Raw genomic sequence first — 50,387 nt, 5'->3', positions numbered from 1 at the left:
TGCTGTAGAGCAGGGCCGGGATGAGCTGGCCGATGCGGACCAGGTGCTCGCCGTACCCGGCCTATGCCACCCGGCTGCTCACCCAGCCCGGCCACGGCTCCGTTGCGGACGCTCTGCGCGGGGCGGGGTCATGTACGGCACGCTACCGGCCACCTGCGACATCAAAGAGCGTTTTGTCCTGGCGGGGGTGTTTGATAACTGGCGCGAGCCAGCTGCTTGGGGCGGACCGTGCTGACGTGTGAGGATCCGTCGGTGGAGTGCGATGTGTGTGGTCAGGCGATGTGGCGGTGGCCGGTGGTGCAGACGGCGCGGGAAGAAGAGATCTGGTCCTGCTTGTGGTGTCATGCCGCCACTTATGTGGGCGGTGAGTGGTTCGAGATCTCGCGACCGCCGTACCTGCCCGTGGAGATGCGCTGGGAGAAGGCCGTCGCGGATGGCCTCGCCGCTGGCGTCTCCCACGCCTTCGGCATCTTCGACAAGACGCTGTGCGGGATCCAGGAAGTCGGCATGTCACCGTCCGACCACTGGTGGTTGCCGGAACGGGAGAACGCCTGCGGCGCCTGCCGGGAAGCGGCGGTTGTCATCGATGACCGCTGGCCGCAGGCGATGCGGGGCGAGGACGCGCGGGTCAGTGTGGCCCGGCGGCTATGAGTCCTTCCAGTTCGGAGTCGATTCTCGGGTGAGCCTGCGGCTCATCAGGTCGATCATCGCGAGACGGATCATGGCCTCGGAGCGATGCGGATGGGTTTCGTAGTCGCGGGCGAGGCGGCGGTGGTTCATGAGCCAGCCGAATGTCCGCTCGACGACCCAGCGCCGCGGGATGACCTTGAATCCCTTCTGTCCAGGGTCACGCCGTGCGATCTCGACGTCGATGCCGAGGCGGGCGCCGTGGTCGATAGCCTTGGTCCGGTAGCCGGTGTCGGCCCAGGCCTTGGTGATCCGAGGGTGGGCTTTGGCGATGCTCGAAAGCAGGTTGATGCCACCGACATTGTCGGAGACGCTGGCGGCGGTGACCCAAACGGCCAGGAGGAGCCCGAGGGTGTCGACGCCGATGTGACGTTTGCGGCCTGCGATCTTCTTGCCCGCGTCGATGCCCTGGCCGGTCGCGGGCACGTTCGCCGAGGTCTTGATGCTCTGGGCGTCCAACACACACGCGCTCGGCTCGGGATCCCGGCCCTCTGCCTCCCGAACCAGCCGGCGCAGGACGCCGTTGAGCTGGTCGAAAACTCCGTCTTTTCTGCCAGGCGGCGAAGTATCCATAGACCGTTTCCCACGGAGCGAAGTCGTGCGGAAGGTAACGCCAGGGGATGCCGGTCCTGTCGACATAGAGGACCGCGTCCATGAGCCGACGCAGGTCATGCTCGGGCGGCCGCCCGATATCTGTCGGCCTGGCGGGCCGAGCGGAGAGGGAAAGGCCTGGGAATGGGCTCCATCAGTTCCCATCGGGCATCTGACAGGCACTTGGATGCGGCCGACGTCGAGGCATGTTTCGGTAGTACTGCTAGCGGCCCCCTCGACTGCAGGGCGCAAACAGGGGTGAGCGGGGGCACTTTGGGATCAGACAGGAGCGAAGGGGCTCGAACGGACCCACGCCCGTCGTCACCAGGCGCAAGCATCGCATCGGTATTCACGAATCTCAGCTGTCCCAGGCAGGGCAGTCACCCATATTGCCGCTAAACACGCCCACAGGGACAAAACGCTCTTTCAGACCGTGTTTGAGATCTGCCGTGCCCCGTTGCTGAGGCGTTCGTTGAGCTCGCCGTGAGCGGTCTTGGGGGTGGGTATCCGTCAGACCTGACGGATGAGCAATGGGCGCTGGTGGAGCCGTTGCTCCCGCCAGCGCGGGTGGGGCCGAAGGGTGGGCGACGGGAGAAGCATCCGCGGCGGCGGATCGTTGATGCGATCTTCTACGTGGTGCGGACCCGGTGCGCCTGGCGACAGCTGCCGAAGGACTTCGCGCCCTGGCCGACGGTGTACTGGTACTTCACCTGGTGGCACGACCACGGCACCGTCGAGCGCATCCATGACGCCCTGCGCGGCCAGGTCCGTGAAGCCGACGGCCGCGACGTCGAGCCAAGCGCGGGCCTGATCGACTCGCAGTCCGTCCGCACCGCCGACACCGTCCCGGCGGCCACCAGGGGCTTCGACGCGGGCAAGAGGGTGAAGGGCCGCAAGCGGTTCATCGTCACCGACACGCTCGGCCTGCTCCTGGCCGTCCACGGCGCTGCGGCGAGCGTGCAGGACCGCGACGGCGCGATGCGGCCGTTGTTGTGGACCCGCCTGGACTACCCCGGCGTCCGGAAGGTCTGGGCCGACCAGGGCTTCGCCGGCCGCCTGGTCGAGTGGAACGCTCGCATCCTCGGCCGTGACCTGGAGGTCCTTCGAAAGGATCATGGCCAGCGGGGCTTCCAGGTCCAGCCCAAGCGGTGGGCGGTAGAGCGCACCTTCTCGTGGCTCACCGCCCACCGACGCCTTGCCCGGGACTACGAGACCAGCCCGGCCCACTCGGAGACGATGATTCGATGGGCCATGATCGGCATCATGGTCCGCCGGCTCACCCGGGGACGGGCTGCGACGCGCCCCGGGCCACGACACCTCGTGCGGCAATCCTCGCAGACAACCCGCCGGCCCCTCACCGACGGCTGCTGCTGTCGGTGAGCTACAGAGCCAAGAATTCCTCGACCTCGCGCTTCAGGGCAGGCGGCACGTCGGCCAACTCCGAGACGATCAGGTGGACCTCCCGCCTGAGTTCGGGGAACTCGCTCCAAAACTCCGCGCTCCTGGTGAGCGCGGCAGCCAGTAGATCACCCTCGTACATGTCGCCTTCCGCCAGTGGGTTGGCCCGAAGGACCTCCAAAGCCAGCGGCAGGAGATGGGCAAGGCCCACGTCCTGCCTGATCAGCAACCGCATGTCCTCGACCGTCAGGCCGCCGATCGGCTTGCGCCGAAGCTCACGCACGGTCGCCATTAGCCTCGTTTCGCCGCCCGACGGGGCCGACCAATGGTCGCGCTCAAGCTCCTCAAGGGAGAGGTCACGGTTCACGAGTCGAGTCACCGACCGATCGTCCCATGTCAGATCTCAGACGCGGTCTCAGAGACGGAGACCGGAAAGCCCCAGGCGTCGGGGGCGTGCGGCAAGTCGGCTTGCGGGCATGTCCATTGGGCGGTCTGATGAGGGTGCCCCGACAAGCAAGAGGACAACGGGTAGTCGCTCTTTGAAGAACGACCGGAGAGGACCGCACCGCTCCCACTCAGCTCAGCCGGGTCAGGGCTTCCACGTGCGGAGCATGGCGGCGATCCCGGAAGCGGTGGCACGCGGACTGTTCAACTCGTGGGCGAGCGCGGTCAGTTGCTCGCGGGTCGGGTTGACCGGGATGTTGCTGGCTTCGAGGTACATGACGGCGACGGCGCAGGCGACCGTCAGATTGGAGCGCTCCAGCCAGCGGCAGCGGCCGAGGGTGTGCACCAGGGCTGCAGCCCGGGCGTAGGGGCCGTCATAGACGGGGCGCTCGAGGAGTTCGCCGCGGTGGCGGGCGACCGCGGCGACCGGTACGCCGTAGTCGTCGACGCCGGGGTCGCGGTGGCCGGCCCGTTCGGCGACTTCCAGGATCCAGGACTCGTCGACGTGCAGGATCACGCGGCGGCGCCCGGCTGCGGCTGGGCGTAGGGGGCGTCGAGCTGCTGCTCCAGGTCGTCGAGGAAGGCGCCGTGCTCTTCGATGAGGCGCTGTGCGGCGGCCATGCCGGCGGCGCGGGCGCCCGTCGTGTCTTCGATGATCAGACGCTCGACGTAGCGGTTGAAGTCCAGGCCGCGGGCGGCCGCGGCGTCTTTGCCTGCGGCGAGGATGCCAGGTTCCAGACGGACCTGGGTCTGCTTCTTCGAGGAGGACATACCGAAAGGGTAGCAGGGTGGTAGCAGGGGTGGGCGGTGCCTGCCCGGACAGTCTGCGACCAGCCATGTCCGCTCGGCGTTTCCGCGCGGCCCCGGCCCTCATCGGTTTCACCCACGAGCCGCCGTGCTCGCCGAATCGCTGGAGCACTGGTACGACAAGGGCAAGGTCATCACCTGGCTGCCGAAACACGGCCACGCCACCGCGGCATCCGGCAGCGAATGGCGCGCCCCGTCCTGCCCGACCACCGCACCGCACAGACTCGGGGCTGGCAACCCGAGCCCACCCACCCGACCCAGCCGCGAGCCCCCGGAGGTCGCAGGACCGCTCACCATGGCGTCCGGCCTTGGTCGGTCCAGCATCATCCGGGATGAGCGAGGTGCGGCCGCTGCTTGTCCGATGGCCCGTGGCCGGGCTCGAAGACGCCTGTGATCACAAGTGCGCCAGGCACGACAGAGGGATCCAGACGCACTCCCGTGGGACACCGAATGGTGCACAGGGGTGAGATGGCGCCGGTCGCTGCGCCGACGAGGGCCTCTCCGACGGTTACGCGAGGACGGTCGCCCCGGTACCCGGTCCAGCCGTGGGCTGGGTAGAGCTCCGCGAGCTTGTCCAGCAGTCGGGCGTAGGCATCGCGCTCCGGTGGGCGGGGCTCGGTCTTGCCACACTCCCAGCCGCTGACCGTGGCCCGCCGCACCTTCCACGACTCCTACCCGAAGGGGGCAGAGCTCCCGACGGTGTCAGACAAGAGCTGACCAGGCACCTGGGTACCGTCCGGGCCCTGCTGTCATGTACGTGACGTCAATGAGCACAGATCCTGGGATCGGTACTCATTGACCTCACGCACATGAGCTCTGGCTCTCAGAACCGTTCAGGTTGCGCGGCGCAGGGGGACGACGACGTCCTCGCCGGTGCTCTTCGCGCTGAGCCGGTAGTAGCTGATATGCGCAAGCCGCTCGGATTCCTCGAGCCATCCGGCCTCCACGACCTGGCGGCGGGTGCGGGGGCTCAACAGGGATCGGTACCGCCGCGAACCTGCGCGTCGCATGGCGGTACTTCTCTGCCCGATGGTCTGTCATCGTCGAGTACTGAGCATCCCCAGAAGAGGCCGACCACTCCGACAATCAGTACCCAGCTCCACAGCACTTGGCGCTTGCTCGATGGTCTGTAGACCCCGTCGCTGTCACTCATGCCGCTAGCCCCCTCGGATCGGTCGCCCCCGCTCAGACTATGCCTGTGCTACATGGTCATCGATACTCGAAGAACTCGCACATCTCATCAAACTGCTCAGCGAAGAGGAACAAGCAGAATGACTCTGTCGCTCTGCTACGCCCCGACCCCGGATTGCAATTGCCGGAGTCGGGGCGTTCCGCGTCGTAGCCACGGCCGTATCCACCAGGTAGTCATCCGCCCAGGAGTCAGCAGGTGCCGCGGGGGCGTTTGGCACCGAGCTGGACCTCACGCAGGCACTCGCGGCACTCCGGCAGGCCCTCCGCGGCGCGGCCCTCTTCCTCCGCCCAGCTGAAGTCGCACAGCAACCCGGCCCGGCGCCTGGGTCCCTCCGCCACGGCGTGGAGGTCAAAGCCCGGGACCTTCCACGTCCGGGCATGGCCCCGTCGTAGGGGGCACCCTTCGGCCAGGCGTAGGCGGCTTCTGTGGTGGTGCGGCGCATCCGCAGATCAGGGCCGCTTCACCGATTGCCCTGTCGGACCTCGGCCGCGGCATCGACAGCGTCGGCCAGGCGCTCGAAGGACAGGTCGAAGTCGTCCATGTGCCTCCACCTGCCTGGCTCCTGCTCGCGCATCAGCGTGCAGAACATCAGCAGGAGCCGGGTCAAGTCGTGCTGACCGACTCGAACCGTGTTGGTCTCCGCGTCGTAGCCATACGGGTCCTGGCGGAACGTCGGCGGGGTGCGCGGCGGCGTCTGGTCGGTGGCCCGTGGAGGCAGGCGCGATAGGTATCCGGGTCGACCAGCAGCGGCGCGGGCAGCACGGGCCCGGCCGGCAGGATGCCGCTCGCGGCCGCGACCGTGAGCCCGAGCTCTTGGAGCAGGTCGCGTAACGGGCCGGTGCCGTGGGCCTGGGCCTGCTGGATGGAGACTTCGACCGTGGGGAAGCCGGCCCCCGCGGCGACGGCCAGGAACTCTCGCAGCGGGAGGCCGGAGAGGGTGGCCGGGTTGAGGCACGGCACGAACTTGTCGCTGAGGGATGCGCTCATGCCGTGGCCAGCTTTCCGTCGAGCAGCTGCTCGCGCAGGGTGCCCAGGTCCTCCATGACATCGGCGATCACCCGGCGTGCGCGGGAGGCGAGGATGGCGTTGGGGCCGGAGGTCTGCACGATCGCCTGCCAGGGGTCGGTCAGGTCCCGGCCGGACTGGGAGACCAGCGCGACCGCGCAGTCCAGCCCGGTCTCCTCGTGCAGCCGGCGCGCGGCTTCTGCGGCCGCCAGGTTGTACAGCTTGCCGACGTGGTAGACCGGGTTTTTGCCGGACACGCCCTCCGCGGACCAGGGCCGGAACATGCTGATCAGGCCGTTGGCCCGGTTGCCGCGTCCGACGACGCCCTCGTCACCGGACTCGATGGAGGAGCCGGTTGCGGTCAGGTACAGCTCGGGCCGGGTGTCGACGTCGCGGGTGTTGACGCAGACCGTCACGTGGTGCTCGGGCGCGATCGTCCCGGCGAGTTCGGCGATCAGGTTACGGGCCTGGGCCCGGCGGGCGATGTAGGTGTCGAGGTCCGGGGTCTCACGGGCGATCTGCGGCACGCACGCGGTCAGCTGCACGCGCACGCCGTGGCGGACGACCATGACCTTGATGTCCGTGCCGTAGTAGGGGTGCTCGGTGCGGAACGCCTCGCCCGTCAGGTGTGCTTCGATGCCGACGGCGAGCTGTTCGCCGATGCCCAGGGGCCAGTAGGCGACGCCGGCGCTGCTGTCGTTGCTGAACATGCGGTGGCGTTCGGCGAGGTCGTCCAGGCTGCGCGGGGCGAACCACCGCTGGCGGGATGCCTCGCGCTCGGCGGTGTCCGGGGCATTGACGGCGCCGGGGCTGGAGGCCTGGGTCAGCCGCGGCCGCACGTCGACCCACCGCGGCGTGTCGAGCAGCGGCAGTGCCCTCGCGAGGTAGTCGCGCGCCGCGGTGGTGACGATGTCGGCGACCGGGATGGTGTGGTCACCGAGGGCGGCGGTGATGCGTCCGTTGACCAGGACCTGGATCGGCGCGGTGAGCTCGCCGTGGCCGAAGCGCACGTCGGCGGCCCCGCCGAGCAGGCTGGTCTTGTCGGTGTTGTGGTGCAGGTTCGCCCCGAACTCCTTAAGGCAGTAGCGGCTGTAGGCGCGGGAGATCGCCTCGGCGACGCCGTCGGCGAGGGTGTCGGGGTGACCGGCTCCCTTGCGTTCGACGACCTCGACGCCGGTCAGCGCGGAGGCGGCGGACAGGCCCGTCGTGGTGTTCACGTCCATGCGGGGGTCTCCTTCTTCGGGGTGGGCTGGGCGAGGGGGATGGGCCGGCGGCCCAGGAGGCGCAGGCGGCCGCGTTCGAGGTGGTAGGCGCCGATCCGGGCAAGGTCGCGGGCGGCCTCGACGGCGCGGGAGCGGTCCAGGAAGGTCCACCCGGCGGCCAGATTGATGGCCGCGGCGTGCACCGCTTTGCGGCTGGCCTGGATCGCTGCGGGCTCCACCGTCACGCTCAGGTGCATCCGGGCGACGCACACGCCGTGCCCGGCGCCCTGGCGGACGAAGTACCTAAGGGTCGTCTCCGGCCGGTAGACCGGGTGCGAGACGACCGCGGCAGGCTCGATCAGAGTCTGGTGGCCGGCCTGGCGGGCCCGGTCGATGAACTCCAGGTCCTCGCAGTCGCCCATCCACCATCCCCGGCGTCCGAGATCGGTTCGGAACAGGGCGATGTCCAGAGCGGTCTGACGGTCAAAGAGCAGGTTGCAGCCGGTGACCCAGTACGGCCACACGGCCAGTTCCCGGCCTGCGGGCCAGTCCACCGCACCGTGGCACTCCCGCAGCGCCTTCGTCAGAGCCACGGCCTGACCGCCCGGATACTGCACGGTGGTGCGGCCTCCGACGGCGAAAACCTTCTCCTCCTCGATCGCGTCGACGAGGGCCTGCAGCCAGCCGGGTTCAGGGGTGATGTCGGGGTCAGTGATGGCGATGTACCGGCCGCGGGCCGCGCAGATCCCGCGGTTCCGGCCCGCACTCAAGCCCGGTGTCGGCTCGTACAGCACCCGTACGGGAAACGGCCAGTCGCCGTCGCGTACCGCGTCCGCGACCGGCCGGACAGGTCCGGGCAGGTCGTTGTCGACGACGACCGCTTCCATCTTCCCGCCGGGCAGGGTCTGCGCTGCCAGCGCATCCAGCAGACTCCGTACGTTCGCAGTGTTTCCGCGGGCGCTGACGACCACGGACACCAGCGGCGTATCCGCCTGTGCCATCGGTGCTCCTCTCTTCTCACGCTCCAGTGGGGATCCGGCTGCCGCATGGCGCGGCGCGAGAAAACGAGAATGAGCTCAACCGTTCGACGCGGTCGACTAGTTGGAGGGGGTCCTGCGGGGGTCTCGTCTCCGCGAAAGCAGTCACCGCGCATGTGCGCTGAGTGATTGGATGGAGGCGTGCAAGAGACCACCCGTCACCCGCTGGCCCTGGCGCGGCTCGCGCTCGGCATGACGATGGAGGAACTCGTCTCCGGAATTCGTGCCGCGGCCGCCCAGCGTGGTCTGCGCTCAGGCACGGACGTGGCGCGGGTGCGTAAATGGCAACGTGGCATCAAGCCCAACGAGGAATCGCAGATCTACATTGCCGAAGCGCTCGGCTGGCCCGCGGACATCGTCCGCGCTGACGACTGGCCGAACTGGTTGCCGCTCACTGCCGACGGCTTGGTCCCGCTCGGACCCCACAGCTCTGTGCCCGCACTGAGAGAGGCCCTGCGAACAGCGATGGACCGCCGCACCTTCTTCACGATCTCCGGCGCCACCCTGTCCGCGCTGGCCGCGGACTGGGCCGCCGGCCCTACGAGCGCGCTCGCCCAGGCCCGCGACGGCAGACCAGTCGGCGAGGACTTTGTCGCCTTCCTGGAGAACACCACCCAGCAACTCGCCAGTCACACGATCGAGCAGCGGCAGCACACGGCCACGCTGCTGGAGGCCCACCTGTCCACAGTGACCGAACTGCTCGAACACGGCCGCTACACACCCGCCCTCGGGCTGCGCCTGCACACCCTGGCGGCCTCCCTGTCCCAGACCGTCGCCTGGCACCGCTTCGACGAGGGCCGCCACACCCACGCCAGCCAAAACTGGATCGCCGGCCTGCACAACGCCCACGCAGCCGGGGACCACGACTTGGGCGCCGGCCTCCTGGGCGACCTCGCCTACCAGGCCGCCTGGCGCAACGACCACACCACCGCCACAAACATCCTCAACTACGCCCTGACCCGCGCCCAGAACCCCGCCGCCCGCTGCCTGCTCCAGCTACGCCTCGCCCGCACCCTCGCCGCACAGAGCGACCGGAGCGAACGACGCGCCGTACTGCGCGCCCTCGCCGCGGCGGAGAAACATCTGAGCGATGTCGGCGCCGACCGGCCCGCCTGGTGCGCCTGGGTGTCCGAAGCTGATCTCGCCGTCGATTCCGGCCAGGCCCTCCTGGACCTCGGCGACATCGGCCGCGCTCACCGGCTGATTACGGAAGGCGAAGGCCTGCTGCCCCCGGCCCGGGACAAGACCCGCGGTGTATTCCTCGCCTACCGCGCCGCGAGCTACCTCGACCTGAAGGAACCCGAGCCCGCGGCGGCCGCCGCCACCGAATCCCTGCTCCTGGCACGTCGCATCGGAGCACCCCGGTGCGCGCAGCTCGTCGACGACCTTCTCCCCCGCTTCCGGCACTACCAGGGAGCCCAGAACGTTCCGGAACTCCTCGAGCTCGCTGCCGCATAGCGGGAAGGGGACGGATCCGATGACCACCAGTGCTGACTGCCCTCGGTCAGAGAATCCCTCCAGCTCGCCCTCCTAGCAAAAGGCGAGGACAGCCCGCTGATCGACGAACTCGCCGCCGACCACTACCACCTCAAGTACAGCAAGCATCCCGTCCCGGTGCTGTTCAGCGAGGTCCACGCAGCCCGCACCCTGCTGGCAAGGCTGCTTTCTTCCAGCACGGAAGGGACCGAGCTGCTGGGCCGCCGCCATCCTCGTTCTCGCTCAGGCCGAGTCTCCGACCACCCGTCCGACGCTGCTCAGCGTGCCCCGGACGTCTTCGACCGGGTGGCCACCACGGGGTATACGCCGGGAGCTCGTAGGTGGTTCCGCCCCCAGAAGAGCGAGAGGCACACCAGGATGTGCGCTTCGGAGTGCTGCGGAAGGCGTTCGTAGTCGCGCGCGTTACAGCGGGCGTTCACACCACCGGCTCAACGCGCCTTGGGGCTCCCCTTGCACCCGCTCTGGAGTCCTGGAACCGCGCGAGGAGCTGACCGACAACCGGGTGGACCGGAGCGTAGCTCCTACAACCTCATGCGGCCAAGCCGTCTGGCCACCGGCGCAGTCCACCCTTGTGACGTGCGTCACTCGACAGAGTGGTGAAGCGGGCCGAGCCGCTGGATGCCGGAATTCGCGCACCGGTCGTACCGGGCGGGAGCCGGCGTATGAAACCGCCATCGGCCCGCGATCCCGCTCCCTCGGCGATGCAGCCGATCGCTGCCGGGCTGTTCCGACGGGCCGGAACCGTGTACGCAGCGGGCTGCTGGCATCTGCCGTCCGGGCACCTGGACGGACCGCAGGGGGACGTGGTGGCCGCTCTCGCCCGCGAGACGCGGGGGGAGACCGGCGTCCTGGTCGATGCCGCTGATGTCCGCGCGGTCGTCACCGTGCACCACCGCCCCCCCCGGCGGCGGTGCACGGGTCGGTTTTTCTTTGAGGCCCGGCGATGGCCGGGCGCGCCGCGCGTGATGGAGCCGGCCGTGTGCCCGCGGCACGGCCCCGCACGCGGCTGTGCCACCGCCTGCGCAGCCATCCTGTCGGCAAGGGCAAGCGCCGTAGCATGGGCAACCGCGACTTCATCGCGCTGATCGACGGCACGCACCAGCTCGTCAAGGCGCCGATCAGGCTGGTGTTGGACCGCCTGAACACCCACGTCTCCCACGCCATGCGTGAGATATGGGGACAGTCAAAACGCAGCCAGGCCAGTCTCGCCGTTGTAGGCCTCGACCGCCTCCCTTCATGCCCCGACGCCAGCCAACTCACCCGCTCCAGGAACCCGTTCGAAGCAGACCGAGCACGCGAACGGATGGAGAACCGCCGGTTGGGCGTGGGGGAGTTTGGCGGGCCGCCCATGGCACCTTGTAAGGTACCTCCCGAATCATCCAGAGGGGTGGAGGGACCGGCCCTACGAAGCCCCGGCAACTCCCCGGTCGAGTCGGCGTGCGACACGCGCGACACCGGCCGGGATCAGTGCCAACTCCGGCCTGTCGCCAACGTGGCGCGGGAAAGATGAGGAGACACAGTGCTCTCTGTGCTGTCCTTCGCCCGGGCGCTTCCCGCCCCGGCCCTTCCGCGTACCCGTCTCGTGTCCGGCACAGGCAATCGGCCGGCTCTTCCGGCCTGTCCCCGCTGACCTCACCGCTCCTCGCCGGAGCCCCCGTGAGCGCAACCCAATCCGTCGCTCGCGGATTTGAGACTGGAGTACCCATTCATGGAGAACACGAGCGGCGTAGGTGTGCTCGACAAGACCGCCTTGATCCTCGGGGCCTTGGAGGCCGGCCCCACGACTCTGGCCGGACTGGTCGCCGCCACCGGTCTGGCGCGGCCCACCGCCCACCGACTCGCCGTCGCACTCGAACGCCACCGTCTGGTCACCAGGGACATGGAGGGTCGGTTCGCCCTCGGTCCCCGACTCGGCGAGCTCTCGGCCGCCGTCGGCGAGGATCGCCTGCTGGCCGCCGCTGAATTGGTCCTCACCCGTTTGCGCGACGCCACCGGCGAGAATGCTCAGCTCTACCGTCGGCAGGGTGAGGAGCACATCTGTGTGGCCTCGGTCGAGGGCCTTCTCGGCCTTCGCCACACTGTTCCCGTCGGCGTCGCCCTTCCCATGAAGGTCGGCTCCGCCGCCCAGATTTTGCTCGCTTGGGAGGAGCCCGAGCGCCTTTACCGCGGCCTCCGAGGTGCCCGTTTCACCGCCACCACCCTGAGCCGCGTACGGCGCCGCGGCTGGGCTCAGTCCGCCGGAGAACGCGAACCCGATCCGGCTTCGATCTCCGCGCCCGTCCGCGACCCGTTCAACCGGGTGGTGGCAGCCGTCTCCGTCTCCGGCCCGATCGAACGCCTCACCCTCCGCCCCGGCGCCCACCTCTCCCAGGCCGTCGTCGAGGCGGCTGCCCGCCTCACCGACGCCCTTTGCCGCCCTGACGAGCCCCCCGCCATCCTCCTGAAGCCCATGTAGCGCAGCCCCAGCAGGTCCGCCTCATGCCGCGGCGTAGCCGTGAGCTCGGCGGCCTTGGCCAACCGCCAGTCGGTCAGCGTCGTCTGCTCCCGGTCGTGGGCCGACCTCGGCTCGCCCGGCCACGCCCGTTCCGGACGACCGTCCCGGAAGCCTGTCGTCGCCGCCGGCACGTGCCCGGCCCTGGTCCGGGCCCGGTCCGGCTGGCGCTCGTCAAGGTCGGCCGGCGCCCTCGGCTACCCCGAGTGCACCGTGTTCGCCCGGCACGCGCCGATATCTGCGACAGCCCCAATGAAAATGGGTTTCTGCCGACCTCGCCACCGAGCAGATCGGCACATCCCCACTGAACGTGGCCGTTGCCGACCAGGCAGAAGCTGGTCCGGCTCGATGCGGCAGCACTCTCCAGTGAGCGACGTCACCCCGCACGTCAGTTCTTGGTCTGGGCAGCTGACCTCCTGGTTTCACATGAACGGAAATTGCCGATCGAGACATCCAGGGTGCGCCCTCCGGCCCTCCGCAACCGGCTGACTCGACGCTCCGTCCGGAGTCCCTACCGCGTCGAGCGTGCTCGACGTGGATGACCTGGGGGATCCTGGAGGCGGTGAGGATGCCAAGGGGAAAGGTCCCGAAGGGGCAGATGATCGATCATGACTGGACCGGCGACCAGCGACGGTACTGAACCTGGGGATCCCTTCATCAACAATGACGCCGTGGCCGTGATGGCTCCGGACGGGGCACTGTCCGCCTGGAGTCCCGGTGCCCAGCGATTGCTGGGGTTCTCCGCCGCCGAGGCCGTGGGCCGGCCGGCAGCGGAGCTACTCGCGGCTCCCCTGTCCACCGCCGCCCGGGAGAGGCTGGCCGGGCAGCAGGGCTGGACCGGGCCGGTGGTACTCCACGACCGCGATGGCGCGCTGGTGGAATGTCTGCTGCGGATGCGTCCATTGACCACCGCGGACGGGTGCGCCGGCTGCTTCCTGGAGGCTGCCCGGCAGCAGGCACCCGCCTCGCTGCCCGAGCCAGCCTCACCCGCCGAGTCGGCCCCCTCTCCGGAACCCACTTCACCGCGGCAAGGGGAGGAGGAGGGCCGCAACGAGGACCTGCTGCTGCGTTGGGCGTTCTATCAGCTTCCGTTCGCCCTGGCCATCCACGACACCAAGGGCCGGATCCTGCTGCTCAACCCTGCGATGGGGCAGCAGTGGGGAGCATCGGAGTCGGACCTCCGGGGACACCGGATCGCCGAGAACCCGCCGCTCCCGCAGTTCGAGGTGTCGGGGCAGACCGTCGACCGAGTGTTGGCCACGGGCGTCCCGGAGCAGTTCGAGCACCATGTGCGCGTTCCGGGGGAGCAGTACGCGCATGCCTGGATCGTGCACGTGATCCCTCTCAAGGACCGGACCGGGACCGTGCACGGTGTTCAGATCGCTGTGCTCGACTTGTCGGAGCAGTCCGTGGCCCGCGAGCGGCTGGCTTTGCTCAACGAGGCGAGCAGACGGATCGGCAGCAGCCTGGACGTCGCCCGTACCGCCCAGGAGATGGCCGACGTGGCGGTGCCCGGTTGTGCGGACTTCGTCTCGGTCGAACTCCTCGACGCCGTACTGCTCGGCGACGAGCCCACGCCGATTCCCATCGGCGGCCCCATGGAGCTGCGGCGTACGGCTGTCCGCTCCGTCGATCTGGGCGCCGTGGCGGTGGGCGGTCTGGCCCACTACCCGAAGTTCTCGCCGCTCGCGCGGTGCCTGGCCACCGGCCGTGGCAGCGTGTACGGGATCGCCGATCCCGAGGTCGTCCGATGGCTGGACCAGGATCCCGGCAAGGCCGCCTGGGTGCGGCGGCGGCGCCCTCACTCGCTGCTCGCGGTGCCACTGCGGGCTCGCGGGGTGAACCTCGGCGCCGCCCTGTTCGCCCGAATGGACCAATCCATGCCGCCGTATACGGAGGACGACCTGCGGGTCGCGGAGGAACTGGCGGCACGCGCAGCGGTCTGTATCGACAACGCCCGCCGCTATACACGCGAGCGCACCACCACGCTGGCCCTCCAGCACAGCCTGCTGCCGCAGGGGATCCCCGAGCAGGCCGCCGTGGACGTCGCCGGGCGCTATCTCCCCGCGGGGTCGCAGGCAGGGGTCGGTGGCGACTGGTTCGATGTGATCCCGCTGTCCGGCGCTCGTGTCGCCCTTGTCGTCGGGGACGTGGTCGGCCATGGGCTGCACGCGTCCGCCGCCATGGGGCGGCTGCGTACGGCCGTACGCACGCTCGCCGATGTCGATCTGGCTCCTGACGAGCTCCTGGCGCACCTGGACGACCTGGTCATCCGCCTGAGTGCGGGACTGGAGACCGGGGCCGACCCGCCGACCGCCGACCTCGGAGCCACCTGCCTGTACACGGTCTACGACCCCGTCTCCCGCATGTGCTCGCTCGCCAGCGCCGGGCACCCCTGGCCCGCCCTGGTGACCCCGGGCGGGGCAACGGAATTCGTCGAACTGCCCACAGGCCCTCCCCTGGGACTGGGCGGGCATCCCTTCGAGTCCGTCGAGATCGAACTGTCTGCGGGCAGCCTCCTCGCGCTCTACACCGACGGCCTGATCGAGGGCCACAGCCGTGACATCGGCGCCGGCCTGCAGGCTCTGAGTACAGCCCTCGACGCCGCCGTTCCTTCGCTCGAGACCACCTGTGACAACGTCCTCAAGGCGTTGCTCGACGAGCGGCGGCCCGCTGACGATGTCGCGCTGCTCGTCGCCCGCACCCGAGCCCTGGACAGCCGGGCCGTCCGCCAATGGGACCTGCCCGCCGATCCGGCCGTCGTCGCCGAGGCCCGATCGCTGACGGCCGCCCAGCTCCATGCCTGGCAACTGGACGAGCTGACCTTCACCGCCGAACTCGTCATCAGCGAACTGGTGACCAACGCCATCCGTTACGCTGCCCCGCCCATCCAACTGCGGCTGATCATGGACAGCGCGTTGATCTGCGAGGTGTCCGACGCCAGCAGCACCGCCCCGCATCTGCGCCGGGCGCGTACCTTCGACGAGGGCGGACGCGGCCTGATGCTGGTCGCCCAGCTCACCGAACGCTGGGGGACCCGCTACACCGGCACTGGGAAGATCATCTGGGCGGAGATGCCGCTTCCAGCGGAGGGGGGACCGGCACGCCGAGCCGGGAGCCTTTGAGTATCCGATGCGGCTGCCGAACTCCACCTCCCTGCTGGCGAGCTGGGCGGTGCGCAGAACTCGGTTGGTGCCTGCCGGCCCGCCCCTACGCCGCGGTCGCGGCCGATCGCCGCTCACCGGTGTCGTCCGGGCACGCCACCCGAGTGCTCCCCACAGGAGGGCACCCGTATCTCCGAGGGCGGACGGCGGCCTGGATCCCGGCCTCCGTCTGAGGCGCGTCGCGGCCCTGGCAACTGTGTGCGGCGTCCCGCGCCGGACGGTGCGGTGAACGGGTCGCCGAACGATGGGAGGGGTTGTTCATGCGTGCTCCGCTGCTCTGGGCAGTTCGGCTCTGTGCGCTGGTGGGGTGGCTCGCGACGTGCTGCCCGGAACGCACGGTCCTGTAGCCAAAGGGTGTTGCAGGAGGCCGTGAACAGGGCATCTCCCCTGATATGGGCCCCTCTCCCAGCGCACCGCCGCCACCTCGCCGGTTCGCTGTCCCCGGCAACCAGCGGGCACCCACGGACGGGCTGGGTGTTCTCGGCCCAGGGTGGGGAACGAAGGAGACCGCACAGGTGTTTCCCCCGACAGGGTTCCCAGCTGGGCAGCTGACCCGCATGGCCATAGCGGTTACTGCGGAGGGGAGCGGCCGACCTTCCTCGGCGGGCCTGGAAGCGGTGCACGGTGACACAGCCTCACACTTTCACCTGTCTCTGCAACCGACCGGGACGCCGCCCGCATCCCGCTGCCCGCGGCGAAGACCGGACTGGGCCGGCGTTCGCGTGGGGCGGGGAGCGGGCGGTGATCGACTCCTCCCCTCACCTCTCGCGGTGTCTCAGGCCTTGGCAGCGTGCTCACCCGCCGCAAGGCCTGATCGAGCCGCCGGCCCTTGACCGGGGTTCCCACGACCGTGAGGAGCCCCGGAAGGGGTCACTGCTGTGGAGGGTTCAGCTCCAGTGTGCTGACGGGCTGTTGGAAGCCGGGCGCGTGGCCAAGCTTGCGCAGATAGGGGTCGAAGGCTGCGAAGTCTGTGACCGGATCGGGCGAGTTCCACACCGACTGGGCGTGCACCCGGAGTCTGGGCAGCAGCGTCTGGGTGAGGACGTACTCGGGGGCCCAGCCGTGCGGGTCGTCCCAGATCGGGAAGAACTGCCCGACGCTGTTGCTCCCGGCAGGCACGCTGTAGGGGGCGCCCCAGCCACCGGAGTACACATACGGACTGCTGTAGGTGGTCCATTGGCCGGCGGGCCAGGGCTGGTTGATGGTGTTGTTCTTGGCGTCAGCCGTGAGCGGCGGCCACAGATCGTGGTAGAGGTCGGACGACGAACCGATCAGGGTGAAGCCCGCGTCCAGGTAGGCGCCGGCCGGAGGCGCGTCGTAGATCTGCGCCCAGTAGTCGATCGTGATGTCGCGGCTCAGCCGGACGGCGCCACCGGCCGGGTCGCTGATCATGTCGTTCCACATCCACGTTCCGCGACCGTCCTCGGCGAGTTCGCCCGCGAGGTAGTTGAACAGCGCCTTGTAGCCGTCCTCGCCGGTGGCCTTCGGCCCGGCGAAGCCGCGGACCCAGGACAGCAGCCGTGGATTGTCCGCGTCGAAGAACTCGTCGCCGCCGAGGTGGACGTACGGGGTGCCGAACGTCGCGCCGATCTCCCGGACCCACCGCGCCAGATGCTCACGCACATCGGCACGGGAGTAGTCGTAGCCCGTCTTCTCCGGCAGTGCGTACTCCGGATACACCTGCGTGTCGAGACTGCTGTGCCCGGGTACGTCGATCTCGGGGACGATGGTGACGTGGTACCGGCGGGCGAACGCCACGAGGTCGGCGATCTGTGCCTTGCTCCACGACCCGCCGGCCGGCAGCCGGTCGACCAGCTTCGGCGCCACCGCGCTCTCCACCCGCAGGCCCTGATCGTCCTTCACCCGCAGTTGCAGGTAGTTCATCTTGGTGTAGGCCAGATCCTTGATCTGGTTCTTCAGCCAGCCGAGCGAGTAGTAGCGCCGCCCGGAGTCGACCTGCAGCCCGCGGAAGGTCTGGTCCGTCCAGTCCGTCACCACGCCGGCGGGCAGCCGACCCGCCGACCGCAGTGCCTGCAGGATGGTCTGAGCGCCGTAGAACGCGCCGGTGTCAGAACCACCGGTGACCCGGACGGCGTTCTCGTCGATGTCCAGCCGGTAGGCCTGGGACGCCAGGGCCTGGGCCTTGGCCGGGGCGGCGGACAGGTCCACCGCGCCCGTGGTCAGCAGGATTCCCCGCGCTACGCGGGCGTGGTCGTCCACCGTGCGGACCGTGGCCGTCCGCACCAGCTTGGCGTCGACGAACTCCTCGGCGATCCGTTCGGCGTCATCACGCAGCGTGGCGGCTTGCCCGTGGCGCACGGAGATGCTGAGGTCGCCCTGCGGCTGCCAGGACTCTCCGTCGTGACGCATGAAGGACTGCACCGCGGGGATGGTGACCGGGAACCCGTTCGCTCCCCACGCGCGAGTGTCGTCGGGGGGAGCGGGTGCCGGGTCGGCCGCCGGGCCGACCTTGTGCACCGCGAAGTCGTCGCAGTAACCGGGGCCGGAGCTGCTGCCCAACTCGTTCAGGAAGCAGAACGCATTCAGCTCCCGGGTGCGCGGCCCGGTGGTTATCGTGCGTGTCACCGTGGTCCAGGTCGGACTGCTGACGTCGACGTGGTTGGCGGCGCCGCGGTAGAACGCGACGTTCTCGGCGTCGAAGACACCGACCCGCACCGACGCGTTCCCCTCGGTGCGGACCTTGGCGGTGAACTCGTAGACGGTGTTGGGTTCCACCTGCCGGACCGGCTTGTTGACCATCCCGCGCGAGACGCCGGTGCCGCGCACCGGAAGGTTGCCGCCGCGCGGGTACCGGCTGTCCCCGTCGTAGTCGAGCCCGACCCGCGCCGCGTGGCCCGATCCGGAGGCGCCCGGGGCGACAAGGGAGGCGTGGTAGTACTGACCGCCGTCGAACGTGCCGGATTCGAATCCCGGGTCGGTCATCAGCGGGTGGTCGCCGTCGGCGCTCGCCGGGGAGCCACCCAGCGTCGTCAGTGTGGTGGCGCACAGGGCCAGCGCCGCAACGGTCACCAGTAGGCGCCGTGGCACGGTCACGAGGTTCCCCTTCTCTTCGACTTCAGGCTTCGCTGTAATCCGGGCAGTGCGTGCCGGTGTGGTCATCACGGGTTCACCTCGACCTCGGCGAGCGACAGGGGCGCGGTGGTGGCGAGCTGGATACGCACATAACGTCCGGTGGCCTCGATCGGGACGATCGTCGGGGTGGCGGCGGTGTCCGTACGGTGGATGGCGGTCACACCGGGCTGTGCGAGCGTCGCGGCGAGCGAGTCACTGGTGAACGGGGCGTCGGAGACGAGCACGTAGTAATCGGTCAGGCGCTCCGAGCAGCAGTCGGTGCGGTTCCACACCGCGACGTCGGAAATGGCCTTCGACGCCCCGAGGTCGACCTGCCACCAGGCTTCCGGCGAGCCGTCCTCGGCGGTGTGGGTGACCGAGCCGACGGTGAAGTTGCCGTCGGTGTTCCCGTCGACCGCCCGCGAGGCCGCGCCGCCCCAGTCGGTGCTCTTCTGCGTGGCCGGCCTGCCGTAGGAGAGGGAAGTGATTTTCAGCGCGATGAACGTGCTGCCGAGGGGCTCGCCGGTGGACGCATCCGTCATCTTGACTTCGACGGTGCGGGGGCCGGGGTTGGCCGAGCCGTCCGCGGCCACGGTCACCGGGGTGACGGCCCGGCTGCCGGCGTCGACCGTCAGATTGCCCGAAGCCGGTGTCACGGTGATGCCGTCGGAGGGGACGACGTTGAACGCTGCTTTGGCCGGCGAAGCCGAGAGATTGACCGCTCCCACGCTCGCCTGAAGGCTCTTGCCCGGTTGGAGCAGCGCCGGACTGGCGTCGGGCACCGAGGAGAACGGGCGGACGCCGGCCTGCGTCGTGCCGTGGCGCGGCGGCTGACTGCCTCTTTCCCGGCCCCAGTCGGTGCTCGCCGGGTCGGAGGTGAGGGCGAACCTGATCCTGCCCGCGCTCAGCAGATCACTGTGCGAGATCCACGACTTGGGCCAGGCTTGGTCGCCGACGCGCACCGACGACACGTATTGCAGCTTCGACCGGTCCGCACCCGGTGCGGTGATGTCCACGGGGCGGCCGCCGTCCGGTTGGATGCGGACCCGGTCGAACATCGGAGCCGTGAGCACGTACTCGCCGGAGCCAGGCATCACCTCGTAGACGCCGATCATGGACCAGATCAGCCAGGACGATACGGTGCCGAGGTCGTCGTTGCCGGGCATGCCGTGGGCGTCGTCGGTGTACAGCGGCTGTGCCGCTCGCAGCACCGCGGAGGTCTTCCACGGCTGGTCGGTCCACGCGTACATCCAGGGCGCGTGCAGATCGGGCTCGTTGTTCGGGTTGAAGGCGAAATTGTTGTGGTAGTCGTAGGCCCCGACCACCCACGACTTCTTGGCCACCTGGGTGTGGTCGCGGAGCAGTTCCGGCATGTCGAAGAAGGTGTCGAGTCGCTGTTCGGCCTTGGCCCTGCCGCCCATCAGCGCGAACAGCCCCGGGGCGTCCTGCTGCGCGAGCCACTGGTACTGCCATGGGGTGCCTTCGTGGAATCCGGTGCTCTGTGTCGGGTCGGCACTGCCGACCCAGGTGCCCTGCGGGGTGCGGGCCCGTGGAAACCCGTCGAATCCCTTGGAACTCATCCCGAAGTCCCACTCGTTGGCAAAGTTCGCGCACCGTGCCCGCAGCGTTTTGGCCTTGGCCCGCTCACCGAGGCCCTGTGCCATGTCGGCCAGGCCGCAGTCGGCCAGCGCGTACTCCAGCGTCGCGGAGCCTGCCTGCCGGGAGTCGCCCCAGGTGTAGCCGCCCTTGTCCTGGTAGCCGATCCAGCCGTTCTGCGCATAGGTCGAGTTGCCGTCGCGACCCCGGAAGACCGACTGATCTGCCGGCACCTCGGTGACGTTCTTCCACAGCGCGTCGAACAGGAACCGTGCGGTGGGCTTGTCGAGCAGCCCGCGGGCGTACAAGGAGGTGATGAACGGCGTCGGGCCCTCACCGCTCATGACGTTGGTCTCGCTCGGACCGAGCGCCCAGCGCGGAAGCCAGCCCCCGTCCTGGTAGACGTGCAGGAGCGACTTCGCCATGTCGGTGGCGCGCCGGGGTTCGAGCAGCGCGACGAGCTGGTTCTGCGCGCGGTAGGTGTCCCAGAGCGAGAACATCTGGTAGTACGGCCGGTCGCTGCGGTGAACCTGCTTGTCGAAGCCCATGTACCGGCCGTCGACGTCGGATCCGACCGACGGGTGGAGCGTCGCGCGGTAGAGGGCGGAGTAGAAGGTGCGCAGGTCGGCGTCGCTGCCGCCGGACACCTGCAGCCGCCCGAGCTGGCGCGCCCAGGTCCGGTGCGCGGCGGCCCTGACGGAGTCGAAGGTCTGGTCCGCGCTCTCGGTGCTGCGGTTGAGCCGGGCGCCGTTCACCGAGGTGTAGGAGACGCCGACGCTCGCGCCGACCTGGCCACCGCCGCCGAACCCGACCATCGCGCCGCCGTCGGCCCGGGAGCCGTCCGACGGCGTACCGCTGATGTCCGCCGATCGGCGGCCCGAGGTGACTTCGCCGCCGTCCGCCCAGGTGCCGAATGTGTCGAAGGGCCGGTCGAACCTGGCGCTGAAGAAGATCTTGTACCGCTCCTTCCCCGTCTCCCAGCAGAAGTTGCCGCCGGTGATCCAGCCCTCGACCGTGTTGTCCCCGACGACGTCCACGTGGCCGGCGTAGGTGTAGCCGTTGCTCGAGCCGACGTTCAGCACCACCGTGCGCTGAGGGGTGTTCGCCGGGAAGGTGTAGCGGTGCCAGCCGGTCCGCTCGGTCGCCGTCAGCTCGGCGGTCACCCCGTTGTCCAGGCCGACCTTGTAATACCCGGGCTCGGCGTGCTCGTTGGCGTGGCGGAAACCGGCCGCCTGCTGGTTCGGCTGTGTCCCGGGGAAGCCGCCGGGCACCGGCATCAGCCGGAAGTGGCCTGCGGTCTGGCAGCCGACGCCGGACAGGTGCGTCTGGCTGAATCCGAGGATCTTCGAGTCCGCGTAGTCGTACGAGGCGTAGGAGTTGAGCCGGGTGTCCGGGCTGTTCTGCACCATCCCAAAGGGAAGCGCCGCCCCCGGAAACGTCGTACCCGACCCGTTGTTCCCGATCGAGGTGTTCACATACGTCGTCGGATCCTCGGGGAACGGTGGTCCTACCTTTGGTGACGCGACTGCGGCCATCGCCGGCGCACTGCTGATCAAGACAGCCGCAGAGGCCAGCACAGACAGGATACGGACCAGACGGACTGGTCTCGGCAATCGCATGGAGCCTCCTGAGAGGTCGGATGACAGCTGGTATGACATCGTTGTCACGTCCGAGTGTCCCGTCAAGGCCCCGCGCTGAGCGGATCGTTGACGAGATGCGGGTGGGTCACCGGCCGAGGAGACGATGCCCGCCGACCGGGGCCCTACTCCTCGGGCCCGCTGAGCGGACGGTCCGAGGAGGCGATGATCCGGGCCGTGAGGTCCGGGTCCGGCATCCGCGGGTCGAAGGGGAACATCGGCCGGCGGATGCGGTGGTGACCGAGTCGCGTGAGGTCCTGGTCGACGCCGCCCGGGGTGAGCGCCATCTTCCAGTCGGCGGCCATGGCGAAGAGCTCCGGTTCCAAATAGCCGATCTTCACGATGACGACATCGGCCGTGCGCGGGTTCAACGAGAGGTCGGTGAAGTCGTGTTCGTGGTGGTACGGCTTGCGCAGTCGGGTCAGAATGACGTGTACGCTGCCGATCCGCAGCACCACCTCCGTCTGCGCATCCCGGTCGCCGTGCCGCACCGCGTGTACCACGCCGGTCATGGTGAGCGGCCCGGCGTGCCGGTCGTCGACCTCAGCACCCGCGGTGACGGTGACCGTCGCTCCGACCCCCGCCCGTGCGGCCGCATCGACCGCGGCCGGCCCCGGCAGCGAGGCGTACAGCACGGTCGGGCCGGACGGTTCCTGGAACTCCGGGCGGGCCAGTACCTGTGCGAGGCTCCAGGTGACGTCGCCGGCGCCGCCCGCCGTCGGGTTGTCGCCGGTGTCGCTGACGAAGTACGGCCGCGCCGTGGAGGCGAGTGCCTCGTCGAGGCACTCGTCGAGGGTGCCGGTCGGGGCGACGAAGGCGAAGTCGTGTCGCGCGTCCCAGAGGCCACGGGCCAAACGCTCGGCCCCGGCGGTGACGGCGGCTTCGTCGGAGCCGGTGACGACCACGGCTGCCCGGTTGCGCGGCTCGTCCGCCCACGCGTAGCCGACCCAGACCGCGGCGTCCGTCACCCCCTCGGCCGCCTCCACCTCCTCGACGGCCGCGTAAACGCTCTTGGCGGGCTCGACGCGGGTTGAGGTCTGTTCGCCGGCCAGCAACACCGGCACCGGAATCCATGCCTTCACCGGACGAGGTCCGCCGCCCGCCAGATGGTCGACGAGGTTGCGGACGGCGCGTTCCTTGGTCTCCGTGGCGTCCTCGTGCGGAGCCATGCGGTAACAGGTGATCAGGTCGGTCAGGTGGACCAGCGCGCGGGAGACGTTGCCGTGCAGGTCCATGGAGGTGGACACGATCACGTCCGGGCCCACGACCTCACGGATGCGGGCCAGCAGTTCCGCTTCGGCGTCGTCCAGCCCCTCGACGGTCATCGCGCCGTGGATGTCGAACCAGAGGCCGTCGACCGGCCCCAGCTCCTTGAGGCGGTCGATGAGTTCGCCGGACAGGTCGGTGTACGCGGACGCCGTCACCGTACCGCCGGGCAGGGCCTTGCCGACCAGGGAACCACGCCAGTCGGCAGCGGAGCGCAGGGGCTGCCCGTGCGCCAGGAACGGATAGCGGGTGAGGACGTCGGCGCCGCGCAGCGGGTGGAAGGCGAGGGCCTCGGTGCGGGCCGGCGAGAACGTGGACGACTCGATACCGAGACCGGCGACGGCGATCACGGGACGGGGTGCTGGCATGGCTCCTCCGCGAGCTGACAGGGGTGGTTGCCGGGGCCTACGGGGTGGCCGCCCATGCCCGACGTCAGGGGTGGTCATGGCCGGTGACCGCAGGCGACCCGTCGGACGCCGCCTGATCGCGCGTGTGCGTCCGGTAGAGGTCGAGTTCGCCGTCGAGTTCGAGGGCCAGCACGGTGCACAGCGGGTCGAGGTCGTCGTCGGAGAGGTGGATGTACTCCCACCCGGGTACCTCGCCGAGTCCGCCGACGCGCTCGTGGCGCACATCTGTGTCCGCGCCGAGCACCCGCGCCGAGGTCACCGCGTTGCGTACACCGCGCAGGACCACGAATTCGTTGGGACGGTCGAAGAGGAAGAGATACAGCGTCCTGCGGTCGGCGGAGAGTGTCGAGGGGCCGTAGAAGTGGCCGTGCGGCATACCTCGATCCGTCCCGTAGACGGCGGCGGAGTGCCGGCCGATCCACTCCCCCAGGGCCTCCAGACGGGCGACCTGCTCCGGGAGGATGGTGCCGTCGGCCTGTGGACCCACGTCGAGGAGCAGGTTGCCACCACCACCGATGGTCTCCGCGAAGATGCGGACCAGCTGCCTCGGCGACTTGTGGCGGGTGTCCCGGGGCTGATGGCCCCAGGAGTCGTTGATGGTCAGGCACAGCTCCCATGGGCCGGCGGGTGGCTCGACGGGCACGCCCTGTTCGGGCGTCGCGTAGTCGCCGTGGCCGGTCAGTCTGCCGTTGACGACGGTGTGCGGGGAGCGCATACGGATCTCCGCGGCCAGAGCGTCCATCCCCCACTGTTCGGGGGTTCTCTCCCACTCTCCGTCGAACCACAGAAGGTCGGGCTGGAAGCGTTCCAGGATTTCGCGGACCTGGGCCCGGTGGAAGTCCAGGAAGTTCCTCCACCGGGCCGGATCCTCTTCGCCGGGAGCAGGCATCGAGTAGGGATTGCCGCGTTCCGCCGGGTCCTCGTCGGGCCTGCGCAGTGTGGCGTAGTCCGGATGGGACCAGTCCAGGTGGGAGTAGTAGAGGCCGGCCTTCACCTCCCTTCGGCGCAGCGCCGCGACGTACTCGGCGACCAAGTCGCGTCCGGCGGGGGTCCGCTTGACCACCGACAGATCGTTCGCACTGGTGTCCCACAGTGCGACTCCGTCGTGGTGCTTGGCGGTGAGCACGGCATAGCGGGCGCCCGCGCGGACGAAGAGGTCCGCCCATGTGTCCGCATCGAAGCGGGCGGCGGTGAATCGGTCGAGCTGCGCCATGTAACGGTCGTACGGAATCCTGCCGTCGAAGAACGACCAGGACTCGGCGACGCCGTCGACGCTGTAGATGCCCCAGTGGATGAAGATTCCGAGTTTGGCCTCGGTGAACCAGCGTTGCAAAGTCATCGTGACAGCTCCGTCAGTGTGTCAGCGAACCGTCACTCCTCCGGTGGAGGAGTGCCTCAGGGCTCGTCGGGGAGGCGCAACCGCCCGGGTGCTCGGGGTCGGGGGCGTCGTGCGTGTCCCATCTGTGCGCGCCCGGGGTGCAGCGCGTCGCCGCGTGTCTGCCCGAGCACCGCACGACGACGGCCTGGGCTGCCCGGTGCCGCTGCGTCATGCGGCACCACCTTCGATCGCGAGCACGGCCGCAGGCGCCCCCCGCAGCTCCTCCGGCACGACCACCGTGCCGTCCGGGTCCGTCACCGCTCTCCGGTGGCCGCCTGCGGTGAGCCAGCTCGCGGGGCGGCCGGCGGCGAGCTCGGCGACGTCACTCGCCGGCCTCAGCCGCCCCTCGCCCGGCGCCAGGTCCGTCACGAACAGGGTTTCCTCGCGCGTCGTGTAGCGGACGGGATGACGGGCCACGTCGGTGTGGCGGCGCCATGGCCGGGTACCGTAGACCGCTGCGCCGTTGACCCGCAGCCACTCCCCCAGCCGGCGCAGCCGCGACACCTGGCTCTCGGGCAGCGAGCCGTCGGCCCGCGGGCCCACGTTGAGCAGCAGATTGCCGTTCTTGGCCACGGTGTCGACGAGCAGCTGGATCAGCTCGGTGGCGCCGATGAGATGCCGGTCCTCCTCGACCGCGTTGTGGCCGAAGGACTGCCCGAGTCCCCGGCATGCCTCCCACACCCGCTCGGACGGCTCGTCTTCGGTCAGGTACTCGCGTGTGCGCACGCCGTGGTACGGCACGCCCCAACGGTCGTTGAGCAGGCCGTGGGACACCTGTTCGAGATAGCGGGCGAACAGCGCGGCCAGGTCTCGGTCGCCGCGCCCCTTTCCGTCGTCCGGCCAGTCGATGTCGTTCCAGAGGTAGTCGGGCCTGAACCGCTCGACCAGCTCGACGAGCTGTGCGTGTGCGTAGTCGGCGAAGGCCCTGTCGTTTCGGCGCAGTTCGAACAGGTCCGTCAGCGAGCGGATCGGCGGGAACGCGCTGACGTGCCAGTCGAGAGCGCCGGAGAAGTACAGTCCCAGCCGCAGACCGTGGCGGCGTGCGGCGCCGCTCAATTCGGCCAGCAGGTCGCGGCGGGGCCCGCGGCGTGCCGCGGTGAACGGGGTGGTACCCGAGTCCCAGAGGCAGAAGCCGTCGTGATGCTTGGCCGTGGGCACGACGTAGCGTGCGCCGCATTCGGCGAACAGGGACATCCACGCATCGGCGTCGAAGCGTTCGGCCGTCCAGAGGTCGGCCAGGTCCTCGTACGACGTGCCCACGCCGTACGTCTCCTCGTGGAACCGGCGGGTGGGCGATCCGGCGATGCGCACGGTGTTGGCGTACCACTCGGCGTACGGATGGTGGACGAACTCCAGCTCGACGGGGGTCTGGACATCGGGGTTGCGAGGCGTGCCCCAGGCGGGCACCGAGTAGATGCCCCAGTGAAGGAATATGCCGAACTTGGCGTCCCTGTACCAGCGTGGCACGGAGGCGGACGGGTAAACGGGTGTCTGTGCACCGAGGTCGGGACCGGTGCGTTGGTCGAAGCGCAACAGGGGATCCTCCTTGGTGGCCACGGCGAACCGCGACCGGCCGACGTGGCCGGGCCCGCGGCGTGAGGGGTCAGCGCCCGGCCAGACCGGTGGCGGCGATGCCTTTCACCAGGTGCTTTTGCAGTGCGATGAGCAGCAGAAGGGTCGGGACGAGGGAGATGACGGAGGCGGCCATCACCAGGTGCCACTGGCTGCCGTTCTGTCCGAAGAACAGCTCCAGGCCGAGCGGCACCGTGCCGAGCGCGCTGACGTCGTTGACGACGATGAGGGGCCACAGGAAGCTGTTCCAGTAGCCGATGAAGGTGAAGACCGCGAGCACGCCGAGCGCGGGGCGGGCGATCGGCAGCATGACGGAGAGGAAGGTGCGCAGGGGCGAGCAGCCGTCGAGGGTGGCGGCCTCCTGCAGCTCGTACGGGATTCCGCGGAAGAACTGCCGCAGCAGGAACGTGCCGAACGCGGTGAAGGCCCAGGGAAAGATGAGCGCCTGGTAGCTGTTCACCCAGCCGAACTCCTGCATGAGGATGAACATCGGGACCACCAGCACCTCCTGCGGCACCATGAGGGTCGCGAGGAACACCATGAAGAGGCCGTCCCTGCCACGCCACCTCAGCCGGGCGAAGGCGTAGGCGCCCAGTGAGGAGGCGGTGAGGACGACGAGCGTGCCGATGGCGGCCACCAGCAGTCCGTTGAGGATGAACCGCTGGAACGGCAGGTAGTCGAAGACGTCGGCGAAGTTCCGCCAGCGCAGGTGGGAGCCGATGAGCGAGGTCGGGTCGGCGAAGGTCTCCCCCGGCGGCTTGAGCGCGGTGGCCACAGCGTAGACGACCGGTGCCAGGAAAAGCAGCGTCACCGCTGTGAGAAGCACATGGGAGACCAGACGGCCTGGGGTCCATCGGACCTTGTCAGTGCTCATAGTGCACCCACCGCTTCTGGCCGAGGAACTGCACGGCGGTGATCAGCAGGATGACGGCGAAGAGGAGCCACGCGCCTGCGGCGGCCACACCGAGGTCGCGCGAGACGAAGCCGTTCTCGTAGACGTTCTGCACCATCGTCACCGTCGAGTCTCCCGGTCCTCCCTTGGTGAGGATGTAGGTCTGGGTGAATACCTGCAACGACGTGATCATGGTCATGGTGGTGACGAAGAAGACCGCGGGTGACATCAGCGGCAGCTGGACGCGCAGGAACTTCCTCAGGCCCCGGGCCCCGTCGATCTCCGCGGCTTCGAGCACCGAGCGCGGCAGTTCGTCGATGGCGGCCGAGAACACGATGAGGTTGTAGCCGATGCCCTGCCAGACGCTCATGACCACCACGGAGATCATCGCCGTGCCGGAGTCGGCGAGGAAATTCGGGGCGGCGATGCCGAACCAGCTGTCGAGGTAGTGGGCGATGACGCCCTGGGGCTGGTAGAGCATCTTCCAGATCACCGCGTTGACCACCATCGGTGTGATCGCGGGAATGAAGAAGAGCACCCGGAAGACCTGCTGCCAGCGGCTGCCCGAGATCCAGAACGCCAGGCCCAGGGAGAGCAGGACGTTGAGCGGCAGGAACAGCGCGGTGAAGAGGAAGGTGTTGCGGACGGAGACGAGGAAGCCGGGGTCTTCCAGCAGCAGGTAGCGGAAGTTGTCGAGTCCGAGGAAGGACCGCTGGCCGAAGATGGGCCAGTCGTACAGGCTCATCACGACGGCCATCGCCACCGGGAACAGGGTGAAGACGGTCAACCCGAGGACCCCCGGGGACAGGAAGCCGTAGGCGTACCAGCGTTCCCGGCGACCGGGTCCGCCGCGGCGGCGCGGGCGCGGCCGGGCGGCGAAGCCGGGCGCGGGCCGGGTTCTCTGCTCGATCGGTCGTGTGGCCACGGTTCAGCGTTCCGCCTTCTTCTGTATGGCCGTCAGCGCCGCTTCGGCAGTCGTCGACCCCGTGTAGGCCTCGAGCAGATACTGACTGAACAGGGTGTTGACCTCGTCCCAGTTCCGGGTTCCCACGAACGGCTCTCCGCCGGCGAGGCCGTCGCGGACGGCATCCATCCCGGCCTCGACCGTCTCGGTCTTCCCGCCGGTCTGCTGGGTGAGGAACTTCTCGTACGCCGGCTGCGCCGCGGTGCGGGCGGGAGAGACGCGGCCCTGCCCGGCGAGGTAGTTCTGCGCCTCGGGTCCGGTGAGCACGGACAGCGCCTTGACCGCTTCCTCCTTGTAGGCGCAGCTCTTGGAGATGCCGAAGCCGGAGTTGGCGACGTAGGTCTTCGAACCGTCGGGTCCGGCGGGGATCGGCGCCACGCCGACCTTGAACTTCGCCTGCGCGGAGGTGGAACCGAGGTTCCAGGTGCCGTCGACGGCCATCATCGCGTTGCCGTTGACGAACTGGGTCTCGGCCCATCCGCCGTCGCTGGAGCTGGCCGGGATGCTCGCCGCCCCCTCCTTGGTGGCCAGGCCCGAGTACCAGGTCAAGGCCTCGATCATGGCGGGGTCGTCGAGTTGCGCCTTGCCGTCGGCGGTGACGGGGCGGGCGCCGTTGTAGGTCAGCGCCATGGTCAGCATGGGGAGGTCGGAGAAGGAGAGCCCGAAGCCCGTCTTCCCGCTTGTGGTCAGGGACTTCGCCGCCTTCTCGAAATCCGCGACGGTCCAGCCGGGCTTCGGCTCGGCGAGGCCCGCCTTCGCGAACGCGTCCTTGTTGTAGTACATGAGCATGCTGGCGAGGTCCATCGGCAGCGCGTACTGCTTGCCTTCCCACTGCAGGGCCTCGAGCGCGGCCGGTTCGAAGCCGTCCGTGCCGGTGGCGCCCTGGAGGTCGTCCAACGGCTCCATGAGGTCTGCGAAACCGGACAGCCGAAGGCTCTGCATGCTCACGATGCACGGCTGGTCGCCGCCCGCGGCCTGTGTCTGCAGCTTGGTGAAGTAGTCCTTGAACGGGGCGGTCTTCAGGTCCAGCTCGATGTCGGGGTACTCCCGGGTGACGAGCGACGCGAGGTGCTTCAGCTGCTTCTCCTCATCCGCTCCGGCGGCCCACATCTGCCAGCTCAGGGTGACCGATCCATCCGACCTTTTCGACCCTCCCGACTCTTCGCCGGATGTGTCCCCACACCCGGCGAGTGCGACGAGTGCTCCTACCGCCGCGACACTGGCCCACTGCATGGCACGCAAACGCATTGCCTGACCTCCTCATTCGACACCCGGTAGGGGAAGGGGGGTGTGACCGAGTATTTTTTTCGGGCCCGAGTAAATTGGGACGGTAGAGGTGCAAAGATCGGACGTCAAGAGCTACAACTCCACGCGCTCACAGACCGAAAGGGGATGACGTGAAGGCACAACGCCCGGCACCTGGGGATCTGATCCAGACCGAGATCCTGGCGCTGCTCGGGGCAGCCGGGCCGCTCAGCCGGGCGGAGATCGCCCAACTGCTGCGTGTAGGTACCGCGACCGTCACCGATCACACCCGGCGGCTCATCGGCGAAGGTTTCATCCGCGAACTGAAGCCCCACGCCTCCTCCGGCAAGGGCCGCCCTCGCGTACCGCTTCAACTGGTCCCCACCGCCGCCCATGTCCTTGGCCTGCGCGTCGCCATCGACCATCTGGCCGGCGTCGTGGTCGGGCTCGACGGGCAGATCACCGACGAGTTCCGTCTCCCCCTGCGGGTGGCAGAGTCACCCGTTGCGCTGCTCACCCGGGTGCTGCAGGAACAGATCGAGGCGCGGCGGAACACCACGCCCATCCGCGGGGTCGGCGTTGCTGTCCCCGGCATGGTCGATCCGGTCTCGGGCGTCGTGCGGCTCTCCGCGATCATGGACTGGCACGATCTGCCGCTGGCCGCGGAGCTCGGCCGGGCCCTGCCCGTGCCGGTTCTCGTCGACAACGACCTTCGTTCCAGCACGACGGCCGAGCTGCTGTTCGGCATGGGACGTGATCACGACGACTTCCTCGTCCTCGGCATCGGTGACGGTCTCGGTATGGGAGTCGTGCTGGAGCGACGCGTCCAGCGCGGCGCGGACGGGTTCTCAGGCGAGTTCGGCCATCTGCCGGTCGACCGGACCGGGCCGCGCTGCAACTGCGGCAACCGCGGCTGTCTGCAGTCCTTCGTCGGGCAGACGGCACTCGTGGAACGGGCCCGACGCGCCGGCGTCGAGCTCGGACCGGGGTACGGGCTCTCCGAACTGGTCGACGCCGCCGAACGTGGGGAGCCGGCGGTGCTCGCAGTCCTGGACGAGGCCGGCGAGCTACTGGGACGCAGCGTCGCCGGCGTGGTCAACGTCCTCGCGGTCAAGGCGGTCAAGGTGATCGGCGAGAGCCTCGTGCTGTGGCCCCACCTCGGCCCGGCCTTCACCGCCGCGGCCGTCGCAGGGGCGATCGAGCCGCTGCGGGACCTGGAGATCACCGTGGCACCGTGGCGGGACACGGAGCACGCGCGGGGTGCGGCCTGCCTGCTCCTCGCCCGCAGCGGAGCCATCACCAGGGCATAGCCCGTACGGCGCCGCACACGCCGCACGCACTCCACGGGCCTGACACGGCCGCACCTCACCGAGCCCGTACGGGCGACGCCGCCGTCACCCCTGCTGCACACGGCCGTAGACCTGGACCTCGGCCAAGTTGAGCTCGACGGGGTCCGTGCCGGCCAGCCACACCCGCACATACCGGCCCCTGGCCGTGGTCGCGATCGTGGTGGGGCTTGCGGCCTGGTCCGTCTCGTGGTGGCTCCAGACGCCCGGCTTGCCGAGCTGGTCCGCGAGCGTTCCCGAGAAGGGCTGGTCGGACACCAGGACGTAGAAGTCCTTCGTCCGCTCCGCGCAGCAGTCCGTCCGATTGTAGATCTTGATCTTCTCGAGGTCCGCGCTCGCTCCGAGGTCGACCTGCCACCACGGCTGCGCCTCTCGGCCGCTGGTGGTGGAGAAGTCGAAGAGGTCACCGTCCACGGACTTGTCGGCGCCGAAGGGGAACGCCCCGCCCCACTCGTAGTCGGAGATCTGGGTCGCCTGCTTGCCGCGGGCGAGCTCACGCAGGGGTGGCAGTCCCATCGATTCGTCGTGGAGGTTCGCCACGCGCGAGACGAAGTCCTCGATGAACGGATCACCGATCTTCACCTGGCCTTGCCGGCCCTGCTCCGCCGGATCGACCATGATCTGCGACGCGGCGGCGGCAAGGGAGTCCATGGACTGGCGCTCCTGCGCCGCCTCGGCCGCGTCGTGGGCATCGAGTGCGGCAAGGACGTTCAGTCCGTGCTCCATCGACTGCCCCCACAGTTGTGTGGCGTCCAGCCAGCGGGACGCGTCGGAGAGGAACAGCTTGTCGGGCACGCCCTCGCGGATGATGCCCGGGGCTTGTGCGACGGCGCGTACGGACGGGCGGAACTCGGCGATCGCCCGCTCCGCGTCGCTCCCGTGGCCCTGCCAGAAGCGCTCGACCGCGGCGCCGAACACCGGAGCCTGGGGCTGCCACGGCTGGGAGCCGAAGGTCGGGGCCATGTGGTTGAGGTCGACGAACACCTGGACCGCATCGGCCGTGCGGCTGTCCCCCGCGGCGAGGTGGAGGGCTGCCTGGCGTGCGGAGCGGTCGCGGTCGTAGCCCCGGTCGTTCCACGAGAAGTCCGACATCGTGAAGACGGCGAGCTTGCTGGCGGCCTCCTGGTTCATCGGATTGGAGACAATGCCGCTGAGGTGGTCGGACAGGCCCGGCTCACGCTTGTCGTACGGCGCCAGCAGCAGTCGGCCCGCAGTCCGGGCGAAGTCGTTGACCGGGTAGTTGTCCCACACGAAGACCTTCCGGCCGAACAGTTCCGCGGCCCTGGACGCCTGGGCGTTCGTGATCTGCGGCGGCACCACGTCGGTCCCGGTCCACATCACCTGCACCGCGGGGTCGAGCGTGGTACGGATCGTCTGCTTGTACGCGGTGTCGGTCAGGTCGCCGTACTCCGTAGGCACCATCTGCAGCGGATTGACCCCCTCCCGCTCGGCGACGAAGTCGTGCTGCACCGCGTTCAGCAGGCCGACCTGGGCGCGCGCCGCCGCACCGCGTCCCGGCGCGCCGAACTTCTCCGCGTCACCAGGGCAGTTCCAGCGGGTGTAGCTGATGTCGTCCAGCGGTATGGAGAAGGACCGCACGCCCGCGTCGTACATGGCCTGCAGTTTGTCGGTGAGTGCCCTGGTGTCGGCGGGGTCGGAGTAGCAGATGGACGCGCCGGGTGAGACGGCGAAGGTGAAGCGCACATGGCCGGCCCGGGCACGGTCGATCAGTTGGCGGAGCTCGGCGAGCCTTACCGCGGGGTAGGGCTCACGCCACTTGTCGCGGTGGTACGGATCGTCCTTCGGCGCGTAGACGTACGTGTTGGACTTCATCTCGCCGAGGAAGTCCATGTGGTCCAGCCGCTCGGCCGCCGTCCACGGCGGGCCGTAGAAGCCCTCGATGCTGCCGCGCAGGGGCATCGAGGGGTAGTCGCTGACCTGGGCACCCGCCACCGTCCAGTCGTCACCGTGACGTTGGAACAACTGCCGCAGCGTCTGCACGGCGTAGAACTGGCCGGCAGCATCCGTGCCGCCGAGCGCGATGTCCGGATGTGCCTCCCCCTGCGCGCCCCGCGTGGAGACCTTCAAGGCGTAGCCCTCGGCACGGGCGGGTACGGCGGTGTCACCCAACGCGGCTGCGATGTCGGGGCGATCGGCGACTCCCAGCCTGACGGTGAGCAGTCCTTGGGACGCTTGCGGAACCGCGCCGGGGGAAACGTTGTCAACGCGCGCGACACCGTGCTTCTTCAGCTCACGGACGAGGCGGTCACGTGCGGACGCGTCGGTGTGCTCGTCCACGACGAGGAGCACACGGCCGGTGACGGTGACGTCGTCGCCCGAGCGAGAGATGGACTGCGGCGTCGGGGAGACGGACGGCAGGGGGCGGGCGTTCGCCGCGGCGGTGACGTGGGCGTCCGGCGGTTCGGCGGCCCGGGCGACGGGCGGGAAGGCTCCGAGCGCGAGGGAGCCGGTCAGGGCGAGTGCTGCGAAGGCGATGGAGCGTCTTGCCACAAGCCCTCCAAGTGGCCTAGACCAGTTAGACCACAACAGGCTACTCGTGAACCGGCGCCCGTCGTCAAGGGGTTCGCCGTACGGCACGATGCGACCCCGGGTCACCCTGGCGGCTCGTCACACCGCCTACCGGCCGATCGTCGCACCATGGACCGGCACTCGTTCCACACCCTTGACAGTCATCGGATGTCTCTCTACGTTTCCAGCCGACCGGCCCCTCATGAGCCCACGAATCGGCAGAGAACATTGGGTGAATGAGCGACCCAGCGGCCGAAACACCCCATGGTGCCGGCCGTTCTGCGCTCACCCTGCCTGTCGACCGCCACCCCGGAGGCGCTATGCGTCGCGTCATACCGGTGCTCACCGCGATTCTCGCGGTCCTCACCGGGTCCTTTCTCTCCCCGGCCGTCGCCGACGAGCCCGGCTCGCAACAGACCGGCCCACCACCGGTGGTTCCCAGACCCACACAGTGGGACGCCCTCGGCGGCACTGTCGCCCTCACCGAGCGCTCCCGGATCATCGTCGCCCCGCAGTCCCGTACCCGTACGGCCATGCCGTCCGGCCAGCAGGAGCTGCCGGGACCCGCCCGCCAGACCACGCATCAGCTCGCGACCCAACTGCAGGGCGAGGTCGAGCAGGTCAGTGGTCTGCGCCTCACCGTCACCAGCGCGCCCGTGGAACCGCGCCGGGGCGACATCCGGCTGCGGCTGACGGACGATCCCGAGCTCGGCGCCGAGGGCTACCGGTTCGACAGCTCGGACGCCATCCGCGTCGACGCTGCCACCACCCACGGCCTCTACTACGGGACGCGAACACTGCTGCAGACGCTGCGCGCCGACTCGGGCCACCGTGACGTGCCACGCGCCCGCAGCACGGACCGGCCCACCCAGCGGATGCGGATGGTACACCTCGACGCCGGCCGCAAGTACTGGACGATGGGCTACCTCGAGAACCTCGTCCGGCGGATGGGCGATCACAAGCTCAACACCCTCTTCCTGCATCTTTCCGAGTCGGAGGGCTTCCGCCTGTACAGCCCGAAGTTCCCGGGCCTGGCCGACCCGGACCACAGCTACAGCCGCGCCGACATCGAGCACCTGAAGTCGTTCGCCGCCCGCCATCACGTCCAGGTGATGCCGGGTCTGGAGATCCCCGGGCACGCCACGGCGATCAGTGAGACCTTCGACATCGGCTTCGGCTCGGGCGAGAACCCGTGCACCGGCGCCCACACCCACTCCCATCTCACTCCCGACTGGATCATCGACATGACCAGTGAGAAGGCGGTCGAGACGACGAAGGCCATCGTCGACGAGTTCACGCGCTGGTTCGACGCCCCGCTGTTCTCGATCGGCGCCGAGGAGGTCCCCGGCCAGCTCGGCGACTGCCCCCGGGTCAAGGAGTTCCTGGCCGACGACCCGGAGGTCAGCACGCTCGGCGATCTCCTCAACCGTTACATCAACACCCTCGACGACGTGGTGACGAAGAACGGCAAACGCACCGCCGTCTACAACGGATCCGAACACATGGACGCACCGCAGCAGACGGTGCACGGCCCGGTCGTCTTCATCACCTGGGAGGGCACGGGCAGCGAACCGGCCATCCCCGGTCACGACGAAATCGCCATAGGGCCGTTCTACGTGACCCCGAACAACTACCACAATCTGTACCCGAACCAGTCCTGGATGTACGACACATGGGCGCCGAGCACGGCGCCGGACATGCTCGGCTCGAGCGTCATGAACTGGGCCGACTACAACTTCTGGGCCGAGGACGGCTACTTCGAGCAGCACATGGCGATGCCGCGCGCCATCCTGGCCGACCGGACCTGGAACGGCTCCTCGACCCCGGGCTCCGTGGCCGGGTTCCGGACCCTGGTGACACGCCTCGGCGATCCACCCGGCGTCCGGCCGGCCCCCGAGAAGCCGCGCGTGGACGACGGACGGCCCAGCCACCACTGGACGTTCGACGAGGCGTCGTACCCCAGCGGATGGACATACGCCAGCCGGCCACCCCAGACGATCATGGCGGAGGACATCGCGGGCGGCCTGCCCGGCACCTCGTACATCATCAACAACCCGGAGCTCGTCGACGACGGCGTACGCGGTCAGGCCTTCCGCTTCGACCACGACCGTGACGGGGTGGGCTTCGGCGGTCTGGACGTGGCCGAACCGTGGACCGTGTCCGCCTGGGTCAGGCTCACCGAACGGACCGGTGATCAGGTGCTGCTCAGCTCCGAGTCCGGCGCCCTGAAGCTGCAGCAGTACGGCACCGGGAAGGTCGGTTTCACCCGCTACGGCGACGCCGATCACAGCTTCGACTACACGCTGCCGCTCGCCCGGTGGGTCCAGCTGACCTGGGTGGCCGAGCCGGGACGCACCACCTTGTACGCCGACGGGACCCGGGTCGGCACCATCGACGCGTCCGTGCCGCTGCCGATGCGCTCGATCGGAACCCCGAAGGTGAGCCTGCGGGGTGACCTCGACGAGCTCGTCACCTGGGACGAGGCACTCACCGCCGACCAGGTCCGGGGGCGGTTCGCCGCGTACCGCCGCTGACCCATTACGCCGTCGACGGCGTAGATGTCCAGTGGATGAATACGCCGAGCCGTGCTCGGGGAAACCATTGCCGCAGGGCCATGGGGCGCTTCCTTCATGGGCTGTGTGGGTCGTGATGCGGGTCGCTCGGACCTGGTCCCGTCGCGCCGGCACAGCCCGTCGGCGCATCGTGAAGCCCATAAGTACGGCGAGCGGTCGTGCCGAAGACGGCCGACCGCTCGTGCTTTTCGAGGTCCGAAGTGAGGTCTGCCATGACTTGCGTCACCTCCTTGTACGAAGCGGCCAGGGTGCACACCGGCCAGTCGGACCCGAACATGGCGCGATCGGGGCCGAACTCGTCCAGAACCGTTTGCACGTACGGGCGCAGGTCGTCGATGGTCCACGAGTCCCAGCGGGCCTCCGTCACCAGCCCCGAGAGCTTGCACACGGTGTTGGGCAGTGCGGCGAAACGCCGCACGTGAGCGGCCCAGGGCTCTCGCTCTCCCGTCACGATCGCCGGCTTGCCCGCGTGGTCGAGGACGAAGGTCAACTGCGGCAGCAGGGCAGCGGCTCGGATCGCTGCGGGGAGCTGCCGCTCCACGACGACCAGGTCATAGGCGAGGCCCGCTGCGGCGACCGCGGCCAGCCCGCGCAGCACATCCTGGCGGACCAGCCATTCCGGGTCGGGCTCGTTCTGCACCTGGTGGCGGATGCCCACGAGATGCCGGCCACCGGGCAGGTTCCGCAGGTGCGCGAGTGCCTCGTCGACGTCCGGGGCGGTCAGGTCGGTCCAGCCGACGACTCCGGTGACGAGTCGGCCTTCTTCCGCGAGTGAGAGCAGCTCGGGCGTCTCTTCCGCGACGGTGACGGTCTGGACCAGCACCGTTGAGGTGACACCGGCCTCGCGGGCCGCGGGTGTCAGATCGTCGAGGCTGAAGGAGCGCCTCAAAGGCTTGAGCTCCTCGCCGCGGATCCAGTCCTGGTCGCGGACGGCGAGGTCCCACACGTGGTGATGCGCATCGACGAGGCCGGTCGCTGTCACAGGGACCAGACCGGAGTCATGCCGGCGGTGGCGCCGTCACTGCTGTAGTCGTGCACGACGTCGAGGAGGTCGGCCATGCGGGCCTGCCAGGCCACGTTCACCGGAAGGTGTTCCAGCCTGCCGATGAGCTGGGTGTAGTCCTCGCATTCGATGAGGTGGAACAGGTCCGTTCCGCTGCGCCAGATGGTCCAGGAGGTGGCCCCCGCGTTTCGGATGGCCTCGGTCAGCTCGTCCGGTACGTGACGGTGCGCAGCCTCGTATTCGGAGATTCGGTCGGCGCGCACCTTGGTGTGCAGGGCGACTCTCATGCGCTTTCCTTTGCGTGCGGGGAGACAAGGACGGGGCGGATATGAGGTGAGCGGATCGCCGGCCGTGAGGCGGAAGAGCCGTGTCGGTGTTGAGCACGATCGTTCCAGTACTCGTTGAAGCAGGTGGCGAAGAGCGCTATGCGCACGGCGTTCCTCCTTCCGGCACCGGAACATCGGCGGGCAGGAGTCCTTCCTCGCGCAGCTCGGCCCACAGGTCATCGGGCACGGAGGTGGCGAGCATCGCCGCCGCGTCCTGCACCTCGTACCGGGAACGGGCGCCGACGAGCACGGTGGCGACTGCCGGGTGCCCCAGCGGGAAGCGCAGGGCCAGAGCCCTCAGTGGCACGCCATGGCGTTCGGCCACGGTCTGGATGCTCAGTGCTCGCTGTACGAGCTCCGGGGGCGCTGCCCGGTAGTCGTAGGTCGCACCGGGCTTGGGGTCGGCGAGCAGGCCGGAGTTGAACACGCCTCCGATGACGACGCTCTTGCGTCGGGCCTGTGCCTCGGGCAGAAGGGTGCCCAGGGCGTCCTGGTCCAGCAGGGTGTACCGGCCGGCGCAGAGCACCGCATCGACGTCGGTGTCGCGGACGAAGCGTGTCAGGAGCGACGTCTGGTTCATGCCGACTCCGATGGCGGAGACGACACCCTCCGCACGGAGTCGTTCCAGCTCGGGGTAGGCCTCCTTGAGTGCCTGGTCCATGTGGTCGTCGGGATCGTGCAGGTAGACCACGTCGATCCGGTCGAGGCCGAGGCGGCGCAGACTCTCGCCGATGCTGCGGCGTACGCCTCGGGCGCTGAAGTCCCAGACCCTGCGATGGTCGGCAGGGACGGCGAATCCGTGCGCGAGGTCGTCCCCCTTCACCGGGATCGGCTGAAGAATGCGGCCGACCTTGGTCGACAGGACGTAGTCGCGGCGGGGGCGGGTGCGCAAGGCTGCGCCGAGCCGCCTCTCGGAGAGTCCGAGCCCGTAGTGCGGAGCCGTGTCGAAGTAGCGGATTCCCGCGTCCCAGGCCGCGTCCACGGCGCCCGCGCCCTGAGCGGGGGTCACTTCGCTGTAGAGGTTTCCCATGGCCGCGGCCCCGAAGGAGAGCCGGGTGACAGGCACGCCACTCGGTCCAAGCGTGGTCCGGGCGGGATGGGGGGCATGCATGGGATGCCTTTCAGTGAGCTGCCGGACGCAGCCGCAGACCGGCCATTCCGCCGTCCACGGCAAGCGCGGATCCGGTGACGGAGCCTGCGGCAGGCCCGGCCAGGTAGGCAATCGCTTCGGCCACTTCGTGCGCTGTGACGAGACGCCCCGAGGGCTGGCGGGCCTCCAGGGCAGCGCGTTCGGCCGCCGGGTCCTGCGCGGCATCGAGCAGACGGCCCACCCAAGGGGTGTCGACCGTGCCCGGATTGACGCAGTTGACACGGATGCCTTCACGGATGTGGTCGGCGGCCATCGCGAGGGTCAGGGACAACACGGCGCCCTTACTGGCACTGTAGAGGGCGCGCTGCGGCAGTCCGGCGGTCGCCGCGATGGAGCAGGTGTTGACCACGGCGGCGGAGCGGGAGCGCCTCAGATGTGGCAGGGCGGCGCGGCTGGTGCGGACGATTCCCATCACGTTGACGTCGAACACTCTCCGCCATTGGGCGTCGTCGTTGTCCTCGATGGTGCCGATCGCACCGACGCCGGCGTTGTTCACGAGGATGTCGATACCCCCGAGGTCCGCGGCCGCTGCGTCGACGGCGCGCCGCACGGAGGGGTCGTCGCCGACGTCTGCCCGGTACTGGCGCAGCGGGGAGGGCGCTGCGCCGGGTTCGAGGTCGAGCACGGCGACATCGGCGCCACGTGCGGCGAGCAGTTCGGCGGTGGCGAGGCCGATGCCGGAGGCGCCGCCGGTCACGATGGCCTTCAGGCCGCTCAGGGCGGTCGGCTGTGTCATTAGGAGGTCTCCGGTGTGAGGGCTCGGTCGGCGGTCCAGAAGGTGCCGTTCGGGTAGGCGTAGGCGGTAAGGGTTCCGGGGTGCATCTCGGCGGAAAACCCGGCCGCCGCCGGAGCCTGGTAGTGACCGTCTCGGATGAGCACCGGCGTGACGAAGTGCTCGTGCAGGTGATCGACGAATTCGATGACTCTGTTCTCCGTGGTGCCGGAGAGGGCGACGTAGTCGAACATCGACAGATGCTGGACCAGTTCGCAGAGGCCGACTCCGCCTGCGTGCGGGCACACGGGTACCCCGAACTTGGCGGCGAGGAGGAGGATGGCGAGGTTCTCGTTGACGCCTCCGACGCGGGTGGCGTCGATCTGGAGGAAGTCGATGGCTCCGGCCTGGAGCAGTTGTTTGAAGACGACCCGATTCTGGACGTGCTCGCCGGTGGCGACCTTGACAGGGGTCACGTTGGCCCGGACGGTGGCGTGGCCGAGGATGTCATCGGGGCTGGTCGGCTCCTCGATCCAGTAAGGGTCGAACTCCGAGAGCGCTTTGGTCCATTCGATGGCCTCGGGGACGTTCCACCGCTGGTTGGCGTCGATCGCGATGCGAATACCGGAGCCCACGGCGGACCGGGCCGTGCGCATGCGCCGGATGTCGTCCTCCAGGTCGGCGCCGACCTTGAGCTTGATCTGGGTGAAGCCGTCGGCCACCGCACGGCGGGCGAGGCGGGTGAGCTTCTCGTCGGAGTAGCCGAGCCAGCCGGGCGACGTCGTATAGGCAGGGTATCCGCGTGCGAGCAGCCGCTCCCGGCGCGCGTCGGAACCATTTCTGCCGGCAGTCAGGAGGCGGAGCGCGTCGCCAGGAGTGAGCACATCGGCGATGTAGCGGAAATCCACCTGAGAGACGAGCCATTCCGGTGTGGCATCGACGAGAAAGCGCCACAGCGGCTTGTGGGCACGCTTGGCGGCAAGATCCCACGCCGCGTTGACGACCGCGCCGACGGCCATGTGCATGACGCCCTTCTCGGGGCCGAGCCAGCGCAGCTGGCTGTCGCCCGTCAGATGGCGAGCAAGTGACCCGGGGTCGGCACACAGGGCGTCCACGTCGCGTCCGACGAGGTGGGGTGCGAGCGCGTCAATGGCGGCAACCTGGACGTCGTTGCCCCGTCCGGTCGTGAAGGCGAACCCGTGGCCTTCCAGGCCGTCCTCGGCGTTCGTGCGCAGCACGACGTAGGCAGCCGAGTAGTCGGGGTCGGGGTTCATGGCGTCGGAGCCGTCCAGCTCCCGGGAAGTGGGGAAGCGGATGTCGTGAGTCTCGACGGCCGTGATCCTGGCGCTGACCGAAGTCATGTGCGTGCGGCCTTTCAGGCTTGGATGGAGGTCTGGCGCCGGCTGCCGAGCCCGTCGATGGACAGGTCGACGATGTCGCCGGGGCGCAGGTGGGGCGTGCCGGGCAGGCCGAGGGCGACACCGGCCGGTGTGCCGGTGTCGATGACGTCGCCAGGCCTGAGAACCATGTAGATCCGCGTTCCGGGACGTCGTCGCTGACGGCGGATCCTGCGATGTGGGCCAGGCCCTTTTCGGCACCCTCCAGGCAGCGCGCGGTCCGGCCCATGACGACGGCCGGCCCGACCTCGCGGTCCGTCTTGACCGATCCGCGTGGAACGAGGACGTCGTCGTACGGCCCCACGACCGTGTCCGGGTCCTTCATGAAGACCACGGGCCGGTCGGGGATCGACGCACGTCGATCTCGTGTTCCCAGTACGGCCGGTCGCGGTACGGGCCGGCGCAGCCCTCACCCGTGTCGCTGAACGCGAATCGGGGGCGAGGTTCGCGGTGGCCAGTGGAGTGCCGACGCCGGGGAGCCGCCGCGGCAGACGGTCGAGCTGCTCACCGTTCCACGACACGTGCGGGTGCGCGACCTGTTCGACGTACCAGTGGACACCGGTCAGTTGCACACCGGCGCTGGTGCCCTCGACCGTGATCCGTCCCGTCCGCCCGGACACCCGTAAGGCGTCCTGCCCATCGTGGCGCGCGACCGTACGGAGCTCCGTCTGGTCCCAGTGGTCCGGCAGCCGCCGTCTCAGGACCTCCTGGGCCACTTCCTCGGCTTCGGCGGCCGACGCGAGGAACGTGCGGCGGGGCATGTCCATGAGAGCCTCCCGAACGCCGGCCTACGATTGGCCTACACCACTTGAGCGGTGATCGTACGGCCGGTTGCGGAGTCACCGTCAAGACCACTGCAGTCAACAGGCACCGGTGGAGTCTCGCGGAGGTCGAGTCGAGCCGACCTCGTCAGACCTCCCATGTATCGGATGCATAGCGATCTCAGTCACGGAAAACGTCGAACTACAACCATCTTGACGGCTGATAGATCCGATCTCTAGGTTACCCGTGAATTCGTCAGGCGAGGAGCCTCATGTCCACCATCCGTGGCATCAGTTCGACCGGCGTGCGCTTCCCCACCTCACACATGCTCGACGCCTCCGACGCGGTGCACACCGACCCGGACTGCTCGGAGGCTCCTCTCCGGCTGGAGAGGTGCGGACGGCGGCCTCGAGGAACACTCCTGCGCCTCCACGGTCGGCCGCGGCAACGACGTCCGACGGACGCGGTAGAGAAATTGAGAGGCACCACCATGCGCTCCGGCACTCGCAGCATCGCAGTCAGAACCGCAGTACTTGCGTTGCTCGCCGCACTCTCGACCGGCCTCGGCCCCGTCACCGGCTCGGCCGCACCGGGGACCCCGACCGCCGAGACCGCACCCGGCAGCCCGACGACCCTTCCGGCACTGTCCGACTGGGAACCGGCGGCGGGCAGCTTCACGCCGGCCCGGACCAGCCGCGTCCTGGTCCGCGACAACGAACTGGTCGACGACGCGGCCACCTTCGCCACGGACCTGTCGGACATACTCGGACGAACGCTCCCTGTCAAGAGCACGACCATGACACCGCGCGCGGGCGACATCGTGCTCGATCTCGAGTCCGACCGGGCCGACCTCGGGTCGGAGGGCTACGCGCTGAGCGTCGACACCGCCATCCAGGTCACCGGCCGCACCGAGGACGGCGCCTTCCTCGGCACCCGGACCGTGTTGCAGCTGCTTCGCGCCGGAACCCCGGTGCCCGCCGGCGAGGCCGTCGACGTTCCCGCGTACGCCGAGCGGGGCGTCGGGGTGTGCGCCTGCTACATCCACGTGTCGATGCCCTGGCTCGAACGCCTGATCAAGGACGCGGCGTACCTCAAGCTCAACCAGCTCTGGCTGGAGCTGAAGGTGAAGAGCACGGCGCACCCCGAGGCGAACGAGTGGGGCTACTACACGCCCGCCCAGATCGACCGGCTCCAGCGCCTCGCGGACAAGTACCACATCACACTGGTCCCCGAGGTCAACTCCCCCGGTCACATCGACACCTGGATCCGCAACCGACCGGACCTTCAGCTCACCGACGTCGACGGGGACAAGCAGCCGTCACGGCTCGACATCACCAAGCCCGAGGCGTTCGCGTTCCTCACCTCGATCATCGACGAGTACTTCAAGGTCTTCGACACCCCGTACTGGCACATGGGCGCCGACGAGTACATGCTCGGCTCGGACTACTCGCGCTACCCGCAGATGCTCGCCTACGCCCAGGAGAAGTTCGGCCCGGAGGCGGTGGCCGAGGACGCGTTCACCGACTTCGTCAACCGGATCAACGCCTACGTCAAGGCGAAGGGCAAGACCCTGCGGATCTGGAACGACGGGATCACGACGGCCGGGACGGTGCCGCTGGACCGCGAAATCGTCGTGGAGCACTGGGCCGACGACGAGGTGAAACCTTCTCAGCTCCTCGCGGAGGGGCGTTCGGTGATGAACTCGGCCTACGCCCTCTACAACGTCCGCGGCGGCTTCAAGACGAACGCCGGAAGCCTGTACGGCGAGGGCTGGACCCCGCTGAACTTCGATGGCGAGAACGTCGCCGACGGCACCGGGATCACCGGCGCCAAGATCACCCTCTGGCCCGACAACGGCTCCGGGAACACCGAGAACGAGATCGAGGACGAGGTCCGGATGCCGCTGCGGTTCATAGCCCAGGCCACCTGGGGCGACTCCACGCCGGATCCGACGTACGACGATTTCGCAGCTCGCGCGGACGCGGTCGGACGGGCACCGGGCTTCGACAACGTCGACCGCACCCCCATCCGGCCAGGGCGCTACGTGGTGTCCGCGGCCAACCACTACCTGACGGGCGCCGGCGCGGCGGCGGGCGCGCGCGTCGTCCTCGGCTCGGAGGGCACCGAGTTCCGGATATCGACCACCCCCGACGGCTACTACGTGTTGAAGGATCCGGCCACGGACCGCTGCCTCGAGGCACGCCAGGGCCGCCGGTTCCTCAACACGCCGCTGGAGCCGCTTGCCGCGATCACGCTCGAGGACTGCAGCCGCAGCAACGCCCTGCAGCGGTGGCAGATCGCCACGTCCAACGCCGGCCTGACCCTGACCAATGCGGTCACCCGCATGATCGCGGTGCTCGACGGCTCCGGTCTGGTGCAGCAGATCCCCGACGGCCACCGGCCCCAGGTGTTCGAGCTCACGGGCGTCGTCGAGGTGGGCGCGACCGTCACCCGGCGCACGGTCGGCGTCGGCGAGACCACGCCGATCACTGTGACGGTGACCAACGGGACCGCCGCACCGGTGACCGGTGTCAGCGTCTCGTTGACCGGCACCGCCGGCTGGACCGTCACCCCGGCCGAGCAACAGCGCGACAGCCTCGCCCCCGGCGAGGCCTGGACCACGACCGCGACAGCGACCTGGACCGGCGGGCAGGCCCACGACACCCAGGGCTTCACCGCCACGACCAACTACATCGACGGCGGCGTCGCGCAGACCCGAACCTCACCGATCGAGTGGAACCATCAGCCCGTGATACCCGGCAACCTCGCCGAGGGCCAGGCCGCCTCCCAGTCCAGCACCGCCTGGGGTGGTTCGCCGGAGCGCGGCATCGACGGCAACACCAGCGGCAGCTGGGGCTCCGCATCGATCACCCACACCGAGGAGAACGTCAGCCGGCCATGGTGGCAGGTCGACCTCGGCCGGCGCGAGTGGATCGGCAGCGTAAAGCTGTTCAACCGCACCGACTGCTGCTCCGAGCGGCTCACCGACCCGCTGATCCTTCTCTCCGACACACCGCTGCCGGACTCGCTGGACGAGGCCCTGGCCACGCCCGGCGTTGTCAGCGTCCGCTACGAGGGCACCATCGGGTCGTCCGCGCTGGTCGACATCGCCGGCCACAAGCGGTACGTACGGGTCCAGCTTCCGACCACCGGGACCCTCTCACTCGCCGAGGTGGTCGTTCGTGCACCGCAGTGACGAGACAAGGAGACCTGGTTGTCTCCTGCGCCGCCACGGTCCTGTCGAACCGGCATGACTACCGCTGACGGACGTTCCAGCCCATTGCTCCGAGTGTTGTGCCGGCCGAGCAGCGGCGCGCGGTCCTGGTCGACCTGCAAGGGCACGCGCCCACGGCGGACATCGGAAGCCGGAGGGGATACGCACGAAACGGGCCACTGGAACACACTGTGCAGCAGCCTGCGGCGGGGCGTGAGTGGCAGCTGCCGCGGCAGGTGAACTGACGCGATCGGACGAACAGACCGGAGTGGCGCCCTGCCCGGAAGAGCTCGCCGCGGACGGGTGCGGCACCGGCACTGGTGGCCGCCACCGGTGCCGGTATTCGCGCACGGAGCCCGCCGCCTGCCCCGCCCGCCTGCTCAGCGCAGCAGCGCGTCGAGGAACGGGCCGGAGACCACGTGATGGGGGTCGAGCCGGTTCAGAATCGCGACCGCCTCGTCCCAGCCTGGGCCTCCCCCGGCGCGCAGTGAGGCGGGGACGGCCCGCGTGAGGACGTCCGGGTCGGACCACGCGGCGGTGTCGGTGTAGGCCCAGCCCTTGGACCACTCCACACGGACCGTCGCCCGGTCCCCGTCCATGGCCAAGAGGAACTGCTCGATGTCCCGGTAGAAGCGGTGCAGGGCAGGTGTGGTCGGCAAGGAGAGGACGTCGATCCACACGGCGGTGTCGACCTCCGGCCGGTCCGGACGCGGCCGCAGGGCGGACAGCAGCGGTGGCCGGGCGCCGGGGATGCCGCACACGGACGGGGTCTCCAGGCCGGTCACCCGGATCTCCACCTGGCCGTTGACCGGGTACTCGCCGCGTGCCGCGTACTCAGCGAGCAGCGTGCGGTAGAAGTCGGCGAACTGGCTGACCACCCACTGCAGATCGGCGCGGCGGGTGAGGACGGCATAGCCGTTGGCCGTCTCGCGCAGTGTGGTAGGCCGCACGTACTCCAGTAGGTTGCGGGAGGCGCCCCACAGGTCCGAGCGCAGCCCGCCCGCCAGCAGGTGGGTGAGCACGTCGCCGGTCAGGACGTCCCGCACGAGGGTTCCCGACAGCAGGACGTCGGTGATGTCGCCGGTCAGCGCGACCTTGGCCAGCAGGTACTGGACCTGCCCGAAGAGCGGGGCGCTCGCCCAGGCTCCCGAGACCAGGGTTCCGGCGAGCCGGGCCACCGGCTCGGGAAGCGAGTCGGAGAACGGGTAGTTGTACGGCCCGTCGACCGCGCGGGCGGCGAACGGCCGTTCGGGGGTGACGCTCCAGACCTTCAGCCAGGGCTTGTCCGTGAACGCGAACCAGATCGCCTCCGCCCGGCCGGTCCTGTCCACGAAGCCGGCCAGGGTCCGAGTGCCGGCCGGGGCACCGGGGGCGGCGAACAGTTCGGTGGCGGGGATGTCCAGGAAGGAACGGCAGCGCAGGTTGTGGTCGGTGCCCACCCGCAGCACGGCCTCGGTGACGAGCGAACGGCCGAGGTGGGTGAGGAGCGCGTCGCAGTCGGGCTCGGCCCGGCCGACCGTCCGCAGGACGTACTCGCCGGCGTCGTCGTCCCAGACGACCGCGGTCAGCTCGGTGACCAGATTGCTCAACGAGCCGTAACCGTGGCCGGGCGACGGGTTCTCCCCGATGGCGGGGACGGCCGTACCGTGCGCGCCGATGGCCAACGCGCCGCCGACCGACAGTTCCCCGGGTGCCGGCGCGGAGACGACCCCGTATCCGTGCTCGCCGGCGAACGCGAGGAGTGTCTCCAGCAGGGCCCCGGCCTGGACCCGGATCAGGGCCGACCCGTCGGTGTCCTGCCGCTCGAGCGACATCTCGGTGAGGTGTGCGGTGGTGTCCACCAGGACGACCTGGGCCGCGGCGGGTGTGCCGTCGGCCACCGTGAGCGGAGCCCAGCCATGCCGCTTCCCCTGGGCGCGTACCGTCCAGCCGGCACCGTAGGCCCAGTTCACGACGTCGAGCACTTCCTGCGGGGTGCGCGGCGCGCACGTCCACAACTGGTCGGCACGGATTTCGCCGGCCCAGTTCTCGTAGACGCGCCGGTAGACGTCGAGCCCGGCAGGGAAGCCAGGCGGCGACGGCGCGTCGGCGTAGGCGCTTCCCGGCCGGACCACCGCGCGCAACAGCCAGACCGCGCCGCCCGCGGCGACTGACGACGCGAGCAAACTGCGCCGCGACAGCCCACCGCCCTGAACCGAAGACTCGTCCGTCATTGCCGAGAACCTCCCCTGGTCCCGTCCCACCCGAACCGGCCCTGCCAGGCCGACCGTGCACGCACGCTAACCAGGAATCAGGAGCCCTACAGTCATATGGTCGTTTGATCTACGCGATCGAGTGAAAGTCTCGCGAATCGCCCCCTCCTCGAGGCCCATCCCGCATGCGGCCTCCAATGACGTTCCCGCCCCCCTGTACCGACCGTCCGATCACTGACGGCCCTCGGCAACGACGTCGGTCACCAGACCGTCGGCCTGTGACCGGGACGTACTCAGGGGCCACCCGTGTCGTCCGCGCCCGGCGAGCGCGGCAGAGGTCACATCGCCGGGCTCCGTCGGAGGGTCCTCGAAGCTCTGGGCTTGCTCAAGAGGCGCTTCGGGTCACCGGACCGTGGGGCATCCTGCGGACAGTCGGTGCGCAGGCCCGGCGGAAGGGGGACGTCATGTTGATCGCATTCGTGCTGGCGGCTGTGTGCGTACTGGTGCTCGTCATGGTGGCCACATGGATGATGCGCCGGGCATGGCGCCGCGCCTGGGACGATCTCGGCGTGTGGGCGACCGCGCCCGGCCCGAGTGCCGGGCACGGCCATGGAGCGTCGCCAACCGGGACCGGCACGCACACCGGAACGTCGGCGCATGACGCCGGCAGCCCCTCCGCCCACTCGTCCTGGTGGGAAGCAGGCGTCGGCGGAGGTGCGTCGAGCGGCTGCTCCAGTGGCAGTTCGTCGTCCTGTGGGAGCAGCTCCTCGTCGTGCGGCAGTTCGTCGTCCTGCGGAAGCAGCTCGTCGTCCTGCGGCAGCTCCTGCTGACTCGGCAGGCAGGTCACTGCCCTCGGTCACGTCTCCTGGAGCACGGAGAGGACGTTCCCGGCCGGGTCGGTGAACCATGCGACCGCAGTGGGGCCGTCGCCGCCGACCCGGACGATGCCCTTCTCGTCGTGGTCGAAGCCCGCATAGCGCTCCAGGGTGACGCCGCGCCGTTCCAGTTCGGCGACGGCGGCCTCGATGTCGTCGACGGGGAAGTTGAGGATCGTGAACGTCGCGGGGGTGTGCGTCTCCTTCGGGTAGACCAAGACCCGCGCGCCACTGCCGAGCGTGAGGGTCAGCATCCGCATGTCCCCCTGTCCGGTCTCCTCCACCTGGAGGCCGAGAGTCTCGCCGTAGAACCGGCGGGCCTCACCGAGGTCGTCGACCGAGAAGCCGCTGAACGCCTGCGCCTGACCGAACATGCTCCGTGTCTCCTCCGTGGTGAACCCGTGCTGCACGTCTCAGGCCACACCACGCGCGCCATCGTGCCGGGGCGCGCCGCGCGGACCGCGGCCGGATGGTCGTGCGCCCTTCACTCGCCGGGCGTCAGTCGCCCGAGGACCGACGTCATAACGTGATGTGGATCCGACCGGTCTCGTGGAGAGGCGATGGTCAGCGTCGTTTCACGGCATGCGGCATCCGTCATGCCGAGGCCCAGTCGCGGCGACAGCGGTGTTCCAGGGGCCAGTGCACAAGAGCGTGCCCTATCGGGAGCCGTCCTTCAGCGAGACGGATCTCGGCGGCCGTCCTCGCCCGCCGCCTTCAGGTCGCCCGGATCGGCGAGCTCCCCCGCACCGACATTCCCGACTGCGGCAAGGAGTAGCGCCGGCAGGAAATCGAGGAGCTGCGGGACGAGGGCATCAAGGGCCCGGAGGAAGCGGCGCCGCCATTCTGCGGTCACGACGTCTGCTCGACGCCGTGGCGCGTTCCGTACGCCCGCCCCGGCAGGGATGCTGTGGGCGGTGGCGGCGGGACGACGGAGGTAGCCGGTGGCCGTGGGGACGACTCGGGCCTGGAGGTCCCGGCTGGCCGGCCATCCGACCCGAGGCGTCGTCCTGGCCTTCGCGCTGGTCGTGGTGCTGGGTGCAGCGCTGCTGATGGTGCCTGCCGCCGCCGAGCCCGGCAAGGACACCGGCGTGCTGACCGCCTTGTTCACCGCGACGGGAGCGGTCAGCGGCGGGCTGTCCATCGTGGGCACCGGCAGCCATTGGAGTGGGTTCGGCGAAAGCATCGTCCTGGCGCTGATCCAGGTCGGCGGCTTCGGCATCATGACGCTCGCGTCGCTGCTGGCCCTGTTCGTCTCTGGCCGGCTGGGGATGCGGACCCAGCTCACCACACAGGCGGAACGGAGCGGAGGCACCGGTGACATCCGCCGGCTGGTCCTCGGAGTCGCGAGCACCACGCTCGCCATCGAGTTGGTCACGGCCGTCCTGATCGCGGTCCGTTTCCACCTCGGCCATGGTCTGGCGGCCTGGAACGCCGTCTACCACGGGATCTTCTACGGGATCTCCGCGTTCAACAACGCCGGTTTCGGGCTGCGTGACGACAACCTGGTCGGTTACGCGAACGATCCCTGGATCGTCCTGCCGATCGCGGTCGCGAGTGTGCTCGGCGCCCTTGGCTTCCCCGTACTGCTCGAACTGCTGCGCAACCGCCCCGGCACCCGCGGCGCCACCCGGCGCCGCTGGTCCCTGCACACCCGGCTCACCCTCTTCACCTCAGCGGTCCTGCTCGCCGTCGGCACCGTCATGACCTGCGCGCTGGAGTGGAGCAACCCGCGAACTCTCGGATCCGTGGACTGGGGGGACAAGCTCCTCAACGGGTTCTTCACCGCGGCCAGCGCGCGTACCGCGGGATTCAACACCGTCGACACCGGTGCCATGGAGCCCGCCACCCTCCTCGGCATCTGCGTGCTGATGTTCATCGGCGGCGGCAGCGCGGGCACGGCGGGCGGCATCAAGGTCACCACATTCGCGGTGCTGGGAGCCGCGATCCTGGCCGAGGTCCGCGGACACGCCGACACGGACATCATGGGCCGCCGGCTCTCGGCTCCGACGCTGCGCCAGGCCCTCACCGTGGCGCTGATGGGCGTGGGCCTCGTCATCGCCGGCACGCTGGTGCTGCTCACCGTCACCGAGGAGCAGGCCGAGGCCGTGCTGTTCGAGGCCGTCTCCGCTTTCGGCACGGTCGGCCTGAGTACCGGCATCACCGCGGACCTTCCGGCGGCGGGCCGACTCACCGTCATCGTCCTCATGTTCGTCGGGCGCGTCGGCCCGATCACCCTCGCCAGCGCGCTCGCCCTGCGTCAGCGCGACCGCCGTTACACCCTGCCCGAGGAGCGACCCGTCATTGGCTGACCGTCTGAAGTTCCTGCGTCCACACCGGCGTCGGCATTCCGCCGTCGACCGTCACCCGGCCCGCCCCGATCCCAGAGTGGCGGTCATCGGTCTCGGCCGTTTCGGACAGTCCGTGGCGGCGGAGCTGATGCGGCGGGGCTGGGACGTGCTCGGCATCGACGCCGTGGCCGGTGTCGTCCAGAAGGTCGGCGACGACCTGACCCGGACCGCAGCCGCGGACTGCACCGACCCCACTGTGCTGGCGCAGCTCGGCGTCGCCGAGTTCCCCCGGGTGGTCGTCGGCATCGGCACCGACCTGGAGGCCAGCATCCTGACCACCTCGAACCTCGTCGATGCCGGCGTGGCCGGCATCTGGGCCCGGGCCAGCACCCGGCAGCACGGTCGGATCCTGGAACGTATCGGTGCCCACCACGTCGTCCTGCCCGAACACGACATGGGCGAGCGCGTGGCCCACC

35 protein-coding genes, 4 pseudogenes and 1 riboswitch (1 of these 40 running past the window's edge) are annotated in these 50,387 nt (G+C 69.4%); of the genes and pseudogenes, 10 read left to right on the top strand and 29 right to left on the bottom strand.

All coding sequences use genetic code 11. The annotated features are described in order from the left end of the window. The first annotated feature begins 252 nt into the window (after window positions 1–252). The gene (locus IE260_RS27745) at window positions 253–651 is read left to right on the top strand and encodes a hypothetical protein (protein ID WP_189876566.1); all 399 of its coding nucleotides are present in this window, start codon (window positions 253–255) and stop codon (window positions 649–651) included. Here the strand turns inward: IE260_RS27745 and IE260_RS27740 are convergent. Beyond that, window positions 646–1,486 (bottom strand): annotated as a pseudogene (locus tag IE260_RS27740) (IS5 family transposase). The gene IE260_RS27745 and the pseudogene IE260_RS27740 sit on opposite strands and share 6 nt — an antisense overlap. Window positions 1,487–1,761: 275 nt before the next feature. Here IE260_RS27740 and IE260_RS27735 point away from each other — a divergent pair. Then, entirely contained in the window at window positions 1,762–2,658 is an 897-nt protein-coding gene (locus IE260_RS27735) for an IS5 family transposase (protein ID WP_417847136.1), read from the top strand. A gap of 1 nt (window position 2,659) precedes the next feature. On the opposite strand, the gene IE260_RS27730 is transcribed toward IE260_RS27735, so the two are convergent. From IE260_RS27730 to IE260_RS27695, 9 genes and pseudogenes are all read right to left on the bottom strand, one after another. Continuing rightward, window positions 2,660–3,043 carry a contact-dependent growth inhibition system immunity protein gene (locus IE260_RS27730; RefSeq protein ID WP_189876564.1) on the bottom strand — a complete coding sequence of 128 codons (384 nt, stop codon included), beginning with the start codon at window positions 3,041–3,043 and terminating at the stop codon, window positions 2,660–2,662. Between the two features lie 222 nt (window positions 3,044–3,265). After that, window positions 3,266–3,637, bottom strand: coding sequence for a fic family toxin-antitoxin system, toxin component (locus tag IE260_RS27725; protein ID WP_189876562.1), 372 nt, complete (start codon window positions 3,635–3,637; stop codon window positions 3,266–3,268). Continuing rightward, a complete protein-coding gene (locus IE260_RS27720) occupies window positions 3,634–3,891 on the bottom strand; it encodes a hypothetical protein (protein ID WP_229881345.1) in 258 nt (85 codons plus the stop codon). The genes IE260_RS27725 and IE260_RS27720 overlap by 4 nt, the downstream gene beginning before the upstream one ends. 869 nt (window positions 3,892–4,760) lie before the next feature. After that, window positions 4,761–4,892 (bottom strand): annotated as a pseudogene (locus IE260_RS27715) (replication initiation protein, RepL2); the annotation flags it as partial. 415 nt (window positions 4,893–5,307) lie between these two features. After that, entirely contained in the window at window positions 5,308–5,457 is a 150-nt protein-coding gene (locus IE260_RS41990) for a hypothetical protein (RefSeq protein ID WP_229881343.1), read from the bottom strand. A 122-nt stretch (window positions 5,458–5,579) separates the two neighbouring features. Continuing rightward, window positions 5,580–5,726: a hypothetical protein gene (locus tag IE260_RS41985; protein WP_229881341.1), complete on the bottom strand. Its 147-nt coding sequence runs from the start codon at window positions 5,724–5,726 to the stop codon at window positions 5,580–5,582. Continuing rightward, a complete protein-coding gene (locus IE260_RS27705; protein WP_189876560.1) occupies window positions 5,723–6,106 on the bottom strand; it encodes an IolE/MocC family protein in 384 nt (127 codons plus the stop codon). The genes IE260_RS41985 and IE260_RS27705 overlap by 4 nt, the downstream gene beginning before the upstream one ends. Further along, entirely contained in the window at window positions 6,103–7,347 is a 1,245-nt protein-coding gene (locus tag IE260_RS27700) for a methionine adenosyltransferase (RefSeq protein ID WP_189876558.1), read from the bottom strand. The genes IE260_RS27705 and IE260_RS27700 overlap by 4 nt, the downstream gene beginning before the upstream one ends. After that, window positions 7,338–8,327: a glycosyltransferase family 2 protein gene (locus IE260_RS27695; RefSeq protein ID WP_189876556.1), complete on the bottom strand. Its 990-nt coding sequence runs from the start codon at window positions 8,325–8,327 to the stop codon at window positions 7,338–7,340. Before IE260_RS27695 ends, IE260_RS27700 begins: the two co-directional genes overlap by 10 nt. Before the next feature lie 177 nt (window positions 8,328–8,504). Here IE260_RS27695 and IE260_RS27690 point away from each other — a divergent pair, with 177 nt between their 5' ends. The 3 genes from IE260_RS27690 to IE260_RS27675 all read left to right on the top strand — a co-directional run bounded on the left by IE260_RS27690 (window position 8,505) and on the right by IE260_RS27675 (window position 15,476). Further along, a complete protein-coding gene (locus IE260_RS27690) occupies window positions 8,505–9,821 on the top strand; it encodes an NsdA family TPR-like regulatory protein (protein ID WP_189876554.1) in 1,317 nt (438 codons plus the stop codon). Window positions 9,822–11,232: 1,411 nt separating this feature from the next. Beyond that, a riboswitch (SAM riboswitch) is annotated at window positions 11,233–11,373 on the top strand. A gap of 195 nt (window positions 11,374–11,568) precedes the next feature. Continuing rightward, a complete protein-coding gene (locus IE260_RS27680) occupies window positions 11,569–12,315 on the top strand; it encodes an IclR family transcriptional regulator (protein ID WP_189876550.1) in 747 nt (248 codons plus the stop codon). 707 nt (window positions 12,316–13,022) lie between these two features. After that, window positions 13,023–15,476: a SpoIIE family protein phosphatase gene (locus tag IE260_RS27675; protein WP_268254944.1), complete on the top strand. Its 2,454-nt coding sequence runs from the start codon at window positions 13,023–13,025 to the stop codon at window positions 15,474–15,476. A 909-nt stretch (window positions 15,477–16,385) separates the two neighbouring features. On the opposite strand, the gene IE260_RS27670 is transcribed toward IE260_RS27675, so the two are convergent. The 8 genes from IE260_RS27670 to IE260_RS27635 all read right to left on the bottom strand — a co-directional run bounded on the left by IE260_RS27670 (window position 16,386) and on the right by IE260_RS27635 (window position 29,409). Then, entirely contained in the window at window positions 16,386–18,569 is a 2,184-nt protein-coding gene (locus IE260_RS27670; protein WP_189876546.1) for a family 20 glycosylhydrolase, read from the bottom strand. Window positions 18,570–18,634: 65 nt separating this feature from the next. Continuing rightward, window positions 18,635–21,718: a GH92 family glycosyl hydrolase gene (locus tag IE260_RS27665; RefSeq protein WP_189876544.1), complete on the bottom strand. Its 3,084-nt coding sequence runs from the start codon at window positions 21,716–21,718 to the stop codon at window positions 18,635–18,637. Between the two features lie 227 nt (window positions 21,719–21,945). Continuing rightward, window positions 21,946–23,454 carry a M81 family metallopeptidase gene (locus tag IE260_RS27660; protein WP_189876542.1) on the bottom strand — a complete coding sequence of 503 codons (1,509 nt, stop codon included), beginning with the start codon at window positions 23,452–23,454 and terminating at the stop codon, window positions 21,946–21,948. A 64-nt stretch (window positions 23,455–23,518) separates the two neighbouring features. After that, window positions 23,519–24,832 (bottom strand): alpha-L-fucosidase, encoded by a 1,314-nt coding sequence (locus IE260_RS27655; RefSeq protein ID WP_189876540.1) that lies wholly within the window; start codon window positions 24,830–24,832, stop codon window positions 23,519–23,521. A gap of 207 nt (window positions 24,833–25,039) precedes the next feature. Further along, a complete protein-coding gene (locus IE260_RS27650) occupies window positions 25,040–26,404 on the bottom strand; it encodes an alpha-L-fucosidase (RefSeq protein WP_229881338.1) in 1,365 nt (454 codons plus the stop codon). Window positions 26,405–26,474: 70 nt separating this feature from the next. Continuing rightward, complete coding sequence (locus IE260_RS27645) at window positions 26,475–27,317, bottom strand: carbohydrate ABC transporter permease (protein ID WP_189876538.1); 843 nt, start codon at window positions 27,315–27,317, stop codon at window positions 26,475–26,477. Then, window positions 27,307–28,260, bottom strand: coding sequence for a carbohydrate ABC transporter permease (locus tag IE260_RS27640; RefSeq protein WP_229881336.1), 954 nt, complete (start codon window positions 28,258–28,260; stop codon window positions 27,307–27,309). Before IE260_RS27640 ends, IE260_RS27645 begins: the two co-directional genes overlap by 11 nt. Window positions 28,261–28,263: 3 nt before the next feature. Further along, window positions 28,264–29,409 carry an ABC transporter substrate-binding protein gene (locus IE260_RS27635; protein WP_189876536.1) on the bottom strand — a complete coding sequence of 382 codons (1,146 nt, stop codon included), beginning with the start codon at window positions 29,407–29,409 and terminating at the stop codon, window positions 28,264–28,266. Between the two features lie 287 nt (window positions 29,410–29,696). On the opposite strand from IE260_RS27635, the gene IE260_RS27630 reads away from it, so the two are divergent. Continuing rightward, window positions 29,697–30,854: an ROK family transcriptional regulator gene (locus IE260_RS27630; RefSeq protein ID WP_189876534.1), complete on the top strand. Its 1,158-nt coding sequence runs from the start codon at window positions 29,697–29,699 to the stop codon at window positions 30,852–30,854. Between the two features lie 84 nt (window positions 30,855–30,938). On the opposite strand, the gene IE260_RS27625 is transcribed toward IE260_RS27630, so the two are convergent. Beyond that, window positions 30,939–33,401, bottom strand: coding sequence for a beta-N-acetylglucosaminidase domain-containing protein (locus tag IE260_RS27625; protein WP_229881330.1), 2,463 nt, complete (start codon window positions 33,399–33,401; stop codon window positions 30,939–30,941). A gap of 338 nt (window positions 33,402–33,739) precedes the next feature. Between IE260_RS27625 and IE260_RS27620 the strand changes: the two genes are divergently transcribed. Beyond that, the gene (locus tag IE260_RS27620; protein WP_229881327.1) at window positions 33,740–35,953 is read left to right on the top strand and encodes a family 20 glycosylhydrolase; all 2,214 of its coding nucleotides are present in this window, start codon (window positions 33,740–33,742) and stop codon (window positions 35,951–35,953) included. 94 nt (window positions 35,954–36,047) lie between these two features. Here IE260_RS27620 and IE260_RS27615 read toward each other — a convergent pair whose 3' ends face one another. The 7 genes and pseudogenes from IE260_RS27615 to IE260_RS27585 form a co-directional block, all read right to left on the bottom strand. Continuing rightward, on the bottom strand, window positions 36,048–36,974 hold the full coding sequence (locus tag IE260_RS27615; protein ID WP_189876530.1) for an amidohydrolase family protein: 927 nt from the start codon (window positions 36,972–36,974) through the stop codon (window positions 36,048–36,050). After that, a complete protein-coding gene (locus IE260_RS27610) occupies window positions 36,971–37,282 on the bottom strand; it encodes an L-rhamnose mutarotase (RefSeq protein WP_189876528.1) in 312 nt (103 codons plus the stop codon). Before IE260_RS27610 ends, IE260_RS27615 begins: the two co-directional genes overlap by 4 nt. Window positions 37,283–37,418: 136 nt before the next feature. Further along, on the bottom strand, window positions 37,419–38,432 hold the full coding sequence (locus IE260_RS27605) for an aldo/keto reductase (protein WP_189876519.1): 1,014 nt from the start codon (window positions 38,430–38,432) through the stop codon (window positions 37,419–37,421). Window positions 38,433–38,442: 10 nt separating this feature from the next. Continuing rightward, window positions 38,443–39,207: an SDR family NAD(P)-dependent oxidoreductase gene (locus tag IE260_RS27600; protein WP_189876517.1), complete on the bottom strand. Its 765-nt coding sequence runs from the start codon at window positions 39,205–39,207 to the stop codon at window positions 38,443–38,445. Next, on the bottom strand, window positions 39,207–40,544 hold the full coding sequence (locus IE260_RS27595; protein WP_189876581.1) for an L-fuconate dehydratase: 1,338 nt from the start codon (window positions 40,542–40,544) through the stop codon (window positions 39,207–39,209). The genes IE260_RS27600 and IE260_RS27595 overlap by 1 nt, the downstream gene beginning before the upstream one ends. Window positions 40,545–40,558: 14 nt before the next feature. Beyond that, a pseudogene (locus IE260_RS27590) lies at window positions 40,559–40,947 on the bottom strand (fumarylacetoacetate hydrolase family protein); the annotation flags it as partial. A 118-nt stretch (window positions 40,948–41,065) separates the two neighbouring features. Continuing rightward, window positions 41,066–41,341, bottom strand: a pseudogene (locus IE260_RS27585) (alpha-N-acetylglucosaminidase N-terminal domain-containing protein); the annotation flags it as partial. Between the two features lie 539 nt (window positions 41,342–41,880). Here IE260_RS27585 and IE260_RS27580 point away from each other — a divergent pair. After that, complete coding sequence (locus IE260_RS27580) at window positions 41,881–44,538, top strand: family 20 glycosylhydrolase (protein ID WP_189876515.1); 2,658 nt, start codon at window positions 41,881–41,883, stop codon at window positions 44,536–44,538. 398 nt (window positions 44,539–44,936) lie between these two features. Here the strand turns inward: IE260_RS27580 and IE260_RS27575 are convergent, their stop codons facing one another. The 3 genes from IE260_RS27575 to IE260_RS27565 all read right to left on the bottom strand — a co-directional run bounded on the left by IE260_RS27575 (window position 44,937) and on the right by IE260_RS27565 (window position 48,476). Then, complete coding sequence (locus tag IE260_RS27575) at window positions 44,937–46,769, bottom strand: cholesterol oxidase substrate-binding domain-containing protein (protein WP_189876513.1); 1,833 nt, start codon at window positions 46,767–46,769, stop codon at window positions 44,937–44,939. An 835-nt stretch (window positions 46,770–47,604) separates the two neighbouring features. Continuing rightward, window positions 47,605–47,997, bottom strand: coding sequence for a VOC family protein (locus IE260_RS27570; protein WP_189876511.1), 393 nt, complete (start codon window positions 47,995–47,997; stop codon window positions 47,605–47,607). Window positions 47,998–48,296: 299 nt separating this feature from the next. Continuing rightward, window positions 48,297–48,476 carry a hypothetical protein gene (locus IE260_RS27565; protein WP_189876509.1) on the bottom strand — a complete coding sequence of 60 codons (180 nt, stop codon included), beginning with the start codon at window positions 48,474–48,476 and terminating at the stop codon, window positions 48,297–48,299. Window positions 48,477–48,570: 94 nt separating this feature from the next. Here IE260_RS27565 and IE260_RS27560 point away from each other — a divergent pair, with 94 nt between their 5' ends. After that, window positions 48,571–49,932 (top strand): TrkH family potassium uptake protein, encoded by a 1,362-nt coding sequence (locus IE260_RS27560; protein ID WP_308434700.1) that lies wholly within the window; start codon window positions 48,571–48,573, stop codon window positions 49,930–49,932. After that, window positions 49,925–50,387, top strand: partial view of a potassium channel family protein gene (locus IE260_RS27555; RefSeq protein ID WP_189876507.1) — the 5' portion only. 263 nt of this gene lie beyond the right edge of the window; 463 of the gene's 726 nt are visible here — the first part of the coding sequence; it begins with the start codon at window positions 49,925–49,927; its stop codon lies beyond the right edge, outside the window. Before IE260_RS27560 ends, IE260_RS27555 begins: the two co-directional genes overlap by 8 nt.

This window comes from Streptomyces viridiviolaceus (genome assembly GCF_014650995.1).
Taxonomy (GTDB): Bacteria; Actinomycetota; Actinomycetes; order Streptomycetales; family Streptomycetaceae; genus Streptomyces; species Streptomyces viridiviolaceus.
This window is presented reverse-complemented; position numbering and strand designations above follow the sequence as displayed.

Coding starts and splice junctions, on each gene's coding strand:
- IE260_RS27720 (WP_229881345.1), bottom strand. CDS start 3,891: ATGTCCTCCTCGAAGAAGCAGACCCAGGTCCGTCTGGAACCTGGCATC.
- IE260_RS27705 (WP_189876560.1), bottom strand. CDS start 6,106: ATGAGCGCATCCCTCAGCGACAAGTTCGTGCCGTGCCTCAACCCGGCC.
- IE260_RS27700 (WP_189876558.1), bottom strand. CDS start 7,347: ATGGACGTGAACACCACGACGGGCCTGTCCGCCGCCTCCGCGCTGACC.
- IE260_RS27695 (WP_189876556.1), bottom strand. CDS start 8,327: ATGGCACAGGCGGATACGCCGCTGGTGTCCGTGGTCGTCAGCGCCCGC.
- IE260_RS27680 (WP_189876550.1), top strand. CDS start 11,569: ATGGAGAACACGAGCGGCGTAGGTGTGCTCGACAAGACCGCCTTGATC.
- IE260_RS27665 (WP_189876544.1), bottom strand. CDS start 21,718: ATGGCCGCAGTCGCGTCACCAAAGGTAGGACCACCGTTCCCCGAGGAT.
- IE260_RS27660 (WP_189876542.1), bottom strand. CDS start 23,454: ATGCCAGCACCCCGTCCCGTGATCGCCGTCGCCGGTCTCGGTATCGAG.
- IE260_RS27655 (WP_189876540.1), bottom strand. CDS start 24,832: ATGACTTTGCAACGCTGGTTCACCGAGGCCAAACTCGGAATCTTCATC.
- IE260_RS27645 (WP_189876538.1), bottom strand. CDS start 27,317: ATGAGCACTGACAAGGTCCGATGGACCCCAGGCCGTCTGGTCTCCCAT.
- IE260_RS27635 (WP_189876536.1), bottom strand. CDS start 29,409: ATGTGGGCCGCCGGAGCGGATGAGGAGAAGCAGCTGAAGCACCTCGCG.
- IE260_RS27620 (WP_229881327.1), top strand. CDS start 33,740: ATGCGTCGCGTCATACCGGTGCTCACCGCGATTCTCGCGGTCCTCACC.
- IE260_RS27610 (WP_189876528.1), bottom strand. CDS start 37,282: ATGAGAGTCGCCCTGCACACCAAGGTGCGCGCCGACCGAATCTCCGAA.
- IE260_RS27605 (WP_189876519.1), bottom strand. CDS start 38,432: ATGCATGCCCCCCATCCCGCCCGGACCACGCTTGGACCGAGTGGCGTG.
- IE260_RS27600 (WP_189876517.1), bottom strand. CDS start 39,207: ATGACACAGCCGACCGCCCTGAGCGGCCTGAAGGCCATCGTGACCGGC.
- IE260_RS27595 (WP_189876581.1), bottom strand. CDS start 40,544: ATGACTTCGGTCAGCGCCAGGATCACGGCCGTCGAGACTCACGACATC.
- IE260_RS27575 (WP_189876513.1), bottom strand. CDS start 46,769: ATGACGGACGAGTCTTCGGTTCAGGGCGGTGGGCTGTCGCGGCGCAGT.
- IE260_RS27570 (WP_189876511.1), bottom strand. CDS start 47,997: ATGTTCGGTCAGGCGCAGGCGTTCAGCGGCTTCTCGGTCGACGACCTC.